49 protein-coding genes and 1 pseudogene are annotated in these 54,201 nt (G+C 56.7%); 28 read left to right on the top strand and 22 right to left on the bottom strand.

Annotated features, from left to right (window positions below):
- The 15 genes from B7G66_RS09685 to B7G66_RS09615 all read left to right on the top strand — a co-directional run.
- On the top strand, window positions 1-287 hold a 287-nt coding region (locus B7G66_RS09685), incomplete at its 5' end, for a DUF3363 domain-containing protein (protein WP_148424791.1).
- A 165-nt stretch (window positions 288-452) separates the two neighbouring features.
- Window positions 453-1,604, top strand: coding sequence for a dsDNA nuclease domain-containing protein (locus B7G66_RS09680; RefSeq protein ID WP_206778189.1), 1,152 nt, complete (start codon window positions 453-455; stop codon window positions 1,602-1,604).
- Between the two features lie 33 nt (window positions 1,605-1,637).
- Window positions 1,638-3,332 (top strand): V-type ATP synthase subunit I domain-containing protein, encoded by a 1,695-nt coding sequence (locus B7G66_RS17350; protein ID WP_141312789.1) that lies wholly within the window; start codon window positions 1,638-1,640, stop codon window positions 3,330-3,332.
- A gap of 143 nt (window positions 3,333-3,475) precedes the next feature.
- Window positions 3,476-5,479, top strand: a complete 2,004-nt coding sequence (locus B7G66_RS09670; RefSeq protein ID WP_040510554.1) for a conjugal transfer protein TraG — start codon at window positions 3,476-3,478, stop codon at window positions 5,477-5,479.
- A complete protein-coding gene (locus B7G66_RS09665) occupies window positions 5,476-5,913 on the top strand; it encodes a hypothetical protein (protein ID WP_003618629.1) in 438 nt (145 codons plus the stop codon). Before B7G66_RS09670 ends, B7G66_RS09665 begins: the two co-directional genes overlap by 4 nt.
- 315 nt (window positions 5,914-6,228) lie before the next feature.
- Entirely contained in the window at window positions 6,229-7,185 is a 957-nt protein-coding gene (gene trbB, locus B7G66_RS09660) for a P-type conjugative transfer ATPase TrbB (RefSeq protein ID WP_003618630.1), read from the top strand.
- Complete coding sequence (locus tag B7G66_RS09655; protein WP_048859145.1) at window positions 7,185-7,538, top strand: TrbC/VirB2 family protein; 354 nt, start codon at window positions 7,185-7,187, stop codon at window positions 7,536-7,538. Before trbB ends, B7G66_RS09655 begins: the two co-directional genes overlap by 1 nt.
- Window positions 7,538-7,813: a VirB3 family type IV secretion system protein gene (locus B7G66_RS09650; RefSeq protein ID WP_003618634.1), complete on the top strand. Its 276-nt coding sequence runs from the start codon at window positions 7,538-7,540 to the stop codon at window positions 7,811-7,813. Before B7G66_RS09655 ends, B7G66_RS09650 begins: the two co-directional genes overlap by 1 nt.
- 12 nt (window positions 7,814-7,825) lie before the next feature.
- Complete coding sequence (gene trbE / locus B7G66_RS09645; RefSeq protein WP_003618636.1) at window positions 7,826-10,282, top strand: conjugal transfer protein TrbE; 2,457 nt, start codon at window positions 7,826-7,828, stop codon at window positions 10,280-10,282.
- Window positions 10,279-11,082 (top strand): P-type conjugative transfer protein TrbJ, encoded by an 804-nt coding sequence (gene trbJ / locus B7G66_RS09640; protein WP_003618638.1) that lies wholly within the window; start codon window positions 10,279-10,281, stop codon window positions 11,080-11,082. The genes trbE and trbJ overlap by 4 nt, the downstream gene beginning before the upstream one ends.
- 5 nt (window positions 11,083-11,087) lie before the next feature.
- On the top strand, window positions 11,088-12,551 hold the full coding sequence (gene trbL / locus B7G66_RS09635; RefSeq protein WP_003618639.1) for a P-type conjugative transfer protein TrbL: 1,464 nt from the start codon (window positions 11,088-11,090) through the stop codon (window positions 12,549-12,551).
- A 5-nt stretch (window positions 12,552-12,556) separates the two neighbouring features.
- Window positions 12,557-13,240, top strand: coding sequence for a conjugal transfer protein TrbF (gene trbF / locus B7G66_RS09630; protein ID WP_003618640.1), 684 nt, complete (start codon window positions 12,557-12,559; stop codon window positions 13,238-13,240).
- Window positions 13,237-14,238, top strand: coding sequence for a P-type conjugative transfer protein TrbG (gene trbG / locus B7G66_RS09625; protein WP_003618642.1), 1,002 nt, complete (start codon window positions 13,237-13,239; stop codon window positions 14,236-14,238). Before trbF ends, trbG begins: the two co-directional genes overlap by 4 nt.
- Complete coding sequence (locus tag B7G66_RS09620) at window positions 14,235-15,443, top strand: TrbI/VirB10 family protein (RefSeq protein ID WP_003618645.1); 1,209 nt, start codon at window positions 14,235-14,237, stop codon at window positions 15,441-15,443. Before trbG ends, B7G66_RS09620 begins: the two co-directional genes overlap by 4 nt.
- Window positions 15,440-15,712: a DUF2274 domain-containing protein gene (locus B7G66_RS09615; RefSeq protein WP_080545408.1), complete on the top strand. Its 273-nt coding sequence runs from the start codon at window positions 15,440-15,442 to the stop codon at window positions 15,710-15,712. The genes B7G66_RS09620 and B7G66_RS09615 overlap by 4 nt, the downstream gene beginning before the upstream one ends.
- On the opposite strand, the gene B7G66_RS09610 is transcribed toward B7G66_RS09615, so the two are convergent.
- Complete coding sequence (locus B7G66_RS09610; RefSeq protein ID WP_003618648.1) at window positions 15,621-16,586, bottom strand: LysR family transcriptional regulator; 966 nt, start codon at window positions 16,584-16,586, stop codon at window positions 15,621-15,623. The two genes, B7G66_RS09615 and B7G66_RS09610, sit on opposite strands and share 92 nt — an antisense overlap.
- 557 nt (window positions 16,587-17,143) lie before the next feature.
- Here B7G66_RS09610 and B7G66_RS09605 point away from each other — a divergent pair.
- Entirely contained in the window at window positions 17,144-18,121 is a 978-nt protein-coding gene (locus B7G66_RS09605) for a hypothetical protein (RefSeq protein ID WP_003618650.1), read from the top strand.
- Window positions 18,122-18,349: 228 nt separating this feature from the next.
- Here B7G66_RS09605 and B7G66_RS09600 read toward each other — a convergent pair whose 3' ends face one another.
- Together B7G66_RS09600 and B7G66_RS09595 are read right to left on the bottom strand one after the other, a co-directional pair.
- On the bottom strand, window positions 18,350-19,153 hold the full coding sequence (locus B7G66_RS09600) for a hypothetical protein (RefSeq protein WP_148424790.1): 804 nt from the start codon (window positions 19,151-19,153) through the stop codon (window positions 18,350-18,352).
- 332 nt (window positions 19,154-19,485) lie between these two features.
- Window positions 19,486-19,764: a hypothetical protein gene (locus B7G66_RS09595; RefSeq protein WP_003618653.1), complete on the bottom strand. Its 279-nt coding sequence runs from the start codon at window positions 19,762-19,764 to the stop codon at window positions 19,486-19,488.
- Window positions 19,765-20,648: 884 nt separating this feature from the next.
- Between B7G66_RS09595 and B7G66_RS09590 the strand changes: the two genes are divergently transcribed.
- The 3 genes from B7G66_RS09590 to B7G66_RS09580 all read left to right on the top strand — a co-directional run bounded on the left by B7G66_RS09590 (window position 20,649) and on the right by B7G66_RS09580 (window position 25,555).
- Window positions 20,649-24,191: an ATP-binding protein gene (locus tag B7G66_RS09590; protein ID WP_003618654.1), complete on the top strand. Its 3,543-nt coding sequence runs from the start codon at window positions 20,649-20,651 to the stop codon at window positions 24,189-24,191.
- 437 nt (window positions 24,192-24,628) lie between these two features.
- Window positions 24,629-24,850 carry a hypothetical protein gene (locus B7G66_RS09585; protein WP_080545410.1) on the top strand — a complete coding sequence of 74 codons (222 nt, stop codon included), beginning with the start codon at window positions 24,629-24,631 and terminating at the stop codon, window positions 24,848-24,850.
- Window positions 24,851-25,063: 213 nt separating this feature from the next.
- Entirely contained in the window at window positions 25,064-25,555 is a 492-nt protein-coding gene (locus B7G66_RS09580; protein WP_003618658.1) for a protein-tyrosine phosphatase family protein, read from the top strand.
- 185 nt (window positions 25,556-25,740) lie between these two features.
- Here B7G66_RS09580 and B7G66_RS09575 read toward each other — a convergent pair whose 3' ends face one another.
- The 10 genes from B7G66_RS09575 to B7G66_RS09530 all read right to left on the bottom strand — a co-directional run bounded on the left by B7G66_RS09575 (window position 25,741) and on the right by B7G66_RS09530 (window position 37,752).
- Window positions 25,741-28,032, bottom strand: coding sequence for a DEAD/DEAH box helicase (locus B7G66_RS09575; protein ID WP_003618660.1), 2,292 nt, complete (start codon window positions 28,030-28,032; stop codon window positions 25,741-25,743).
- On the bottom strand, window positions 28,029-29,417 hold the full coding sequence (locus B7G66_RS09570; RefSeq protein ID WP_003618662.1) for an ATP-binding protein: 1,389 nt from the start codon (window positions 29,415-29,417) through the stop codon (window positions 28,029-28,031). Before B7G66_RS09570 ends, B7G66_RS09575 begins: the two co-directional genes overlap by 4 nt.
- On the bottom strand, window positions 29,414-31,696 hold the full coding sequence (locus tag B7G66_RS09565; RefSeq protein ID WP_003618664.1) for a TerB N-terminal domain-containing protein: 2,283 nt from the start codon (window positions 31,694-31,696) through the stop codon (window positions 29,414-29,416). Before B7G66_RS09565 ends, B7G66_RS09570 begins: the two co-directional genes overlap by 4 nt.
- Before the next feature lie 120 nt (window positions 31,697-31,816).
- The gene (locus B7G66_RS09560) at window positions 31,817-32,200 is read right to left on the bottom strand and encodes a type II toxin-antitoxin system VapC family toxin (RefSeq protein ID WP_003618666.1); all 384 of its coding nucleotides are present in this window, start codon (window positions 32,198-32,200) and stop codon (window positions 31,817-31,819) included.
- Complete coding sequence (locus B7G66_RS09555; RefSeq protein ID WP_040510561.1) at window positions 32,197-32,493, bottom strand: type II toxin-antitoxin system Phd/YefM family antitoxin; 297 nt, start codon at window positions 32,491-32,493, stop codon at window positions 32,197-32,199. The genes B7G66_RS09560 and B7G66_RS09555 overlap by 4 nt, the downstream gene beginning before the upstream one ends.
- A 50-nt stretch (window positions 32,494-32,543) precedes the next feature.
- Window positions 32,544-32,888 carry a tyrosine-type recombinase/integrase gene (locus B7G66_RS09550; RefSeq protein WP_080545411.1) on the bottom strand — a complete coding sequence of 115 codons (345 nt, stop codon included), beginning with the start codon at window positions 32,886-32,888 and terminating at the stop codon, window positions 32,544-32,546.
- A gap of 120 nt (window positions 32,889-33,008) precedes the next feature.
- The gene (locus tag B7G66_RS09545; RefSeq protein ID WP_003618670.1) at window positions 33,009-34,271 is read right to left on the bottom strand and encodes a cation:proton antiporter; all 1,263 of its coding nucleotides are present in this window, start codon (window positions 34,269-34,271) and stop codon (window positions 33,009-33,011) included.
- Between the two features lie 212 nt (window positions 34,272-34,483).
- The gene (locus B7G66_RS09540) at window positions 34,484-35,635 is read right to left on the bottom strand and encodes a site-specific integrase (protein ID WP_003618671.1); all 1,152 of its coding nucleotides are present in this window, start codon (window positions 35,633-35,635) and stop codon (window positions 34,484-34,486) included.
- Between the two features lie 176 nt (window positions 35,636-35,811).
- Window positions 35,812-37,545, bottom strand: a complete 1,734-nt coding sequence (locus B7G66_RS09535) for a recombinase family protein (protein WP_048859142.1) — start codon at window positions 37,543-37,545, stop codon at window positions 35,812-35,814.
- Window positions 37,546-37,557: 12 nt separating this feature from the next.
- A complete protein-coding gene (locus tag B7G66_RS09530; RefSeq protein ID WP_048846582.1) occupies window positions 37,558-37,752 on the bottom strand; it encodes a hypothetical protein in 195 nt (64 codons plus the stop codon).
- Between the two features lie 393 nt (window positions 37,753-38,145).
- On the opposite strand from B7G66_RS09530, the gene B7G66_RS09525 reads away from it, so the two are divergent.
- Window positions 38,146-40,203 (top strand): ParB/RepB/Spo0J family partition protein, encoded by a 2,058-nt coding sequence (locus tag B7G66_RS09525; protein ID WP_048846583.1) that lies wholly within the window; start codon window positions 38,146-38,148, stop codon window positions 40,201-40,203.
- Between the two features lie 93 nt (window positions 40,204-40,296).
- Here B7G66_RS09525 and B7G66_RS09520 read toward each other — a convergent pair.
- A pseudogene (locus B7G66_RS09520) lies at window positions 40,297-41,022 on the bottom strand (hypothetical protein).
- A gap of 224 nt (window positions 41,023-41,246) precedes the next feature.
- Here B7G66_RS09520 and B7G66_RS09515 point away from each other — a divergent pair.
- From B7G66_RS09515 to B7G66_RS09495, 5 genes are all read left to right on the top strand, one after another.
- Window positions 41,247-41,507, top strand: a complete 261-nt coding sequence (locus B7G66_RS09515; protein ID WP_003618686.1) for a type II toxin-antitoxin system RelB/DinJ family antitoxin — start codon at window positions 41,247-41,249, stop codon at window positions 41,505-41,507.
- A complete protein-coding gene (locus tag B7G66_RS09510; RefSeq protein ID WP_003618711.1) occupies window positions 41,504-41,797 on the top strand; it encodes a type II toxin-antitoxin system RelE family toxin in 294 nt (97 codons plus the stop codon). Before B7G66_RS09515 ends, B7G66_RS09510 begins: the two co-directional genes overlap by 4 nt.
- 130 nt (window positions 41,798-41,927) lie before the next feature.
- The gene (locus tag B7G66_RS09505) at window positions 41,928-43,190 is read left to right on the top strand and encodes a cation:proton antiporter (RefSeq protein ID WP_003618713.1); all 1,263 of its coding nucleotides are present in this window, start codon (window positions 41,928-41,930) and stop codon (window positions 43,188-43,190) included.
- A complete protein-coding gene (locus B7G66_RS09500; RefSeq protein ID WP_003618716.1) occupies window positions 43,190-43,873 on the top strand; it encodes a YoaK family protein in 684 nt (227 codons plus the stop codon). The genes B7G66_RS09505 and B7G66_RS09500 overlap by 1 nt, the downstream gene beginning before the upstream one ends.
- A 254-nt stretch (window positions 43,874-44,127) precedes the next feature.
- Window positions 44,128-45,201, top strand: a complete 1,074-nt coding sequence (locus B7G66_RS09495; protein ID WP_003618718.1) for an alkene reductase — start codon at window positions 44,128-44,130, stop codon at window positions 45,199-45,201.
- Between the two features lie 200 nt (window positions 45,202-45,401).
- On the opposite strand, the gene mazF is transcribed toward B7G66_RS09495, so the two are convergent.
- The 8 genes from mazF to B7G66_RS09455 all read right to left on the bottom strand — a co-directional run bounded on the left by mazF (window position 45,402) and on the right by B7G66_RS09455 (window position 50,824).
- Window positions 45,402-45,731: an endoribonuclease MazF gene (gene mazF, locus B7G66_RS09490; RefSeq protein ID WP_003618720.1), complete on the bottom strand. Its 330-nt coding sequence runs from the start codon at window positions 45,729-45,731 to the stop codon at window positions 45,402-45,404.
- Window positions 45,732-45,974 (bottom strand): AbrB/MazE/SpoVT family DNA-binding domain-containing protein, encoded by a 243-nt coding sequence (locus tag B7G66_RS09485; RefSeq protein WP_003618721.1) that lies wholly within the window; start codon window positions 45,972-45,974, stop codon window positions 45,732-45,734.
- A gap of 201 nt (window positions 45,975-46,175) precedes the next feature.
- Entirely contained in the window at window positions 46,176-47,255 is a 1,080-nt protein-coding gene (locus tag B7G66_RS09480; RefSeq protein WP_003618723.1) for an ArsO family NAD(P)H-dependent flavin-containing monooxygenase, read from the bottom strand.
- Window positions 47,256-47,263: 8 nt separating this feature from the next.
- On the bottom strand, window positions 47,264-47,962 hold the full coding sequence (arsH, locus tag B7G66_RS09475) for an arsenical resistance protein ArsH (RefSeq protein ID WP_003618725.1): 699 nt from the start codon (window positions 47,960-47,962) through the stop codon (window positions 47,264-47,266).
- 21 nt (window positions 47,963-47,983) lie between these two features.
- A complete protein-coding gene (locus B7G66_RS09470) occupies window positions 47,984-49,279 on the bottom strand; it encodes an arsenic transporter (RefSeq protein ID WP_048859141.1) in 1,296 nt (431 codons plus the stop codon).
- Window positions 49,279-49,701 (bottom strand): arsenate reductase (glutaredoxin), encoded by a 423-nt coding sequence (gene arsC / locus B7G66_RS09465; protein ID WP_048859140.1) that lies wholly within the window; start codon window positions 49,699-49,701, stop codon window positions 49,279-49,281. The genes B7G66_RS09470 and arsC overlap by 1 nt, the downstream gene beginning before the upstream one ends.
- A complete protein-coding gene (locus B7G66_RS09460) occupies window positions 49,698-50,051 on the bottom strand; it encodes an ArsR/SmtB family transcription factor (protein ID WP_003618728.1) in 354 nt (117 codons plus the stop codon). The genes arsC and B7G66_RS09460 overlap by 4 nt, the downstream gene beginning before the upstream one ends.
- A 77-nt stretch (window positions 50,052-50,128) precedes the next feature.
- Complete coding sequence (locus B7G66_RS09455) at window positions 50,129-50,824, bottom strand: VIT1/CCC1 transporter family protein (protein ID WP_035379753.1); 696 nt, start codon at window positions 50,822-50,824, stop codon at window positions 50,129-50,131.
- A 196-nt stretch (window positions 50,825-51,020) separates the two neighbouring features.
- Here B7G66_RS09455 and B7G66_RS09450 point away from each other — a divergent pair, with 196 nt between their 5' ends.
- The 3 genes from B7G66_RS09450 to B7G66_RS09440 all read left to right on the top strand — a co-directional run.
- Window positions 51,021-51,590, top strand: coding sequence for a cytochrome b (locus tag B7G66_RS09450; RefSeq protein ID WP_040511740.1), 570 nt, complete (start codon window positions 51,021-51,023; stop codon window positions 51,588-51,590).
- 164 nt (window positions 51,591-51,754) lie between these two features.
- A complete protein-coding gene (chrA, locus tag B7G66_RS09445; protein WP_003618732.1) occupies window positions 51,755-52,975 on the top strand; it encodes a chromate efflux transporter in 1,221 nt (406 codons plus the stop codon).
- A gap of 312 nt (window positions 52,976-53,287) precedes the next feature.
- Window positions 53,288-54,201 (top strand): hypothetical protein (locus B7G66_RS09440; protein ID WP_048859139.1); only part of this gene is annotated, 914 nt, incomplete at its 3' end.

The raw sequence follows: 54,201 nt of genomic DNA, 5'->3' as shown, positions 1-54,201 counted from the left end.
CCTCCATGCGGGCGCGGGAGATGGGGGACGTGGCCGAACGTTTGGCCCGCGAAACTGGTCAGCCCATCCAGAGTGCCGAGGCGGGCGAGTATGTCACTGGAACCTACCGGCAGCGCCTGACCCTCGCCTCGGGGCGCTTCGCCATGATTGACGGTGGCCTCGGGTTCCAGCTTGTTCCCTGGACGCCATCGCTGGAGAAACAGATCGGGCGTCATGTCTCGGGCGTCGCGCGGGAGGATGGAGGTGTGGATTGGTCATTCGGTCGTAGAAAAGGATTAGAAATATAAATAAATCATGTAAATATAAAATTATTTATACGATAATCGTATGTGTATTCTTTGTAAAGAACAATCAATTTTTTTGGTATCAAATTCAAAAGCTCGATAGCTTTTAATGCTTGACCTCATGTTGATGAGGTTCATAGTTGCAGAGTGTTGCAATGGGAGGCTTTTGTGTCTGTGGGAATTTCAGAATTTTTTACAGTTTCCCAGCGTGCTGAAATTTCCGAGACCGGTGGTGGGCACAACCAAAAAGGAATAGAATTTCAAAAAAATTGGGCATTAATAAAAATGCTTGAGATGGAAAGTAATAATTCAGAAGATTTTTTATTTCTATTTGAGGCTGTTCAAGATATTGCGATATTAGATTCTGAAATTGATCCGAAAAAAATAAAACTTTTCCAGCTAAAAAAGAAGGACCGAGGTGAGTGGTCTTGGTCGGGACTGAGTTGTTTAAGCAAACCAGAAGACCCGCAGAAAAAAAAGAAGAGCAAGAGGAAGAGTATTCCTCTCGAAAGCATAAAATCTAGCCCAATTGGTAAGCTCTATAATGCTGTAGATGCTTTTAAAACTATGTCTAGTGAAGGTCGTTTTGTTTCAAACTCTGGTTGTGACTTATTGATGAAAGATGGTTCCAACGCCGCGACGTCAACAATGGTAAGTCTTGATATGCTTCCCACTGAATTTTCAGACCTTCTAGTTAAAGCACTTCAGAGTTTTGATCCTAATGGATCATTACCTGATACCTCCAAGCTTTATATAGAAAAAGTATCGATTCCTGTAGATGATCCTGTGCCTTATTCGATAGGAAAAGCTTGTGAGTTTTTGCGTAATCGTAGCCCTTTGCACGCAGGACAAGCTCAATCTTTTGTTGAAAGCCTTCTAATAAAAATCACTCCCCTTGGAGCGAGAACGGAAACATGTAGAAATTTTGAAGAAATGCGTTATCGGCATGGATTTGGACGCAAGAATTTTCAAGCTGCATTAAATTCATTGGAAAAAATTATTGATCCTACTCCTTACTATGATTCTTGGTTAAATCAATTACAGAAAGAAGGGTTTAACTTGATTGAAATTACAGCAATACGAATAGCTTTAACTGAAATTAGTAGGAGAAAATTATCTGGAACGAACCTTAAAGAGGATATAGAGATAGAGATGGAAGTAAAAAAATTACTACCTGTAAACCCAATACCACCTATACTCCAGCCTTGGCTGGAAACACTCACAGCCTCTCTTGCAGAAATGTTTCCACATGAAAAAAAAGCAAAGCTGAGAGCGTATATCCTGTGTGGAGCGATCGAACAATGCGTGGACCTAACTTAAGGCGTTTGGTGAGAAGCCTGCGGACAAAATCATATGAAAATCTTCAGATTCAAAAGTATTTCACTGCTATCTCACGCCGAGAAAAAAGCAAGGAGGATAACTTTCAGCCCCCACAGAAATCTATTAGTCGGAGGCAATCACACAGGTAAGTCTACCATAATAAAATCTCTTTTTATCACATTGGGTGCTTACCCAGAGGGTAAGTTATCTCGGTGGGATGTTGGCGCTATTACGTTAGTCAGCTTTACGATTAACGAGAAAAATTATTCTGTTCTTTATCAGAAACCATTGAGAGCATTGTTCGATGATAAAGGATCTTTATTATTTTTAACATTTAAAGATGGAGAGTGGGGAACATATTTTTCACAACTCCTCGGATTTAATTTGGCTCTGACTGACAAAAATAATGAAACTGTAATTGCTGACGCAAGAGCTTTTTTTCTTCCATTTTATATTAATCAAGATGGAAGTTGGTTTTCAGGATGGAATACATTTAGATATATGGGGCAATATAAAAGTCCAGTACCGAGTGTCTTGGATTATTTTACAGGAGTTAAGCCCCCAGAATATTATGAATTAAATTCAATGCGAAGGACTAAGTTATTTTCGCGGGCAGATATCGTGCGTGATAAGCTTTTAGTGGAGCAGGTAAGGCTGCGTCTAAGCAACAAACTTCCGTTAAGCGGTCCTAAAGTAGTCCCTGAAGCTTTTGAGCAGGATATTAGCCGACTTACTTCAGAAATAACTGAATTAAACGCGAAACAGGAAGATAAACGCAATGAGTTAGTCAGATTGCGGGAAACTGTTTCAAGCCTGTTTCTTCAAATTCAGATGGCCGATGAAGCGCTTAGAAATTATAAAAAAGATACACGTTACCTTCAATCAGACCATGATTTAGATCTTACTTGTCCAACTTGTGGTGCTGAACATAACAAAATATTCTTTGATCTATTATCATTCACTGATGATGCGCGAGTGTTATTTGATTTATCAGTCCGCCTGAAAGAGGATTTAATAGATGCGCAGAATAAAGTTCGTTTGAAAGAAGTAGATCTAAAAATATTGAATGAAAATTATGTTCGAATAAATAAAATTCTTGAAATAAAACGTGGAGATTTGATTTTTGGAGATGTTATTCTTGGGATGGGGGGCGAAGCAGCTTCTTTGGCTTTTGAAGAGGAATTAAGTGAATTAAAATCAAAAATTAAAGAAATAAATATAGAAATTGAGTCGATTGACGCTGATATAGCTGTGTTAGTGAGTAGAAAAAGATCTTCTGAAATATTAAGTAATTTCCGCATTTCGTTTGAAAAATCGGCATCATTGCTGAATGTGTCTTTCGAAAACTCAAAAAAGATGAATCTATCTTCCAGACCGGATGTATCAGGAAGCGCGGGACCAAGATCTATACTTGCATATTATGCAGCCATTTGGAGTAATTGTTCCGGTAAGTATGGTTCATTTTCAGTACCTTTAGTGATTGACTCACCTCAGCAACAAGGGCAAGACGAGGAAAACCTGCCTAGGATGATCGCTTTTATTTCTTCACATTTACTGGGAAACAAACAAATCATTCTTGGCGCTGAAGCTACGACACAAGAGACTTTTGATCATGTAGTTCGCTTGAGTGCAGAGTATCGACTTTTGCAAGAAGATGAGTGGGATGAGGTTAAAGATATTATTGATCCTTTTCTTGAAAAAATACATAAATATACTATAGAAAATTAATATTCGTATCATTTTTTTAATGAATATATTCATTGCATCGACAATTTTACGCTCAGCTACGCATTTAAATTTCGAAGTATTGAATATACTCCATTCGTATAGTCTGATTTCTTCCGGCTGTAGCGCCGGAGGAAACTATTCTCATGTCTGGTTCTAAAATTTTATGGGGACAGGTGAGCGTTGTTCTGCTCATGATCGTGTTCTCCTGGTGGTTGGCGACACAGTGGGTCGCGTGGAAACTGGGATTTCAGGCTCAGTTGGGGGCTCCGTGGTTTGTAATCTTCCAGCACTGGGTAGTTTATTGGCCACCCATGATTTTTTGGTGGTGGTATCTATACGACGCATATGCTCCGGATATCTTCGAACAGGGCGGTTGGATTGCGGGCAGTGGTGGTGTGCTGGCATTAGCGTCTGCCATAGCACTTTCTGTCCGTCGTGCGCGTGAGGCAAGACGCGTAGCGACCTACGGAAGCGCGCGTTGGGCCAGTCGTGAGGAATTGCAGCAATCCGGGCTGCTCGATCCTGACGGTGTCATTCTTGGGCAGTATGGGCGTGACTATCTCCGCCATAATGGTCCCGAGCACGTCCTCTGTTTTGCGCCGACCCGATCCGGTAAAGGGGTAGGGCTCGTTATTCCTACCCTTCTGACATGGCCCGGATCAACTATCGTCCATGATATCAAGGGTGAAAACTGGCAGATTACGGCGGGTTTTCGTGCGCGTTTCAGTCAGGTCATTCTGTTCGACCCGACCAATCCAGCTTCTGATCCCTACAACCCGCTGCTTGAAATCCGGCAGGGGGAGTGGGAAGTGCGCGACGCCCAGAATGTCGCGGACGTGCTTGTCGATCCCGAAGGATCGCTTGAACGCCGGAACCATTGGGAGAAAACATCACACTCTCTGCTAGTGGGCGCCATCCTCCATGTTCTGTATGCGGAGCAGGACAAGACGCTCTATGGCGTTGCCAACCTGCTTTCCGATCCGAAACGCTCGATTGAAGCCACGCTAGCGGCGATGATGCAGACGAAGCATCTCGGCAAGGATGGCCAGCATCCGGTGGTTGCATCAGCCGCCCGTGAACTGCTGAACAAATCTCCCAACGAACGATCGGGTGTGCTCTCCACCGCCATGTCGTTTCTTGGCCTGTATCGCGATCCGGTCGTCGCGAAAGTTACCTCGCGTTGTGCCTGGCGGATTGCTGATATTGTCAAAGGGCATCGGCCCACCACGCTTTATCTCAGTGTGCCACCCTCGGATATCAGTCGTACAAAACCGTTGATCCGTCTGATGCTGAACCAGATCGGGCGCAGGCTGACCGAGGATCTGAACGCGCATAAACATAATCATCGCCTGCTGATGATGCTGGATGAATTTCCCGCACTCGGACGGCTCGACTTTTTTGAGAGCGCTCTGGCGTTCATGGGAGGCTATGGCATCAAGGCTTTTCTGATCGCCCAGAGCCTCAATCAGATTGAGAAAGCCTATGGTCAGAACAACTCGATCCTCGATAACTGCCATGTGCGGGTCAGTTTTGCCACCAATGATGAACGGACCGCCAAACGGGTTTCGGATGCGCTGGGGACCGCGACCGAAATCCGGTCGCAGAAAAACTATGCCGGGCATCGCCTGTCACCCTGGCTGGGGCATCTGATGGTCTCGCGGCAGGAAAGCGCACGCCCGCTCCTGACGCCCGGTGAAATCATGCAGCTTCCACCAGCCGATGAAATTGTCATGGCGGCTGGCACCCCGCCTGTACGGGCCAAGAAGGCACGCTATTACGCTGATACGCGCTTCAAGGAACGATTGCTTCCACCGCCTAAGTCGGGCGAGGCAAAGGCGTCAACACCAACGCATCCGGATGACTGGACCCTGCGCCCCTTGCCTGAAACAGCCGGACACGGCTCAGCTCCCACACAGCCAACGCAGGAAGAGGAAACGCCTCTGGGGGCTGGTCACAAGCGCACTCCGGATGCCGACCCCAGCGATATTCCACCCCGCGACGAGACGGATGAGCAGCGCGAACAGACCAGGCCACCCGAGGCCGGCCAGCGCGGCACACGGTGGGACCGGGACTTTCTCGATCTGCAGAAAGTCGCCCGGCTGGCTGCCATTGACCGCGATGATGGCATGGAGATCGGTGGACCATGAAACGCCCCCGCAAGAAGCAACAGATGACGGTCTATCTCGAGCCCGATCTGTTCAAAGCTGTCAGTGATATGGCAACCCGCCGCCGTCAGTCCGGTTCCCTCGTGGTCGAGACAGCTCTTTCTGTCTTTTTCTCGCCAGAAGAGGGGACCGGGCAGGCCGCACTGACCCGACGGTTGGACCGTGTCGATAAACGCCTGTCACGGCTGGAGCGTGATACCGGGATTACCGTCGAGACGTTGGCCCAGTTCATTCGTTTCTGGATGATCATGACGCCCGCGTTGCCGGAAAGCTCGGCTGCTGCTGCACGGGCGCAGGCGGCCGAGCGTTATGAAGGCTTCATCGAAGCACTCGGCAGGCGTCTGGCGACAGGCCGCCGCCTGCATGAAGATGTTCTTCCGTCCAATGCCGCCGGAGGGGAGCCAGATCCATCGTAACGAAAACAGTGTCTGTGCTTACGGCTGAATTTGAAGGCACGCCTGAGGTTGAATTTACTCAGGGATATGTCTTTTCGGATTGCGGCAGAACCGACTTTTCATAGCGTCGGGTCTGTCTGAGTGCTGCCTCCCGCCGATAATTTTACGCCTCATTGCGCCCCGTTACGCAGCCCGATGAAACACTGTTGAAAACTGGGGGAATGGTCCCCTCTTAATACTTCCCGCGCCTGTGATCTGTGTCTCAGGTCTCAAAAAGCGGGGGTTTTCATGACAGTTCATCAGCCTTTGTCCCCCGGGACGGTGCGAAGCTCCGCCATGCTGCGTACGGCGATGGGGCCTGCTATTGCGGCGCATCTCTCCGACCCTGCCACGATCGAGGTCATGCTGAACCCGGATGGTCGGCTGTGGACTGACCGTCTGGCAGGCGGAATGACCGACACGGGGGAAATTCTCTCCGCCGCCGATGCCGAACGCATTGTGCGGCTGGTCGCTCATCATGCGGGAGCCGAGGTGCATGCTGGTGCCCCCCGCGTATCAGCCGAACTGCCGGGTGGGGAGCGGTTCGAAGGATTACTGCCACCGGTGGTGACAGCACCGAGTTTTGCCATTCGAAAACCGGCCGTCGCGGTCTTCACGCTCGGGGATTATGTCGCGGCCAACATCATGACAGAAGCGCAGGCTGACTGGCTGCGCACTGCTGTTACGGCCTGCAGGAATATCCTTGTGGTCGGTGGCACATCGACCGGCAAGACCACGCTGACCAATGCGCTGCTGGCCGAGGTCGCAAAAACAGAGGATCGCGTGGTCCTGATCGAGGACACGCGCGAGCTGCAATGCACGGCGCCCAATCTGATCGCCATGCGTACAAAGGATGGTGTCATCACACTGTCCGAACTGGTGCGATCGGCACTCCGCCTGCGCCCTGACCGTATCCCGATTGGGGAGGTGCGTGGTCCCGAGGCTCTTGATCTGCTCAAGGCCTGGGGCACCGGCCATCCGGGCGGGATTGGTACACTCCACGCCGGATCGGTGCTGGCTGCCCTCTATCGATTGGAACAGTTGATTCAGGAAGCCGTCGTCACCGTGCCACGCGCGATGATTGCCGAAACCATTGACGTGGTCGCCGTGCTGTCAGGGCGCGGCACCGCTCGTCGTCTGAGTGAACTGGCCGAAATCGACGGTCTTGATCCCGCCACAGGCGCTTACCGCATCCGTCCGGCCAGCCTGTCATCCTCCGAAACACCATTCTCCGGGAAGGGAGAGTCATCATGATGTCCCGTTCACGCCTCCATTCCGTCGCCCGGTCTGCTTGCAGCCTGCCCGATAGTCGTGTGATCGGCACAGCGATGCTGCTGTCGCTCTGCTTCGGGTCATCGGCCTGGGCATCGGGGGCCGGTATGCCATGGGAAGAGCCGCTCAACCAGATTCTGGAATCCGTGCAAGGGCCGGTCGCGAAGATCGTCTCGGTGATCATCATCACCGTGACCGGCCTGACCCTCGCCTTTGGGGAAAGCTCGGGCGGATTTCGTCGCCTGATCCAGATCGTCTTTGGTTTGTCCATAGCTTTTGCGGCCAGCTCGTTTTTTCTGTCCTTCTTCTCCTTCTCGGGCGGGGCGCTGATCTGATGGCGGACTATAACGATGATGCGGTGCCGGGCTTTCATGTCCCGGTGCATCGCTCCCTGACCGATCCGATCCTGCTGGGTGGCGCGCCACGTGCCGTGGCCATTGCCAACGGCACACTGGCTGCCGCGATCGCGCTGGGCCTGCGGCTATGGCTGATTGGCGCGGCATTCTGGATCGTGGGGCACACACTCGCGGTCTGGGGCGCCAGGCGCGATCCGTTCTTCATTGAGGTCGGACGGCGGCATCTTCGCTACCCAGCCTGGTTGCGGGTATAGGAGGGCAGGGCGATGATGTCCCTTGACGAATATCGCAACCGTGCTGCGCTCCTCTCCGACTTCCTGCCTTGGGCCGCGTTGGTCGAAAAAGGTGTTGTCCTGAACAAGGATGGGTCTTTCCAGCGCACCGCAAGAATACGCGGCCCTGATCTCGATAGCGCAACGCCTGCTGAACTGGTGGGTGTGACGGCACGACTCAATAATGCCTTGCGGAGATTGGGTTCAGGCTGGGCAGTGTTCGTGGAAGCGCAGCGCGTTCCCGCTACTATCTACCCTGAGAGCGATTTCCCGGACGCCGCCAGTCAGATGGTCGATCTGGAACGCCGGGAGCAGTTTGAGGATGAGGGCGCGCATTTCGAGAGCCGGTATTTTCTCACGCTTGTCTGGCTACCGCCTGCTGAATCATCTGACCGGGCAGCGCGCTTTCTTTATGAGGGGCGGGAACATGACGGGCCGGACCCGCACGGTATGCTCCATGCCTTCGTGGATCGCAGCGATCGGCTGCTGGCCCTGCTGGACGGGTTCATGCCTGAAGCGGCATGGCTGAATGACGGCGAGACGCTGACCTATCTCCATTCCACCATTTCCACCCGGAACCAGCGTGTCCGGGTGCCGGAAATCCCCATGCATCTCGACGCGCTGCTGGTGGATCAACCGCTCGCGGGTGGTTTGGAGCCGAAGCTCGGTGATGCCTATCTGAAAACCCTGACCATTACGGGTTTCCCATCGCGGACATTTCCCGGAATTCTCGATGACCTCAATCGGTTGGCCATGCCCTATCGTTGGTCCACGCGGGCGATCCTGCTGGACAAAACCGATGCGACGAAGGTTCTGACGAAGATCCGGCGTCAGTGGTTCGCAAAGCGCAAGAGCATTGCGGCCATCGTCCGCGAAGTCATGACCAATGAGGCCTCGGTGTTGGTGGACAACGACGCCGCTAATAAGGCGGCTGATGCCGATCTGGCGCTCCAGTCCCTTGGTGCGGATGACGTCGGGCAGGCGTACATCACCGCGACCGTGACGGTCTGGGACGGATCAGCCTCAATCGCCGCCGAGAAGCTGCGTCTGGTCGAGAAGATCATCCAGGGGCGTGACTTTACCTGCATGACGGAAAGCCTGAACGCTGTAGAGGCGTGGCTGGGATCTCTGCCAGGTCATGTCTACGCCAATGTCCGTCAGCCCCCGGTCTCGACGTTGAACCTGGCGCATATGATCCCGCTCTCCGCCGTCTGGGCGGGACCGGACCAGGACGTGCATTTCAAGGCGGCGCCGCTGTTCTACGGCAAGACCGCTGGGGCCACACCGTTCCGGTTCTCGCTTCATGCCAGTGATGTCGGTCACACCTTGATCGCGGGACCGACGGGGGCGGGTAAGTCGGTGCTGTTGGCTTTGATGGCGTTGCAGTTCCGTCGCTATGTGGGTGCGCAGATATTCGCCTTTGACTTCGGCGGGTCCATGCGGGCGGCCGCGCTTGGTATGGGCGGAGACTGGCATGATCTTGGCGGGGGTCTGACGGATGACGACGCCCCGGGTGTGGACGGCTTTCCCGGTGTTTCACTCCAGCCACTGGCGTGGATCGATGATGCCGACGAGCGCAAATGGGCCAGCGAATGGCTGGGGCAGATCATGGTCACTGAAGGGATCGCGCTGACGCCAGACGTCAAAGCATACCTCTGGTCGGCCCTGAATTCCCTGGCATCGTCGCCTGTGCCGGAACGCACCCTGTCCGGGTTGGTAGCACTCCTCCAGTCCAACGCCCTGAAACAGGCATTGGCGCCATACTGCCTGGATGGTCCTTATGGTCGCCTGCTGGACGCGGACGCCGAGCGGCTGGGTGACGCCGATGCGGTGGTGTTCGAGACCGAGGGGCTGATCGGCTCCGGTGCGGCGTCACCCGTTCTCGCCTACCTGTTCCATCGCATTGAGGGTCGTCTGGACGGCCGCCCGACGCTGCTGGTCATCGACGAGGGATGGCTGGTGCTGGATGACGGCGATTTCGCCGGCCAGCTCCGCGAATGGCTGAAAACGCTGCGCAAAAAGAATGCCAGCGTCATCTTCGCCACGCAGTCGCTTTCCGACATTGCCAATTCACCCATCTCCCCGGCCGTGGTGGAAAGCTGCCCGACGCGGATCTTTCTGCCTAACGAGCGGGCCATCGAGCCGCAGATTATGACCATCTATCGCGACTTCGGTCTGAACGACCGTCAGATTGCCATCATCGCGCGGGCTGCCTCGAAGCGGGAGTATTACTGCCAGACCCAGCGTGGCAACCGGCTGTTCGAACTCGGCCTCGGTCCCGTCGCTCTGGCCCTGTGCGCCGCATCCGGCAAGGACGATCACAGGCTGATTGATGCGGTTCTGGCGGAACACGGCCGCGACGGTTTTCTCCCCGCGTGGTTTGAGGCGCGTGGTGTGGCATGGGCGGCGGATCTTTTGGGTGAAGACCTCCGATCGGAGGGCGTGCCATGACGGAAAAAACTTTCGGGCCTTGGACTGAATTTTTCGGTCGCGCTCACGAAAAACGTTTCCGCCGAGGTGTTCTTCTCTCTTCTGCACTGCTGGCGGTCGGCGGGACGTTCTCTCCCTTACGTCCGGCGCACGCGCAATGGGCCGTGTATGACGGGGCGAACCATGTCGAGAACGTGCTGATCGCAGCTCGTACGCTCCAGCAGATCGACAACCAGATCACCTCTCTCGCCAATCAGGCGCAGGTGCTGGTCAATCAGGGGCGGAACCTCGCAAGCCTGCCACTCTCGACATTGTCGACGCTGCAATCAACGATTTCCCAGACGACGGCTCTGCTCGCGCAGGCGCAGAACATCGCCTACAGCGTCCAGTCCGTCGAGCAGCAGTATCAGCAGGCGTACACGTCCGTCTCCTCCGGGATGTCCGACAGTGCCCTGTTCAACCAGGCGCAGACGCGCTGGCAGAATTCCATCGGTGGGTTTGAGGATGCCCTGAAGCTGCAGGCGCGGGTGGTGGGCAATATCCCCAGCGATAGTTCGGCCATGAGCCAGCTCGTGTCCTCCAGCCAGACCTCGACAGGCGCGTTGCAGGCCGCGCAGGCTGGAAACCAGCTTCTGGCTCTGCAATCCCGTCAGTTATCCGATATCCAGGCCGAACTCGCCGCCAATGGCCGGGCCACCGCCCTGCAACAGGCGCGCGAGGCCGCTACGGAAGCGGAGAGCGAAGCGCAGTATCAGCATTTCTCCCAGCATGACGCCTACGTGCCCGGCACGGTGTCGATGTTCGGCAGCAGCGGGAACTGACCGCCATGGCCACCAACGATGTCGGGGTGATCGACACCTTCCTGAATGCCTTCACCACCACCATCGATACCGGGTTCGGTCTGGTGAAAGGGGATGTGATCTCGCTGGCAGGAACACTGTCTGTGCTGGATATCGCACTGGCCGGGCTGTTCTGGGCCTGGGCGGCGGATGAGGACATCATCCAGCGCCTGGTCAAGAAGACGCTGTATATCGGTTTCTTCGCCTTCGTGATTAACAATTTCGACCATCTGTCAAAGCTGGTGTTTGACAGTTTTGCCCAGCTTGGTCTGAGGGCAGGCGGAGGCAGGCTGGCTCTTGCGGACTTTCTTCGTCCTGGCCGCCTCGCGTCCACCGGTTTTGATGCCGCCCGCCCTTTGTTGGACTCTGCCCACACTCTGCTCGGCCCAGTCGCCTTCTTTACGAATTTCATCCAGATCTTCGTGCTCTGTCTGTCCTGGCTGATCGTGCTCGCGGCGTTCTTCATTCTGGCCGTGCAGCTTTTTGTCGCTCTGATCGAATTCAAGCTGACCACGCTGGCGGGCTTCGTGCTGATCCCGTTCGCCCTGTTCAATCGCACTGCTTTTCTGGCGGAGAAGGTGCTGGGCAACGTCGTATCCTCGGGCGTGAAGATCATGGTGCTGGCGGTGATCTCCGCCATCGCCTCCGTTCTGTTCGGGCAATTTGCAACATCCTATGGCAGCGATGTGCCAACCATCGGGCAAGCGGTGTCGGTGGTGCTGGCCTCTCTAGCGATTGTCGGCCTGTCGATTTTTGGCGGCAGCATCGCCAACGGGCTGATCTCCGGAGCTCCCCAGCTTGGGGCAGGGGCCGCTGTCGGCACTGGTATGGCGGTTGGTGCCATGGGGGCTGCGGCGGTGGCTGGTGTTGGAGCCGTCGCCTCTGGTGGCGCTGCGGCTGTGGGTGCGACCGCTGCCGCCGCCCGCGGAGGAGCCGCGATCGCCGGGGCCGCCACGTCAGCCTATTCGGCCGGAGCGGCTGGCGCATCTGGTGGCGCGGGCAGTATGGCCGCCGGGATCGGAGGCATGGGCCGGGCTGTCGGCGGGAATATCGCGAATGCCGCCAAAGGGGCGGCATCGCGTGCAGGCTCATCTCTCAAGGAAAGTTACGCCGCCGGCAGCCAATGGGCCGCACAGGGCATGGGGGGCGAGCAGGGTGGTGAAACCGGTGGTTCTGACGGAGGTGGCCCCACGCCATCCGGGGACAATCCCTCTGGTGGAGGAGGTTCTCCGGCCGGTGGTGGCCCGGCAGGTACCGGTCCGTCCGGAGGTGGTGATGGTGGTGGAGAGGGCGGGGCTGGCTCCGGTCGTACCGACGGTGAGCCGCCGCGCTGGGCGCGCACCATGAAGCGTCGCAACGCCGCCACCCATGCCGCCGAGGCGGCACATGTCATCCGCGCCGCCGATGGCGGAGGCGGATCGGCGTCCATTGATCTGTCAGAAAAGGAATAAGGACGATGTTCCGTCGCTCCACCACGCGCTACGGGGCAACACCCGAGCCGGTCACATCTTATCAAAAAGCGGCGCAGATATGGGACGAGCGCATTGGGTCCGCCCGCGTCCAGGCGCGGAACTGGCGACTGATGGCGTTCGGGTCGCTGTTCCTGTCCGTCGGACTTGGCGCGGGACTGGTCTGGCAGTCCGCGCGCGGCACAGTCACGCCGTGGGTCGTGCAGGTCGATCATCTGGGCGAGGCGCAGGTCGTCGCCCCTGCAACAGCGTCCTACAGGCCCACCGATTCACAGATTGCCTGGTATCTGGCCCGCTTCATCGAGGATATCCGCAGTCTGTCCTCCGATCCCGTGGTGGTGCGGCAGAACTGGCTGCGTGGGTATGATTTCACCACAACGTCAGGTGCCGTCGCACTGAATGACTATGCGCGCCTGAATGACCCTTTTGCCCGGGTCGGGCGTGAGCAGGTTGAGTTGGATGTCTCATCGGTCATCCGTGCGTCGCCCACGAGTTTCAGGATTGCATGGGTCGAGCGGCATTATCGCGATGGGGCTTTCGTTGGCACAGAGCGATGGACCGCCATTGTTGTGATCAGGCTCAACACGCCGCGTGACGCCGACCACCTCCGAAAAAATCCTCTGGGGATTTACGTCTCCGCCATCAACTGGTCGAAGGAACTGGGCCAATGATTCGTCGTGCTCTTCGTTTTCTGCCACTAATGATCATGCCTCTGGCTGGATGCGCGCAGCAGTATCATCCACCCGTTATCCGCTATGATGATGCCGTGCAGGCTACACGTCTGCTGGATCCGCCGAAGCCGGTTCAGGTGGTTGAAGTCCCGAAACCGCTTCCCTTGCCGGGCCAACTGAAGCCGCTGCCGTCACGACGAGCGGTCCATCCGGCCTCCGAAGTCGCCGACCCAACCGCGCGTGTGACGCAGGCCAATCTGGCCGCGCGCATTCAGCCTACGCGGGCAGGGTTTATTAATGCGGTGCAGGTTTATCCCTACAGTCCGGGCGCGCTCTATCAGGTCTACACCGCGCCGGGTGAAATCACCGACATCATGCTCCAGCAGGGCGAAAAACTGGTCGGCACGGGGCCGGTGGCAGCGGGGGATACCGTGCGCTGGATCATCGGCGATACCGAGAGCGGGGCAGGGGCGAGCAAACGTATCCATATTTTGGTCAAACCAACCCGACCGGACCTTACCACCAATCTGATCGTTAACACGGATCGGCGGACCTATCTGGCGGAACTGCGTTCCACACCCGCGACCTACATGGCGTCGGTATCGTGGGATTATCCTGAGGACGATCTGATCGCCCTGCGTCGGCAAGACAACGCGGCAGAGGACGAAGCGCCCATTGAAACGGGGCTCAATCTTGATAGCCTGAATTTCCGCTATGCCGTCCAGCCGGTCAAAGGCGGAACACCGCCCTGGCTGCCCAGCCGGGCCTTCGATGATGGGCATAAGGTCTATATCGCCTTCCCATCGGGAATAGGGCAGGGAGAACTGCCGCCGTTGTTCGTGCTGGGGGCCGATGGCGGACCGGAACTGGTCAATTATCGCGTCCGGCAGAACTGGATGATCGTGGATCGGCTGTTTGCTGCCGCTGAACTGCGGCTGGGCGACAAACAGTCTGAACAGCGCGTGCGGATTGTCCGTACCGATGGACGGCGCTCATGACGGGCGAGGAGGATGCGGGCCGCGACGCAGGGCGCGAAGGGGGAATGGAAAGCGGGCGCCCGGCGGTTCCGCCATCTACGCCAGACCTCCGTCTGCGGGCGGAATGGCCAAAGGTCGTCCGGCTGTCGCGCTACGTCATCTGGGCGCTGGCCGGCACCGCGATGATCGGAATAGGTCTGGCGCTCGGTTATGCGCTCCAGAATTCCGGTCGTCAGGGGGCACCGTCAGTCGTTCAGGAGTCTGATGCGCGTCCCTCGGCCGACGGGCTGGATGCCTTGCCGAAGGATTATACCGGCGTGCCGAAGCTGGGACCGCCCTTGCCTGGTGATCTGGGCAAACCGATCCTGAAAGCGCAGCAGGAAGGACGCGCTGGTCCTGTCTCCGGCATGGGCGACCATCGCGCCGAACAGGAAGTCGCGGCTGCCATAGCCAGCAAGCTGTTCGTGCAGACACGTGATGGCGGGCGACAGGACAATGAACTCCCCATCGCTGCACCGGCAACCGGGGGTAACGTCACAGCTGCACAATCTGGCGCGAATGACCGTCAGGCTGCCAACCGTGCCTTTCTGGCGGGAGAGCCCGACCGTGTCACGGTCAGCCCCGATCGTCTGACGCCACCGGCTTCGCCCTACGTGATTCAGGCTGGGACAGTGATTGCGGGCGCGCTGAACACCAAAGTCAGTTCCGACCTGCCGGGCCAGCTCATTGGGCATGTGACGCAGAATGTCTATGACAGTCCGACCGGCCGTTATCTTCTGGTTCCCCAGGGCAGCACGCTGTTCGGGAGCTACAACAGCAGCATCTCGTTCGGTCAGCAGCGCACGCAGGTCATCTGGACCCGACTTATCCGGCCCGATGGTGAAAGCATCGTGTTCGACAGGATGCCTGGCGCGGATGCGATCGGCCAGACCGGCCTGAAGGATCTGGTGGACCAGCACTGGGGCCAACTCTTCAAGGCCGCTCTGGTCACGACCCTGCTTAGCGTCGGTTCCGAAGCCGGCACATCATGGGGCGAGAACAACCTGTTTCAGGCGATCCGCAGCGGGGCCAGCAACGGATTTTCCATGGTGGGGAACCGTCTGATCGACCGCAGCATGGACGTGCAGCCCACGCTGACTGACCGGCCCGGGCTTCCGTTCACCCTGATCGTCAATCGCGATCTTGTCCTCAAACCCTGGCATCAGCAGGAAGGAGCATCCCCATGACCAAACTCCGTATCAGTGCCATCCCCGACAGTCGGCCCGTGAAGCTGACGATCGAATTGACGGCGGAAATCCATCGGGATCTGCTGCTCTATGTCGAACTGGTCTCGGGCACTGCCGGCGAGCCTGCAGACACCGTAACTGACGCGGCCAGACTGGTGCCGCTTATGGTTGGACGTTTCATGGAGACGGATCGGGCGTTCCAGAAACAGCGCCATTCACGGGTGGCTCGGACGAAGTCGGCGGGATCAGGTCCGGGTAACGCTCTCTGAGCAGGGAGAGGAAGGAGGCGAGGGGGCGGCTTGGATTGCTTCGCAACCAGCAGGCAGCGAAGCGCAACTCGCTCGGTGCGTTTTCGAAGCGTAGCTCCCGGTAGACGATCCCCGGCAACGTCTCGCCTGTGCTGCTTTCACAATCGATCATGATCCCTCGGTCCTCACTGACAAAAGGCCGCAGAGACGCCAACGGGATATCATGCTCGATCAGGGTGGGATGATGACTGCCGCGGCCCAGACATGCGCGAATGATCCGTGTCAGTTCCTGACCTGGATCCAGACTGCTGACCAGAAACCGCTCCTTTTTCAGCATCATCCATTCGAGCACCGCTTCGCCAGCAAGAGGGTGTTTCGCGGGTAAGACGGCAATGCATCGCTCTGGCCACAGCGGAAGAGACCCTTCCGGCCAGTTCAATTCGCCAGCCGTCACGATGGCAATGTCAAGATGACCCCGTTCAACGGCCGCAAGAAGCTCACGGCGGGTACCACCGACCAGCCGCCACTGGAGGTCCGGGTAACGACTGCGGAATTCAGTCAGGGTGGCGCGCAGATTGCCGGTCGAAACTGAGGTATAAAATCCAATAGCAATGCGCTCACCTCTCTTATGGCGGTTGGAGCGCGCATGGGCAGTCAGACTCTCCATGTCCTGTAGGATACGTCGTGCGGCCTGCATGAAAGTGGTGCCATCGTCTGTGGGGTGAACGCCGTCTCGCCTCCTTGTAAACAGGGAATAGCCGACATGGTTCTCAAGCGCCTCAATATGCCTGACAACCGTCATCTGCCGCACGCCAAGTTTCAGGGCGGCTTTTCTGATGCTCCCTTGCTCAAGGGCCGCGATTGCATAGCGCAGGTGCCGGGTTTCTATCGTCATTATCAGAGGTTAGCAGGGTCCGGTTCCAGAAATACAGCGTTACAAATCTATATCGCTTTTGCACGAATTTGAGAGCGAAAGTCAGTTAACTGCTCTCACACTGCGCGTGTTCTGCCTGCGCGTGACATGAGGCATCTATAACTAAAGCGTGTCGTTGCAAGCGCTACAACAGCAAGCCTTGGAAGGCCGCGGGACGGCAGCAATGGGGGGGGAGCGGAATGTCGGTTATCCGAAAGGGATGACCGAAAGCCGCCATTCGCAGTGTTCACGTTCATGACAGCTACCGACCAAAGCCAGTTGTTCGGTGGTCAGTGTTTGAACGGCACCCTCTGACACAACTTGCCGTTCGCCCAATGCGAAGCTGCCTGCAGCAACTTGCCCTATTATCTGCTGTCCGCTCTTTCTCGGTAGCATCGGAAAGCTGCCGCCCTTTCGTTCCGTTCGACGCGCCGGACAATCCCCTTTCGATTTCACACTTTCGCTCTAGAGTAACGGTGTGACTACGCCCGAGGCCCGGGCCATGATCAGCGACATATCGTTGCGCCAGACGAGCTGATATGACTCGTCCCGCCGGTTCGCCGGCTAAGCCGTCGATTTTGGGGGTGCAGTTGCCGACAGTGAATCAATTCTTCCAGCCGCCGCTCTACTGGCAACAGTTCGAGGATCTCGCGAACGGATTGCTGGGCGAAGTCTACGGCATTCCCGACGCGCAGCCGTTCGGCAGGCCGGGCCAGGCGCAGGACGGTGTGGACGTGTTCGGTCGCTCGAAGCGCTATGGATTGATCGGCGTCCAATGCAAGCGGCTCGCCGACTTGGACGAGCACGGCAGCCCATACCCGGGCGGACCTGTCAGCCGGAAGCTGCTACGGGACGAAGCCGCCAAGTCGCTCAACTTCAAGTCCAAGCTATCGATCTGGATCCTCGCCACGACGGCGCGCCGCGACACCGTGGTGCAAAATTGGGTGAATGAACTCAACGAAGAATGGGTGAATGGCAGACGGAACTGCCGCGTGATGGTGTGGTCCTGGGACGACATCATTGGCTACCTCAACGCCTTTCCCGAACTCCAGCGCTGGTATTATGAGGAAGTCATCAAGGTCCGTGGGGCAAAGGACCTCGACGAGGTGATCCTCACGACGATCGCCATGGCCTTCGGGCGGCCTGCCTTCGAGGTGCCGCTCCACTGCGAGAGCCCTGAGGAATTCCTCCAAGCGCTCTCTGACACGCAGCGAGCGGTTCGGACGGGCGAGCTGCTCGACCGCGAAAGCCGGCATCCGATCCGCAAGTCGATCGGCGGCTGGCGCGACATAGACGACACCCATGTTCGCGGCGGCATCCAGCTTGTCGACAAGGCTCTCCGACACCTGCGAACGCAGATCGAACAGGGACTCAAGGATCAGCGAATACGGCGGGTGCAGGGCTTCCTGGACTTCACCGACACGCGTTTCGCAGGCGAGTTGGAACGGGCGCGCGATGAATGCATCGACATGTTGAACAGCGTGCTGACACACGTCGGTCTGCCGCCGGTGAGGTAAACCGAGCAAATGCGGCGCGACGCTCGACAACATATCGCCAGTGCTGACCAGCGTCGGGGGAAGTGCCGACGTCGCGGACATATACCACGTCAGCCGCGCCGATGTCGTGAAGCACGGCATGGGCCCCGAGACCCTGCGGAGCGACCCTCGAGGAGGCGCCGCGCGACATATTCCTCCTCGACCTGCTGCTGGGCTCGGGGATCGTGCCCGGCGAGCTCGTCGAAGGGATCAAGGTGAGGGCATGGGGCTTCCGCTGGCCGGATACTTGGCCTCGACCATTACCAGTCGGTCGGGCACACCGGCGGCGCTCAACGTCTTGACTGACGTGACCTCGAACTTGAATCCAGGCGGCGTGACGACCTCGGCCTGCCACCTATAGGTTGTGTCCTCGTCTTTGCCAGGAACCGCTCCCGTCCAGACGAGAGGCGCCGGAGCGTCGAGATGAATGTTGAGTAAAAAGCTGGTCACATCCTTGGCCGCCATCGTGGCCAAAAGGTTGTTGCGTTGCTTCCATGCGAAATGGATTGCGGCGGCTTCAGGATTTAGCGTGCATGCCGTCAAATGCTGCCAGCGCACTGTTGCACCAACCTTGAAGTTGGCATCGAACAGACTCGTAGCCATGGCCGCCCCGCGGTGAATCTTGGAAATCTCGTCGAAGCATTGTCCAGCTGATGCCATCTCGTCCAAAGCCAACAGCTGTGCATCCACCGAACTCTCCACGTGGGTGACCACATCGGCTCTGATCGTTCCGTAGGCCTTTATTCGGTCGAGCCGCTTCTCAATAGCCTCCTGGCGAATCGCGGCGTCGGTCGTGGTCAGTCTGCCCTCGGCCATCTCCATCATCGCGGTGTTGTTGACGCTCCAGCACTTGAGCGTCTCGATCATCGCGTTGTCGCTGTAAGCGTCGTCAAGGAATTGGTAGCATGCGGTTGTCCTGCTCATGTCGGCCACCGCCTCCGGCTTGGCGCCGCAAGGGCCGAGGTTTGGAAACATTAAGACAAGTTCGTCGAATGAACGTGAGGCGGCAGCCAACTATATCTCCCAATCAATCAACGCGGTCGTGATACCCACCCGCGGTCAATAATCCCACACAACCTTGCAACCTAGATACTCACTGAGCACCATCCGGCGCCTCAACGTTTGGAAGCAGATCACTACCTACAGACCCTAACGTAAAACTGAGGGCACGTTCGGGGCAGGGTCAACGCGATGACGCTGGCGTCGAAGGGCGCGCGGGGAAGGTTTCAGCGATGGACCGACTTTTCTCTTCCCGGGACCGGCGTTCCTGCCTCTCACCCAGCGCGTTGCTGGGCTGCCAGCCCCGCAGAAGGGGTGCGGCTGGCCGTCAGGGGAAGGCCTTTCTTTTACTTATCCGGCATATCGCTCAGCTTGTACTTTACGCCATTGTGCTTGATCCGAATCTCGACCTCGACGGCATCGCCTTCGTCCATCTTGTCACCAATGAACTTACCCGTGACGACATCATTTCCTTTCCGAATCAGGTCAGCGATATTGTCGGTCGACCGCCACGCCTGGAGCCACTGCCACTTCTCGTCCTTCAGAGCCCATCTGTACGTCTTGAATTCGTTCTTGAGCGCAGTCTTGCCGCCAGGCTTGGCGGCCACAATGTAATATTTAGTCATTATGCTCCTCATCGGGCGGGGCCGTCACAATGGTGCCTCCTTAATGCGGCAAGATAAGCCCCCTTTTTCGCCACTTCAAGAATGGACAGTTTCAGCGCCGCCGGTCTTTCTCAGCAGCAATGGCAATCGGCAGTTTTGTCCCAAACGCGGTCTATCACGGTTAGCCTAACAATGTCGTCTCTCGGGCAACCACCATCACCACTTCGATGTCTGCCTTGAGGGCGACTACTGCCTGTCTGCTCCTGTATCACTGAGCAGACAGGCAATTCAGGGCAGAAATTCGGCTGACGGTGAGAAAATATAGAAAGCGGCCTGTTACATAAATCCTGATAGTCAATTGCGTCACAAGACCAGAAAACGATAAGGTTTATCTACTACACAGCTTTATCTGGAGGCATAGTACAAACATCGCCAGTAGCTTTCTTCATTAACGATCTTTATTTAGTAAGCAGATTATACGAAAAATAGATATCCGGACCAATTTTGCGACGTAGGGAGTGCATTTGTTGGATTTAGTCCATGTTTCGTCGGACGTGACGCCCACACGGGCACTTCACTTGCTTACGACTGACATACTCCTTGCAGAACTAGTCTCCGGACGCCCCATAGCGACAGATACAGGTTATAGGCTGGTGCTCCATACCGTTGCCGCTAGAGGTGTGCTGTCATGGTATTGCCGGGCGCGCGCCAAGTGGGCGGGCAATGTCATGGTGCCCGATTGCGAAGCGATCATAGCCAGTATCAGCGCCACTCCAGATCACGTACCGTCTCCAGTTGTCTCCGGTAATCGAGAGCGTAGAGTCCTCCGGCTTACCAAGATCGTCGCACACAGATTTGCCGGGCTTCACGCATACGGGGGAATAGGAGAGCCGAGTAAGGATTTTGTGTTCGAACCGACCAGTCCCATCACGGTCTTCGAAGGTTGGAACGGTTCGGGCAAGACGAGCCTTATGAATTCGGTGATCTGGTGCCTCACCGGAAAGCTGCTCCGACCCCAGAGAATACCTGAGAGCGGTGAAGCCGAATTCCATTGCGAGATCGATCGAGGGGCGATGCAAGAAACATCGCAGCACAAGATCAGCGCGGTGACGCCTCTGCCAAGTTCTCAGCATTGGCTCCCCGCGGCGGCAGCCAAAACTGTGCCTGCCGACACCTGGGTTGAACTGACATTCGAATTGGAGGACGGGACGCACCTTCCACCGATCCGCAGGACACAGTCGCGAAAAACAAATGGCAAGTTGGAAGAAGTCGGGCCTAATCCGGCTGATCTAGGCCTTGATCCGATTGCCTTTAATCTTGGCACCACCATGCCCGGTCTTCTGCCATACCTGCAGGTGGGCAACCCATCGGAATTAGGTTTGGCCGTGGCGAGTCTCACAGGCCTTTCCGACTTGGTGGCTTTGGCGAAGCACGCCAAGCGTGCCAGAGCAAAGATAGCTGGCGACATTACCAAGGAGCGCAAAACTGGGCTCGAACAAATCGAGACGGAATATCGTCAGCATCGCACTGACCTTGAACAGCGCATTTCCGAATTCCCAGGAATGGCACCTGTAGCCGATCTTCCTGCGATTACTGACCACCCAGCAGCGTTCGCCACCCTGAGCCAGCATTTCGAAGACTTAAAGGCTAGCGGCCTCGGGCATGCTCGGGACGTGCTAGGCGATATGTTTGACGCTTCGGACGCCTCACAACGTCAAAACTTGGAGCAATGCATCGCTCCTGCATTAGAGCAGGTTCGCAGGCTCTCTCAGTTGCCATCGATGGAAAAATTAGGTGCTCTCAAGCTGGAGATAGATGCCCGCCAAGCAGTGGATTCCCTCGTTGATCGCCTGTTCGACGAAGCGACGATGCTCGATGAGCTATCTGCGAACCCGATCCTCGAACGCCGGACCCAACTCTACGCGCGAGTCACCGACTGGATGCATGAGCATGGGGAGGCTCATCATGATCGCTGCCCCGTTTGCCACCAGTCTCTCGCTGGAGTGGTTGACGCTGAGGCTGGTGGCTTGGTTGCTGATCATCTTCGTCAGGTTGCTGGAGATAGCGAAATCCTGGCAAAGACTATCGCACAATGGGCCGAGGGTTGGACCGGAAAGTTAGCTCGCGATCTGCCCGAAGCGCTTAGGCGTTGCTTGCAAAAGGATCTACCGGAGTCTCCCAGTGCAATCTTCCGAACCGCCTTGCTGGATGACCTTTTCAGAACGGAAGGCTTCGCAGGTGTCCTTTTCTCACTTCGCTCCAATGTGGAAAAGCTAACTAACCAGGCAATGGCGAGGCTGCCTGCGTTTACAGAACCGGAGCAGCGGGTTCTGCCAAGTCGAGTTGGCGCCCATGTGGCTATACTGAACAAGAGCTTGAACCGCCTCATCCGAGGATTAGCGTTTGTCGACTGGATGAAAGCTCACCGCGACGAACTTGTTGTCGTGCTCGATGAAGTCCGCGGCAAAGCTGATAGTAACGATCGCCAAGCGAGCGGTCTGCGAGCGCAGTTGATTCGCCTCGATGCAATCGTCAAAGGCGTCGCCCCTATCAACGCGGCGATCAATCTTTCAAAACGAATGGGCACAGCTCAGGGCGCACACAAGCGCACGCTTAAGGCAATTGAAGATTGTACCACGGCGGTAGCGGCACTTGATGAGATAATACCTATCGGTGATCTTGCCACCGCACAGGTCGAAGGCCTGCAAGCCCGCCTTCATAACCGGGCAGAGTATTGGCGAAACGCTATTTACCAGAATGCGACGACACTATCCCCCAAGCCGCATCGAACTGGTCTGACCCCTCAGGGTGCTATCGCGATTCAAGTTGGCCGCGATGGTGTCAACGCGCCTGCCCAGCATGTATCGAACGCCTCAGCTCTGAGAGCATCACTTTTGGGTTTTTATTTCGCATTCCGCGAGCATGTTCTTGAAACGAACGGCGGCCTGTCACTTATGATCTTGGACGATCCTCAAGATCTTCTCGACTACGATAATCGGGCCCGGCTAGCGCGTGCCTTGGATCAGCTTGCTGAGGGTGGCGCTCAGATTCTGGCTACTACTTATGATCGGAGCTTCGGTCGCACCCTTGTCGCCGAGGCTCGGGGAGCAAATCGGGTGGAGCATCGTGCTGTCCATCCGGTAAACGCATCACGTGCTACCCTCGAGACGTCCTTGGCGATAGAGGACCTAGATCGGAAGAGGAACGAGTTCGTCTCAAACGCTGATTCGGCATTTCACGCACAGGACTATGCTAATCAGGCTCGGATCTTTCTAGAAACACGCCTCGGAGATCTGTTCGACGACCCCGCCTATCCTGCATTTTCGGCGCCAACGGACGCACCAACCCTAATGCCGTTACTAGGACGGCTGCGGTCGCTGATCACTGCTCGCAGCAACGAGCTTTTCCGAAGCCCCGTGCTCTCGCGTTTCTGTGATGATCCTGCATTGGCTGACGGCGCTGAGCCGCGAAGGGTGCTTAATGAGGCGCACCACCGTAATGCCAATGCGCTGAGCTACATCGACGTGCAGAGCGTCGATATGGACCTGAAGCGTTTACGCTCGGCAGTTGAGCGCGTCCATGAAGAGTTCCGGCGCTATCGCTGGCGGGAACCACTTCAGGAGACTGCTCCAGACAATGTCGTACCTCTGACTGCCGTTGCCATACCCGCGTTCAGTGTTCCGATCGTTCAGGACATTGCCGCTTTCAGCAGCCAAGTCCCGAGCGGTGGTAGCCAGGAACTAAGCTTGGAGACACTCTCCAGCCAATGGTTCGACGATAAGTCGTTGTTCTACATTCGCCGGGACACAATGGGTTTCACGATACCCGCCGGGTCCATAGCGATCGTAGAGTCTACTCCATCTTCGCCAGCCGATCACGAGCTAGTCATTGGTCGTCGCGGAACGCAGGCTTTCGCGCGCAGACTACTCCGTCCACGCAATGGCGAAGGATATTCCTTAGCTGCTGAAGCAACTGACCCACGTAGCGGCCGACCGACGCTAGCATTCGAGAATCATGAACTCGACCTGCATCGCGTCGTCGGAGCTCTATTCGTTCAGACACCCCCACCAGTCGGACGGGAAGAGGCGGTTTTCCTCGACGAGCATCCCGCGCTTGGGAGGATTGAGGTCGCATATCGTGTCCGAGAAGACAGCGCCGTTCCACGAGTGATGCCAGGTCAGATAATTCTCGGCGGAGCAGTCCTGACCCCAGATCAACTTGACGCGATGAGAAATGAGATAGTAGCCGTCACGCTGGAAAGCGGTGACAGCATTCTGAAGCGTATTGGCGCGCCGCTTTCGGGGAGTTTGCCGTATCTTCGGCAGTTTGAGACGATCGGCGGGCTTGGAGCTTCCGTAGTAATCGCGACCGAACAAGTAGAAGGGGCACCAGACCTGCCTGTGATGCTCAATGCACGTCTCGTATTGGGTGTTGTCTATGATACATAGCTAGGCGCTCGCCAGAGCGAAGGTCAGTTTCTGCCGAATTCGACTTGAGTAGTGCTGGTCACTCAACAATCCATCTCATTCAGGGAATGGTAGAATCCATACACAATTCGAGCGTCTGTTCTTGCCGAAAGGCGTCGTTGAATAGTCACCTCGGCAGCCGGCTTCGTCCCAAAAGCGGTTTACTTGGGTTCGCTTAGAATGTCGGCTTTCGGGAAACCATCATAACAGCTTCGGTGTCTGAAATAAGGCGATTACCGTCCGTCTGTTCAGTTCCGGTAACTTATTAATACTGAAATACTTATTCTAGTATATTTATTTATATCAAGCCATTTCTATAAAATAAAAATAAATCATATTTGTGAATTTGGTATTATATTCTCAGAATTACTCCCCATTTCTTGGGAGGTACAATTTGTGCCTGTAGGAGAATAATTCGTATGAGTAAAGCTGTTTATGTAGAGGCTCGTCCTAAAGGACGGCCAGAAGGAACTGCTATTTCTGAGTATGTGGTGGAAGAATCTGGAGATCGTGTTCTTCACACAGCGGCGACACAAGTCGCAGCAATTACGTGGTCAAAAGCACAAGGCTATACGCCTCATGTCGCACGCGTTCGTCACCTGAATGATAAGCGTAATCCGGCCCATTGGCGCGCTGTTTAATTATAAAACATGCCGTTATCCCATGAGGTTGCAAACACCTCATGGGATTAACCTAGACGCAACCCGACATTCCCTTCCAAATGCATCATGGTGCCGAAATTTATGAAAATGCACGCACGGTCATTGGTCGAGAAGAAACAGATCGCATTTTATGTCAAATATGGCAGAGAAAGCGGCGTTATATTTTTAATTGAAAAATAAAAGAGTGTTGAAATGCTTGAGGTCTATCCAAATTTATTTGTTGGCAATGAGATTGACGAGCAGCGCCTTCGAGGCGATCCGAACTGGTTCTTTATTCATGCTTGTAAAGAGCCATATCATCGTCAGGCACTCGGTTATACAGGCAAAGCTGCACCCAAAAATCACCCAGAATACTTAATAGCACGACGCAATAGCTGCCTCATTCTCAATTTAATCGATGGAACAGATGTCAATTATGTCTCTGTCGAGATCATCGATGTGGCACTTGAAACTATTCACGCCAACATCGGCAAGACCAATATTCTACTCCATTGCAATCAAGGTCTATCACGCTCGCCCTCAATCGCTCTCCTCTATTTGGCGCGGTATACAGATCTATTTGTGGGGTTGGATGTGGATAAGGGTGTCGCAGAGTTCCAGAAGATCTATCCGTCATATGCTCCAGCGCGAGGGATGGCTGATTATATCCGATTAAATTGGTCACAATATCAATTTTCTGGCTAAAACTACCTTCCTTTGTTGACCTAACCCGCACGGTAGAGAACGTACGGTCTGTGTTCACATTTTGACCACCATACAATTCAGTGGCTCTGTCTCACAATACGGGGAATCAACCGCCTGCTTAAGCATTAAAATTACTCGTCACTCTAGTACCCTCCGCCAGTGCCAAGCATATTATATAGAAGCACTTAGGTTTCAAAAATTGTTTTTACTCCAGTCGGTAACCTAGAGAGCAGGTCAGCAGCAATAATCGGTACACGTGCCGCGTCGATATGCTCACTGGCGTAACAACGCGCCAGTAATTCGTCTCCTAAATAAGCATCATACTTCGCCCGCTTCATATCCGGCACTAGTCGAGCTAGCACTTCCGCGTCAGGCGCAGGCCTTTCAGCGAGACTTTTCAAGGCGGCAAGCAGTTTGCTTTCGTCTTGAGCCGGAACCGTGAGCGCGATACCCTCCGAATTGGCCGCTACGCCATGAGAGGCGAGTGCTAGCACCAAGGCCAGTTGCGCCCGATTGCCGACCCAAGGGAAAAGCAGGAGTTCGTCCTCATGCCGATGCAAACCTGCATGCCGCAACCCAAGGTGGTCGAATGTTTCTCTGGCTTCAGTAAGAAAATCAAGTGCAGTCTTGTCAAGAAAGCGAGGAATAGCGATGTTCTCGTAAACCCGACGCATTTCCGCCACTACTTCATCGGCCGGAGGCAAGCCTTCGCCACCAAATTTGGGCGGTATGCCACCATACGCTCGTGTGACCAGAATTTCCCGGCGTTGATTGTCGATCTCGATAACCCGCCACCGATATCCGGCAAAGATGATGAGTTGTTCTGGCACCACCGAGTTATCGACCGGCAACGTGCCAAGGTTCCGCCCGCGATCCGTTATAACCTTGAATTCGTCAGGTGTCATGAATACGGCGTAGAACCCACGGTCATTGATGACCCGTTCGCCTTCTTCTCCTGGCAAAAGCGTTCCGTCTGGTGCCTGTTCAATAAGCTGGACCTCTGGATGTTTCATCTGTCGCAGCACATCAATGTAGAGAGCCTGATCAACTTCAGGGAATACCCCACTCTCGATCAAGCGGTTCCAGCCCTGTTTGACTGTCAGACCACCGTGCTGGGCGATCAGCGCCAGAATCTGCTGTATCAGCGTAGAAAGATGCAAACGCCCAATTTGAGGCGGCTCATTCCAGCGCCTCAGCATCAGATTGAGCATGGCGATGGTCTGCACCGTGCGAGGCCGCATGGCATCAATGGGATGGATGCGCTCGTCAATCACCATCTCGGTAGTGTAAACTCGCATTACCGAGGATTGTCCCGCACGTCGGCCAGAACGCCCCAGTCTCTGGCGCATGCCTGCAACGGTGTGTCCAGGTCCAATTTGGCTCACAGCATCAATGTGGCCAATATCGATGCCCAGTTCGAGGGTTGTGGTTGCAACAATAGAACCTGGTCGATCATCTTCTTTCAGCCTTCGTTCGGCTTCCTCGCGGTGCTCACGCGATAAGCTGCCGTGGTGAGCGAAAAATTCCTCCGGCACGCCCGATGTTTCACAAAGACCACGCAGTCTTGCGGTGTACAGTTCAACATTCCGGCGCGAGCCAGCAAAAATCAGACTCCGATGTCCTCGAAGCGTGTCGAAGAGGTGTTTCGCGATCTCTATGTCTGCTGTGCTCTCAGTAGCATCGCCCTTCTCTGAATTCTCGTCACGTTGCTTCAGACGTGGCTGTATATAGCCGCGAACCTGAAGTTTCAGGGGTTGGCTACCCGTTTTGGATTCCAGTATCTCCACGCCATCCGGATTTAGTGGCTGCAGAAAAGCAGCTGAGGTCCTCATGTCGGCCAAGGTGGCCGAAAGGCCCACTCGAACGACTGGATGCCCTGCGGCGATCTCGATACGATTGAGCAGAGATTGAAGCTGGCGTCCGCGCTCTGCATCCATAAAAGCATGCATCTCGTCGATCACCATGTAACTTAGCGCAGCAAACAGACGCTTTGCTTCATTCCCTCGTCGAACGAGGATGGCCTCCAGACTTTCTGGCGTGGTCAGCAGTATCCCCTGGGGCCGCTTGTGCGCTCGTTCCTTGACGCTGCTGGCCACATCCCCATGCCACTTCCAGACAGGAATCTCTACTTCTTCGCAAAGTGTCTCCATGCGACCGAACTGGTCATTGATGAGTGCGCGTAAGGGGCTGATATAAATGGCCTCAAACCCGGCACCGGGCTTGCGTTCATCTGTAGCCAATCGCGAAACAATCGGCAGGAAGGCCGCCTCGGTCTTCCCGCTTGCTGTCCCGGCCGCGATAATGAGATTCCGTTGTCCTTCCAGCAGAACCGGAATGGATCGTTCCTGAATATCCCGAAGCTCTGTCCAGCCCTGACGCCAGATCCAACGCCGGACTTTCTCGTGCAGTAAATCGAAAGACGTTGATTCACCGTCACCGGAAGTTTGCTCTAATGGGTCAGGCGGCGCGTCGCTCAAAGCCTGTAGTCCGTCAGATCATCGTCGGACGAGGTCTGAGTGGAGCCGGTCGCAGCAGGCGCATCTACATTGTCATCATCGACAATGTCTCCGCCTGCTGTGGGTAAGTCAGGTTCGATCTCAGTGTGGTCGACCAACTCCTGCCATTGAGCTTGTGGATTTTGTTCCATAATGGCGAGTAGGTCGAGGAAAGCCTTGCTGATATTTCGGGGTGTCCTAAAATAAGCCTCACCCACCTTCTGGTTACAGTGAGTCATGAAAGCTTTGAAAGTCTCATCTGGCACCAGATAGTGTTTTTGGTCACCAGCAGCAAAAACATGCCGCAACTTATTAAGGAGAACATATAAATCTTCAGGTGTTAGACTCTGTAGTCGAATAACTGGGCCGGAAAGATCGACCAGACCATTTCTGGCAAAGCTGTTTTCAGCTAGACGGGACCGCAACGCTTCGTATGAATAGAGGCCTCGACGGCTGTCCATCAGGAATTCTGGGGTCCCACCGAAATAGACGCCAAGAGACTCAGCCGAGCCCTGGAGCACATCATTCACGATACGGAGAATCTGCTCGTAGTTGGCATTGCGTGATTGAGCACTGACCAGCTTGAACAGATTCACGCATTCATCAAGCATGACAAGAAAACCGGAATATCCTGCCAAGGTAACAAAGCGACTCATGACCTTCAGGTAATCGTAAACCGAGGCATCGTCGATGATAGAACGTACGCCAAGCGCCTCCCGAGCCTCAGTTTTGAGCGTGTATTCGCCACGGAGCCAGCGCAGTGCCGCCGCCTTTCCGCTCTCGCTCCCTTCTTCAAAAGCTCGCCAGTAGTATTCTATCACGGTCGCAAAGTCGTAGCCGGAAACGAGTTCCTGAATGGGGAGCAGCCTTTCCTGAATAACGTCTCCGATCTTGCGACCTGATGCTTTGGCTGAAGCCTGTGTCTCCATGATGAAACGTTCGACTACACTTGCCAGAGCCCCTCCGTCCTGCTTGGTGCGGGTAGCTATGTTACGCATGAGTTCTGCATAAAGACTGCGGGCCTGGCCCCCGCTGGCATGCAGGCGACGATCAGGGGATAAATCTGCGTGAGCCACTACCAGCTTGCTTTGCATGGCAATAGAACGGGCCAGGTTAAGGAAGAAAGTCTTGCCCGCTCCATAGTCGCCGATGATGAAACGAACCGCAGAACCTCCGTCCGCGATGCGTTTGACGTCCTGCACCACTTGGTTGACTTCGCCTGCGCGACCGACCTGAACTAACTGGATGCCTGAACGTGGCACGACACCTGCACGAAGCGCCTGAATGACACCATCGCGGTCCTTGGGCTTGATTTTCTGCGCGGCGATGCGCGTGCCGTCTGAAGCTGCGATACTGAGGGTGGTCATGATGCTGCTCCCGGCGCGTCAGCAAGGAGCGCCATATTGATAATCAAAGGGTCGCCGTCCTCGATAAGTTCTTCATCGAACTTATCATAGGACCACTCGTTGATGGCTTCGAGCGCGCCATCCGGCATCAACCCGAGTTCGTGTGCTTTGGCCTCAAACCCGGAGCGTGGCCATTCCGGTTGGGTGACCAGAGCCTCAAGTAGACGGGCCTGGTCATGACCAAGTCCGACGAACCTCATTTCCCGTTCCAAAGTGGGCGTAGCGGCTGCAGGAACCGGAATTTCAGCAGCCTCGTCCTCATAGATGGGTGCCAGGATTTCCTCGACTTCCTTAGTCTCACGCAGGATGACGCCAACCTTGCTCATGTCAATGACGATACCTTCCTGGGATTTTGCTTTCGAGGGAGGTGCTGGGATCCGATGACCACGTCTCCGCGATTTACCATCCTCGATCACAATTGGTTCCGAAGCGCAGGATGCCGCAGCGGCATTACTCTGGTGCAGGACAGTATAGAGTTCTCGTCGGCCGTGACCAACAGCCTCGTAAAGCCGCTCCAAAGCCACCATCATGTTTTGATCGGTTTCGCCTATCGTTAGGGCGGCTGAAGCAGCCAGCGAGGCAATAGTGGTTTGTTGCTCGGGTTCTATACTCTCTACGATGGTTTTAAGGCGGCCAAGTGTTGGCAAGCGTTCCGGAAGCAGGCGCAGACGGGCCGTCAATCGTTTCGTTTCGTGCGGGGTGAGTTGCAGCCGTGTGGTGAGAGCATCGACCAGCTTTTGACCTAAAGTCAGAGCTTTGGCTGCCGGGCCAATGGCAGTCATGATCAGGGCTGCTGTGCGGAAGTCGGCACCGACGGGTGTTAGCTGGCCTTGAGCATTGCTAATGCGGAATAGAATTATATTCTCACCTGGCTTGGTCCCACCGTAGGTTGGATCCGGTTCCATGCCGTAACCTACTCGTGCCAGCATGGCGGACATGTCACGAGCTTGCCGAAGACCCGAGGCTGCCTTGCCAGAACCAAAGCACCGCGGGCCCAGTTCTTCAAGCGGCACATCGGCAAGAGGTTGAGGCAAGTCATCCAGCCAGGCTCGGAAAGAACGAACAGTTTCTCTTTCCCCAAGTTCCGCAGGCAGCATCAAGGCGGCGGCCATACTGTCGGCATGTTCACGTTCCTTGCCAACGACCTTGGCAAATGCAGACAGATCCTCACGCGCCCCTTCACATAGCTTGATCATTTTTGTCCACGTCAATTGCGCTGGATCAGGAAGGCGATCGATACCTTCAAATTTTATTGAGCTATGGAGATACTGACTCGCCGACCGATAGTTCAAATCAAGGCGGCTCTCTTTTTTATCTCTGAGTCGAAAGCCGTGCGGAAATTTCTGAGTAAAACGATGTCGCATGAGTTCAATGAACTCCGGACGCGCTCGTGTCGTCGTAATGCGTGGCCATAAGCCGGTTAAGTGAGGGGGTAAAGATAGAATACCTGCCATGGCGAGGTCGACATCCAGCGGCATACCTCTCAATGCGTGCAGACCTAATTTAACCTGAAGCAATGGAGACATATGATCTCCCAAAGCTGCGAGCTCTGGCTTCCATGCTTCCACTCTCGGTATATCCGTCACAGCATGCTTCATTTCGATGAAATTGAGTAGCTCAGTGCTATAATTTACAAAAGAACCGTTTTTTCCGAAGAGGTTTCGCAGGCGTTCTACTTCGGCTACCAATAACGCCTCTTCGTCAATCGGAGGACTATCGGCCACCAAGCGACGTTCAAGCCCATAGAAGTAAAGGAAGGGATAGCCCATAGGGTAGCTCGTGTCGGATTTCCCGCTCGCCAGCCAATGCAGGTAAGTCAATCGTTGATTGGGCGTGATATCAGTATAAGAGGGCCAATACCCCAGATCTAGGTTCGTTTGTGGCGCTCCAGACGCGACCTTGAGTGATGGTCTGATAAGACAAGGCGCTGGAGTATCGATATTCCAGTCTCCGTCCGGTGCTGCCGTCAAAAAGTTGCCGACATAGACCATGCCATCGGTAATCTCGAAGCCATGGATCGTGACTTTTTCGCTAGGGCACACCCAGCGAGCATCGTCTTTCTTGTGAATCCTTGATTGTCTATACCTTTCTAAACTCTCCTCATCATTGGGGAATACATGTTGGGCATTAAAGGAGAGTCCGTATGTAGGTGGCGATGCGATAGTCTCTTTCCTGGTTTCCTTATTGGTTGTGTCCGAAATTTCGGGGGCACTGAAAATACGTTTTATCCAGGAAAACATGTTACACTCACTAAATAATCGCCAATTCTTTCAAATAGTAAACACTGTTCTTATCGTGCAGCAATTATCCCCTCTGGCAAATGGAAATCGGGATAGATAGCAGCCATTATCTTCACAATCTCAGGAACAACCTATTCGTTTTATCGGATAATGATCAATTTGCCCGTCTTCCGAAAGGAATGTGGCGTGCTCAGCTTGCGCCTGCGCTATCAGGAGATGGTCAAACGGATCACGATGATGCAGAGGCAAAGACATCAGGAACTGCAGGTGTTCAGGCTGTATTGGTAGCAGAGAGAAACCTTCCTCAGGAATGGCTGCCAGAATGTCGTTCATATCCGCATCCAGTTTTCCGATACGGATTTTGATCGCAATCTCCCACAGTGATACGATACTCACCAGAATATCGCGGACCGGATCTGCAATGATTTCCCGTGCAGTCTCTCCCAGCCGGTCGGAGTCCGAAAGCCACCAGAGCAGCGCATGCGTATCGAGCAGAACCTTCACAGGTCGCGATCCATGCTTTCAAGAATGTCCGACGCTGTCAGATCAAAATCTTCGCTCATTCTGATCCGCCCTCGTAATGCGCCGGGTTGACGACGGGGGCGATAGGAAGGCGCTGGCGGACGCAGTTCAGCAACGACCTGATCGTGAGACGTCACGAGGATCGTACGGCCCTGTCTGACCTGACGCAGATACGCTGTCAGGTTTCCCCGGAACTCTCGAACCCCAATTTTTTGTGGGGTTGGTGCATTATCTGAGAGATGCTCGCTCATGATCTCCTCCTTGTGTGTCATCATATCATGTACACAGAAGGAGGAGGTAGAGAATTCCTGATACCTATTCGATTTCAGAGATCCGTGGCTTCCGACAGGGCCACAGCGTCTTCGACGTCCACTCCAAGGTATCTAACCGTACTATCCAGTTTTGAATGACCCAGCAGAATCTGCATGGCCCGGATATTACCGGTTCGTTTGTATATCATGGCAACCTTAGTCCGGCGGAGCGAATGAGTTCCATATTCCCCCGGGATCAGTCCCACCGCCTGAACCCATTGATCCGGAAGCCGGGCGTATTGCCTTGTACTCAGGTGAGCTTTGGCACTTAAGCAGCTGGGAAAAACATACTCATTCAGGCCACCACGGCGATGTCCCAGCCACGTTCGTACACTTGTTTCCGTAATTTCGAATTGCACAGGGCGTCGGTTTTTTGCTGGGTGAGGGGGAGCGGAAGGTCAGATATTTGTTGAAAAACATGACAAAGCTACCATTACTTTCCTCCTTACGGAGCTGCCCTTCAAATAATCAGAGCCGTATTATTGAGATCCAAGCGTAGAGGACGGATAAAGTCTGCGGGCAACCCGCTCCATGGTTAGCCCCTGCACAATGATCGTAAAGACCACGACGCCGTAACAGACAGGCAGCAGCAGGTCGCGCAAGTCTCCGGGTGGCAATCCAAGCGCCAGCGAAACCGAGATGCCGCCACGTAGACCGCCCCAGGTCAGGATCCCAAGAACACGGCCCCGCTCCCATTGCCTGAAATGAACTGGAAGTGTTGAAAACAGCACGCTCAATGCCCGCACGGCAACGGACAGCGGGATCACGGCAAGGGTCGCCAGCACCGTAAACAGATGCGGCGTGATCTCCAGAATTTCAAATCCGATCAGCATGAACAGCAGGACATTCAGCACCTCGTCAATAAGTGTCCATGCGATGTCGAGTTCCTTCCGGGATGCCTCATCGAAAACGGAATGGCTATAGCTTGTTCCAAAGCACAGTCCCGCCACGACGACGGCAATCGCACCCGACATGCCAAACTGGTTGGCGATGCTGAAGGTTCCGGTCGCCAGAGCCAGCGATGTCAGCAGATCGATATGCGGATCCCGTTGACCCTTAAGCACACGGAGCGCGATCCATCCAGTCAGTGCGCCCAGCAGACCGCCACCAATCGCCTCGCGGCAAAAGCTCAGAGCAATCTCGGAGGCGGTCACCCCCAGACTGTCCCCGGTTGCCAGTCCGATCGTGACGCCGAAAATCACCACGCCCACGCCGTCATTAAACAGGCTCTCCCCTGCAAAAACGGCCTGAATCGGTCCTGGCAATCCGAGACGCTTCAGCATGCCGACAACCGAAACGGGGTCAGTCGGCGCGAGGATGGCGCCAAGGACGATGCACCACGTAAAAGGAATGGTATGACCCAACAGAGGGAAGACGTACCATGCCGCGATCGCCAGAAAGGCAACGGCTAGAACGGTTCCCAGAACAGAGAGAGCAGCCACAGAGGCAAGCTTTGCGCGTAGATGTTCGACGTTTACCTGCGTGGCCCCGGCAAACAGAAGCAGGGACAACGCGCCATTCAGAAGGGCCGTGGGGAGATTGATCGCTCCGAGCACAGACCGTGGGAGAGCCTGAAGGTCATAGGCCGGTATCAACGGATTCAGGATCATGACCAGCAGGGAAGCCAGCAATGAGATGACCAGCACGCCAATCGTCACAGGAAGGCGAAATATGTGGTGATTGAGAATGCTGAACCCTGCCGAGAGGGTCAGAAGCAGAGCGATGAGGCTGATGGTATCCATACCTTCACCGCTGGCCGCTCCTGTCCTCCACGTCAAGAAAAACCGGCAATTCAGGGGTCCGCTATCAGAGATAGCCTGACTGGGCTTCCATGTCCGAGATGTAGGCGTAAGTTGACCTCGGCCGCGAAGGAGCAGAGTGTTTATTTCCTTTATAAATTCTGCAACAAACCATTCATTACGCCTAAGCTGCACTGAGCCGATATCTGTCATTTTCAACGTCCCAAAAGCGCTGCCGAGATTTTCTCGGACACAAGGTTGGTTGAGAGCCTCACGTTCTCCCGCTTCAGGTGAGCGTAACGAGCTGTCGTCTTGATATCGCTGTGTCCAAGCATGTGACCAATCATCGTCAGGTCAGCCCCCATTTCCAGCGCGTCAGAAGCAAAGGAATGGCGCAGATCGTGTATCCTGACGTCGTCCAGACCGGCGGCTTTCCGAATGCGGCGCCAAGGCTTTTGCAGGTCAGTCAAATAGCCACCTTTTTTCCGCCCGGTGATGACGTAGGGGTTGTCCTCCAACCGGGTGATGGCTTTGATTACGTTGATGGCCGCTTGTCCGATCTGGACGATTTTAGCCCCGGTTTTACTGTCAGGCAGCCTCAATTCAGATTGGTCGAAGAAAACGTGGCTCCATTGCAGAGTCTGGATTTCGCGTAGTCTGCAACCTGTCAGGATAAGCAGACGGATCGCCCAGACGGCCTCTGGCATATCCTCTGCTTCATTGAGTGTGGCGCCGAGGCGCGCATATTCTTCTTGGGTTAGATAACGCTCGCGCTTCTCTTCCTTATAGCGCTGAACGCCACGGCACGGGTTGAGACCATCAGTCCGAATACCCCAGAGGTCTGCCAGGCTGAACATTTTGGACAGGACGCCGAGCGTGCGATTGGCCTGATAAGGGATCTGTCGTAGATCCCCGTGGAATCCGGAGACGTCCGCGCGAGATATATCGGCCATCCGCCATGTCCCGAATTTCGGAACGATGAACAGATCAACAGCTCTCTTATACTCGCTTTGGGTCGTTGGTTTGAGGTGGACATCCACATATTCGTCGAGGAAACGATTGCTGAATTCCCTGACGGTCATCGCTTTGCGGTCTTCTAAGCGAGCATCCGCGGGATTCTCACCGCTATGCACCCGTGCAAGAACCTTGATGGCTTCTTCACGTGCGAGATCGGCCGTCCATGGGCTCCCATGTTGCCCGATGGTGTAGCGGCGCATGCGTCCGCCGGAGCGGTAATGGATGACGTACACCTTTCGGCCGGACGGCCACACCCGGACTGCGAAGGCCGGAATGCTGTCATCCCAGAGGAAATAATCCTTCTCTGCCGGTTCGGCAGTGGTGACAATTTTTTTGCTGAGTTTGGCCATGCTTACCTCCATCGCAGGAAACACATAGGAAACAGATGAATGCGAAACCGGGCGTAGCCGGTAAGACAATTGCGTAGCCTGATGGGACGTTTTTTCAAGGAAAATAAGGGGTTCTGCGTGGTTGGGCGTAGTTCTGTCGACTGGGGCGGGGAGGGGCGTAGGCCTAAATCCCTAACTCATAACCTGAAGGCCGCAGGTTCAAATCCTGCCCCCGCAACCAACGACGCTTGCGAATGACCATTCGCCACATTTCGCCGTGATCGTAGTGTGCGGTTCCCCGCAACCAACGATACTTGCGATACGAACGCATCGAGAACGCCACTGTCCGGATGGACCGTGGCGTTTTTCTTGTGCGCCGCGAACTGCAGGATCGCCGCTAGGTCGCCGCGCAGGATGATCGTCAGTTCGCCGTCGGTCGGCTGGAGCGTGATCTGCGAGACCAGTGTGCGCAGGCGCTCGGCAGCCTCGGTCTTCGTCTCTTCGGCCTGAAGGCTCTCATAAAGAGACGTGATCCGCTGCTGGTAGATCTCCGCCATGTTCGGATGGAGAAGGGGAGGCGGCTCCTCGGTATTGGCGACTTTCTGTTCCAGTTCCTCCTTGCGGGCTTCGAGCGTCGTCATTTTTTTCATGACCCGCTTGGATGCCTCAATGTCATCTGAGGCAAGGATAAGATTCAGAAGCTTATCCAGTTCTCTGTCGATGCGGGGAATTTCATTCCGCATTGCTGCGAGATCGGCACCCAGTTCCATGCGCAGTCGGTTCACCTCGCGGGTGAACTCGTTGCAGAACTCCTTGAACAGGTCCGGTTCCATCAGATGCGTGCGCAGCCCGCTCAGCACTGATGCTTCGAGGGCGTCGCGACGGATGTTGAGCCGATTGTCGCAGGTGCCCTTGTTGCGTGCTGTCGAGCAGCCGAGCAGATCTTTTGAGATCATGCTGTAACCACCACCACACCAGCCGCAGCGGATCAGCCCGGCAAAGAGATGGCGGGGACGCCGTTGCGCGCTGAGGGCCTCGTTTCCCCGTGCCGGCTGGCTGAACGTCGTTTCGGCCTGGCGGGCCTTTACGGCATCCCACAGATCCTGTTCGACGATCCGTAATTCCGGCACCTCCTGGATCACCCATTCGGATTCAGGATTGAGGCGTGAGACGCGCTTGCCGCTATCCGGATCCTTCAGATAACGCAGCCGGTTCCAGACCAGGCGCCCGACATACATCTCGTTGTTGAGGATACCGGTGCCGCGTTCCCGATTGCCGTGAATGGTGGACGGTCCCCAATCACGTCCCTGCGGACCCGGAACGCCGTCCCGGTTCAATTCCATGGCGATCGTGCGGGACGACTTTCCCCGTGTGTAATCGGTGAAGATCCGTCTGACTGTGCGGGCCTCCTCCTCGTTGATGGTCCGGTCGCCCCGGATGCGCTCGCCTTTCGCATCGAACTGGCGCACGACATCATAGCCATAGGAATTGCCGCCGCCGGACTTGCCGTCCTCAATACGCCCGCGCAGCCCCCGCCGAACCTTCTCGGCCAGATCCTTGAGGAACAGGGCATTCATGGTGCCCTTGAGGCCGATATGCAGGTGGGTAACGTCGCCCTCGGAGAGGGTGATGATCCGCACGCCAGCGAACGTCATCCGTTTGAACAGGCCGGCGATATCTTCCTGGTCGCGCGACAGCCGGTCCATGGCTTCGGCCACGATGATCGTGAAGCGGCCGCGCGTAGCGTCCTGGATCAGTTCCTGAATACCTGGGCGGAGCAGGGAAGCACCGGAGATGGCACGGTCGGTGTAGCTGTCGATGATCGTCCAGCCCTGTTTCTCCGCATGAAGCCGGCAGAGGCGCAACTGATCCTCGATCGACGCATCGCGCTGGTTGTCGGATGAGTAGCGGGCGTAGAGCGCGACTTTCACAATCCCATCTCCTTAATCCTGGAGATCGCGTCGCCTCGCGGCCTCCACTTCAGCGTTGACGAAATCCCGTGCGGCCTGACGGGCCAGAAGCCGGACCAGACTGACCAGCCGAGGATCGGCTCCATTGCGTAATGGTGTCACGTTGGCCTCCGGGGCGTCGAGAACGAGCCGCACCTTGCCCGCTATCGTATCGCGTTGGCGTGCCATCTTCCCGTCCTTTCTGCATGGACCTGTGAGTGGTTCTGACAGCACTGTGGAGGTCGGACGGGATAGGCGTGAACAGAAAAATACGTGGAAACAGGGAGATGCGCCGTGCAGAGAGGGCTTGGGGATACGCGCGAACATTCGCGGCTATCATGGTCGGCACTATCACAAATCAGTGATTGAACGACTATAATGGTCGTATTTTATCGTGACGCGTGTCGACTCGCAGATCGACTGGAGCAGATGTAGCTTCCGTAAAGTCGTGTCCGTGCCATTCCGTGGATGCGGTTTGACCTCTCGTGGGGCCGGGAGAGAGGAAGAGGGACGTGGGGTTTTTCGTGACGGATTCAGGGGTGGGAGAGAGGCTTCCGCCCGTCCGTTACGGAGTGTCCTGCCATGGCGAGCGCCATCCAGAAAATCGCCCTCAATGCGTCCCGTGATATTCCTTTCAACAAGCTGGTGCTGTCGCAGTCCAATGTGCGGCGTGTGAAGTCCGGTCTGTCGATCGAGGAACTGGCCCGCGACATCGAACGCCGCGGCCTGCTGCAGAGCCTGAACGTCCGTCCCGTCCTGAATGGTGAGGGGGCGGAAACCGGTGCCTACGAGGTGCCTGCTGGAGGGCGCCGGTTCCGCGCCCTCGAACTGTTGGTGAAGCAGAAGAAACTGGCGAAAACCGCCCCGGTGCCTTGTGTCGTGCGTGAGGCAGGATCGGCCATTCTCGCCGAGGATGATTCCCTGGCCGAAAACGTCCAGCGCGTGGCCCTGCATCCGCTGGACCAGTTTCGGGCTTTCCGTGACATGCTGGAGAAGGGCATGTCCGAGGAAGAAATCGCGGCCGCGTTCTTCGTCGTGCCCACCGTGGTCAAACAGCGTCTGCGCCTGATGACCGTGTCCGACAAACTGCGCGAGATCTACGAGCAGGATGGCATGAAGCTCGACCAGCTCATGGCCTTTTCGATCAGCGATGACCACACCCGTCAGGAACAGGTCTGGGAGATTATTGCCCAGAGCCACAATCGCGAACCCTATCTGATCCGCCGCATGCTGACGGAGAAAACCGTGCGGGCGTCAGATCGCCGGGTGCGCTTTGTCGGGCTGGACGTCTATCTTGCCGCCGGCGGTCCCGTCATGCGTGACCTGTTCGAGGCAGACGACGGCGGCTGGCTGCAGGATCCGACCCTGCTCGATCAGTTGGTGATGGAAAAGCTGCAGGAGGCGGCCGAACAGGTCCGTGCCGAAGGCTGGAAATGGGTCGAGACGGCGCTATCCTTCCCCTGGGGGCACACACGGCACTTAGCGGAGATCGACGGTGTGCCAGTGGTGCTCTTGGAAGAAGAAGCCGCCCGCCTGACCGCGCTGCACAGCGAGCAGGAAACGATCGAGGCGGAATACGCGCAGGCCGATGAATTCCCCGAAGACGTTGATATCCGCCTGGGCGAGATCGAGCAGGCCATTGAGGCGCTGGAAGAACGCCCTGTGTCCTTCGATCCGGTGGACATGCAGCGAGCCGGCGTCTTTGTCAGTCTCGATACCGACGGCACGTTGCTGGTCGAACGGGGCTTCGTTCTGCCCGAGGATATGCCGGTGGAGCCCGAGGATGGTCACGATGAGTCCGAGGGATATGATGACACGGTCGTTCATCACGGCACGGGTGACGATGTCGAAGGAATTGGGATGGAAGATACCTTCGATACCGAGCCCGAAGAAGAAGACGGACTCAAGCCGCTTTCCGACCGCCTGCTGACCGAACTGACGGCCTGGCGCACGCTGGCCCTGCGCGATGCGTTTGCCGGCAATCCGCATATCGCGCTGACGGAACTGCTCCACACGCTGATGCGCGACCTGTACTGGCAGGTCTCGGGCGCGGACTGCCTGGAAGCCTATGTTCGGGAAATCTCCCTGCCGGTGCATTCCCCCGACATGCCGGGCAGCCTGCCGGCTCATGCGCTGCGCCAGCGCAACGAAGGTTGGAAGCACGATCTGCCGGAGGATGAGGACGCGTTGTGGCGCTGGATCGACGGACTGGATGACACCAGCCGTCTGGCCCTGCTGGCGCATTGCCTGTCTTTCGGGATCAACGCGTTGCATGAATCGTCCCATGGCCCGTCTCTGGCACGCAGCGTCAGGGAACGGCTGGCGCGAGCCGACCGCCTCGCCACTGCGCTTACGCTTGATCTGGTCGAAGCGGGCTGGCAGCCGACGGTGGAGAACTATCTGGGCCGCGTCACCAAGGCCCGTATTCTCGAAGCCGTGCGCGAGGCGCGGGGAAGTGAGGCAGCCGAGCGTATTGCACATCTGAAAAAGAACGACATGGCGCAGGCGGCCGAAAGGCTGCTTGAGGGCGCCGGCTGGCTGCCCGAGGCTCTGCGGACGGCGAACGTGCCGGAGCGAACTGAAAGGGAAGAAGGGGCGGCGCGTATGACCGATAGTCATGATGCGGTCGCAGCCGAGTGAGATCTGTCGATGAATATCATGGGCGGCTTCCGGTCTCCGGGAGCCGCCTTTTGTATTGGAGCGATATCGCGCCGGAGTGGAAGCCGGCAGTCGTTAGTGATGGGTCACCGGTTGCAGGTGACGGTCCGTTTCAAGGCTGAGGGCTACTGGCCATAAAGGCGTTTTGGTATAGAAATCCGGTCTGCTGAAGCCGGAGCCTGTTCGGTGCTCGTTGAGCAGTCCTGCCCAGCACAGCGGTCGCAGGACATGGACGTAAAGACTGGCGGTCAGCTTGAAATCCCGGCGACGGATATCATCTTCCTCGCCCCCGTAGAGAACCGAACACAGCCGCTCTTCGGTGACGGCAACCTGAGCTTCGATATTAATGACGTTGAGAAAGATGTCCCAGTTGCCGAGCAGTGGCTCTTCGCTTCGGGTGTATGGACTGTGGTCGATGACAAAGAGAAGATGAGTCGTCAACAGCATCCAGAGCCGGGCTGGCTCCGATTTGAGCTTTCTCGCCAGGTCGGTCAGCCGCAGGGTTCCCTTGAAATGCCTTGCGAGCTTCGCACTGAGCAGAACCTCATGCAGGATCACCAGCGGCGGGAAATCATGTTCATTGAGGACTTTATTGACGGCATAGAGCTCTTCAACCGTATAGCCGGGCCAGTCAAATGCCTCGGCGGCTCATGCGACAAAATAGCGTTTCAGCGCCTTGCTGGGCGTGAGGCCGATCGGGCCGTGTTCCTCGATATAGCCGATCGTCAGCAGCGCGGCCTTCAGTATGAGGGCATGCGACAGGGGGAGGTCGCCGTCGTTGGGTGAATGGAATGGCCGCATCGGGTAAACAATGAACCAGACTGGTGCGAGTTGCCAATCTGGATTTGTGACGTGGAGCTCATCTCAGCTCAGTCTCCGTCGTCGTAATGTCGGCTTACGCCTCTTTTCTGCCGTTTCCGCAACCGATCAGGTTTCTCGAATGCAGACATCAGCATCGACCATCTTTCGCTTCATTTGTACCAACAACTGTGATACATATGTGCATACACGCAAGGAGGCTTTGTATGTCTGCTGTTACATTCCGGGTAGATGAAACGCTGAAGGCAGCCGCAGTTAAGAAGTTGTCGGCTCAAGGCATTTCACTTTCTGACGCACTGCGCGATACGCTCGCGTATATTGCTGAAACGGGTCGCTCTCCCGTCAAGCGGAGGCTTGTCACAGACGAGGATGCGGAGCTTATCGAGATTGTGCGCGAACGCCTAAAAAACCCTGCCCAAAAGCATCGTATGACTTTTGCAGAGCTTAAGAACCGTCATCGCGAATGAAAGAGTATTGTCTTGAATTCGACGACAGAGCGCTCAGAGAGTGGGATGCTCTTGACGGCAGCGTGCGTAAGAAATTTGAAAAGAAGCTGGAAAAGCTGATCTGGAACCCTCACTCTCCAGGAAACGAACTGCATCGCGACCTATCAGGGTTTTATAAGATCAAGCTTCTGAAAGATGGTTACCGCCTTGTTTATCAGGTCATCGACGAACGGATCGTCATCTATGTAATTGCCGTTGGCCGGAGAGCCGATAATGAGATTTATGAACTGGCTTCGAAGCGAACAGAGTGAATTTACTTTCTTGGTAGAAAGTCAGCTCCCGCCTCATTTTTGTCATTCAATGCCCGGTTAAGCTTCTCGAATAGCGGACTATTTTCGGTTTTTCTTGACGTAAGGAGCCTGAGCAGTCAGCGGTGAGGTCATGGATACCATCAGCCTTCTTGCTCTACTCCTGACGCTCTCGGCAGGCTTCAGCATTCTCAACCACCATACGTTGCGTGTTCCTGTCACGATCGGCGTTCTGGTCTTCTCATTGCTGACCTCGCTTCTGGTCATGATCCTGAACCCTCTGATCCCGGCCTATGACCTTCAGGCTCTCCCACGGTCTGTACTCGGCGCGATCAATCTGCCTGCGGCACTTCTGAACGGTGCCCTGTCGCTGCTGCTTTTTGCGGGAGCCATGCAGGTGGATGTCGGGCATCTGCGAGCAAAGCTGATGTCTGTGACCGCTCTCTCCATTCTGGGAACCGTTCTGGCCGTGGCGTTTCTGGCGGTCGCGGCGTGGTGTGTTTTCCCGCTGCTGGGCCATGCCGTTCCCTTTACATGGTGCATCGTGCTCGGCGCTATCCTCGCTCCGACAGACCCGGTTTCGGTCGTGGGAATGCTGAAACGTCTGGGACTGCCAGGACCGCTACAGGCCGTCTTTGCGGGCGAGAGCCTGTTCAATGACGGCGTGGGCGTCGTCATTTTCGGTGTGACGATCGGGCTGGCGACTGGAGACAGTCAAGGGGTGGGCGCTTCTGAGATTGCCATGAGCTTCTGCCGCGAAGCGCTCGGTGGTGGTCTTCTTGGAGCGATAACCGGGTGGATTGCTCTTCGTGTGCTCAAGGGACAGCGTGACCCGCATATTGATCTGCTGACCTCGCTGGCTCTGGCGACCGGAACCTTCAGCATCGCCAATCAGTTGGGGATGTCCGGTGCGATTGCCGTCGTCGTGGCCGGTCTCTGCTTCGGAACCAGCTACAGCCATTCCATTTTCGATGAAGTATCGCGCAAGGAACTCGACATTGCATGGACGCTGATTGACGAAGTGCTGAACGTCCTGCTGTTCATGCTCATCGGCTTTGAAATACTGGAGATCACGCCGCATCTGTTCACGGTTCTGGCGACGCTTGCCGTGATCCCGCTGTCCATTGCCGTGCGGGCATTGAGTGTGCTGTTCTCCACCCTGCCGGTTCATCTCCGGCAGTGGGAGCGGGGCCGTGTCCTCGGCATCCTGACATGGGGCGGCCTGCGTGGCGGCATCTCGGTTTCTCTGGCGCTTGGCCTGCCGCACGGAGACCTGCGTGATCTGCTGCTGCCTGTCTGTTACGGTGTCGTGGTGTTCACCATCATCGTGCAGGGGCTGACCATGGAGCGGGTCGCCCGCAGGCTCTATCCGTCAATCGTCTCCCGGCCGCAGTAATGCCGTCTTCCCTTCTTCCCGTCTCGATTTCCGCCCGGCGGGTTCTCATTCTCGGGCTTGTCGCAGGCTATGTGGATGCCCTGAGTTTCGTCGATCTGAGCGGTGTCTTTGCCGGCGCGATGACCGGCAATACCACGCATATGGGCGCCTCGTTTATCAGTGGGAACTGGCAGCACGGCCTGCTTCTGATGGGTGTGCTGGGCGTATTTTTTCTTGCCGCTATTCTGGCCAGCCTGATGCGGCTGTTATGGTCGCCAGCTTGCGGGGTCATGGTCATGACGATCTTCATGGTTCTGGCGCAGGCGGTTCAGGGATCGTCCCTGCGTTACTGGGGAGAATTTCTCGTGCTTCCGGCACTTCTGGCCGTGCAGGGCGAAACGATCGCGAAATTCTCCGGCACGCCCATGCCCACGATCGTCGTGACGACAAACCTGTTAAAAGCCGCATCGGGAATTGCGGAATGGATGGCGTCATGGATTGCGCCGGACAGGAACATTCGCCCTATCGCAGGAAGCATTTTTCTGCCGCTACTTTCGTGGGGGGCTTTTCTGGCAGGCGTGATGGCCGCCGCTACGGGGCTGGCCCTGCACGGTAGTTTTCCGTTCCTCTGGCCCGTCCCTTTCCTTGTCTTTCTATACCGGGATATCTGGAAAACGGAGCGTTCCGGGCAGGACGATAATTGAACACCCTGTCTGACAGGTCAGGATCAGACGCAGGACGTAACGCGTTTATGATGCGAATCTGCCTCTCGGTCAGGTCAGATTTTCATGCCTGACAGCCGACATTCAGCTTCCCCCCCAAATCTGCCTGTCGGCTTCACCAATTCAGCAGACAGGCAGTGCTCACCTCAAGTCAGACGAGGTTGTAAGCCTTCTGTTGTATTCCTCGTGAGGCTTCCCAAATTCATAGGAACTGCATCTTTTAAGAAGGATCTGTCATGACCAGCCTGTTTGAGCCGATTGAACTGGGAAGCATTTACGCCAAAAACAGAATTCTCATGGCGCCGCTGACACGCGGTCGGAGCACCCGTGATCATGTGCCCACCCCCATCATGGCCGAATATTACGCGCAACGGGCCGGAGCCGGTCTGATCATCTCAGAAGCGACCGGGATCAGCCGCGAAGGTCTTGGCTGGCCGTATGCGCCGGGCCTGTGGTCGCAGGAACAGGTGGAAGCCTGGAAGCCCATCACCGCCGCAGTTCACGCCAAGGGCGGAAAGATTGTGGCCCAGCTCTGGCATATGGGTCGGATGGTTCATTCCAGCGTGACGGGCCAGCAACCTGTGTCCTGCTCGGCGACAAAAGCGCCTGAAGCCCTCCATACGTACGATGGCAAGCAGGCTCCCGAAGTCGCCCGCCCTCTCACCAAGGAGGACATTGCCCGCATCCTGAACGACTACGAAAATGCTGCTCGCAATGCCCTTCAGGCAGGCTTTGACGGTGTGCAGATTCATGCCGCCAACGGTTATCTGATCGACGAATTTCTGCGGGACGGCACCAATCATCGTTCCGACGAATATGGCGGTTCGCCGGAAAACCGCATCCGCTTCCTGCGTGAAGTCACCGAACGCGTGATCGCAACGATTGGCGCGCACAAAACGTCAGTAAGGCTGTCCCCCAATGGCGATACGCAGGGCTGCATCGACAGTCATCCAGGGCAGGTTTTTGTGCCGGCCGCAAAGCTGCTGAATGACCTCGATATCGCTTTCCTTGAACTGCGCGAGCCCGGACCGAACGGCACGTTCGGCAAGACCGACCAGCCCAAGCTGCATGGTCCGATCCGCGAAGTCTTCAGGAAGCCGCTGGTTCTGAATCAGGACTACACACGGGAAGAAGCGATCGAGACAGTCGCTACCGGTGTTGCGGACGCCATTTCGTTTGGTCGGCCTTTCCTCGCCAATCCGGACCTCGTGCGTCGTCTGGAAGACAATCTGCCCCAGAACAAGGACGATATCCGCACCTGGTACTCGCAGGGTGCAGAAGGCTATACGGATTATCCGCTTGCTCGCTGATACCCTATTTTTCCCGCAAGTTCCTTCCAATGGAAGGAACTTGCATTTGAACTATAGAAAATATTTAGCCGCCGACGTGATACTTGTCGTGAAGTAGGCGAAATCACCTGAATAGTTCTACTCCCTGCCATGAATGTGAACACTGCGAAAGGCTGTTTTCGGTAACTCTATCCCGATAGCCGACTGTCTGTTTCCCCCAGTCACCCGACGAGTAGTCTTGTTCGTTCGCGCACCGCTTCCAGTTCTCTTTCGGAGACCCGACCTTTATGCTTTGCTCGTCTGGCGCGCCAATCAAGACTGCGAACCTGATCAGAGAGAACCACGCTTGTCGGCTCTCCTGTCAAAGGCACTTCAAAGGGATACCCTTTGATTTTTGTCGTTGTCGGGCAACAAACAATCATACCAGATTTTTTGTTGTAACTAACTGGCGAAAGCACCACAGCCGGGCGATGCCCAGATTGTTCACGCCCTGCCTGAGGATCAAACTCCAGCCAGACGATGTCTCCGCAATCTGGCACCCATGCTGACATTTACCAGATCTCTCCGCCAATTTCAGGCCCAAAACTCACTTCACCGTGACGGTTATCATCCGTGATGGCGGCAGTCAGGGTGTCCAGCGAAAGGACAGCAGGGTGAACCGGTTGAATGATGATACGCCCATCTTCTTCCCGGACATCAACAGCCTGATTGATCTGTAGGTGAACCGCTTCAAGGATATTGGCTGGTAGACGGATGGCAGCGCTGTTCCCCCATTTGCGAACGGTCCCATGCATTGGATCTCTCCTTTGTGTGTCTACATTGTAGATACACCTTCGGCCACTTCTGTTTCAAGCTAAAAGTAGCCAATGTCCGCTTCCAATGAGCCAGGTATGCAAACCGGACCTTCTGCATTCCCCCCTAGTCCGCCTGTCTGCTCAGTGATGTAGGAGCAGACAGGCGGCAGTCGCCTACATGTCGGTCGTAAAGAGAGTCGCTCAAGGTTTTGGTAAGCGGACATCCTGTGTCGGCGACGCAAGCCAGCCCGCCAGTTGCCGGACCATGGATCTCGCGACACGGCCCGCCCCCAGGAGGGTTGCGGATGCGGGGCCGCACCAGGAACCATACCCCAGCAGCCACAGGCGTGGCTCCCTGATGGCCTGCTGCCCGTTCACGTGAATCAGCCCGTCCGGCTCGATCACGTCGAGTGGTGCAAATGCAGAGAGCGCGGGACGGAAGCCTGTACACCAGATGATCGCGTCAATGGCTTCTTCCCGCCCGTCGGGCCAGACGACGCCCGTTGCCGTCATGCGCACGAACGGCCGTACCGCGTGGAGTACGCCGCGCGCCTTGGCGGCCCGCACGGGTGGCACCATGACGATATCGCCAAAGCCTCCTGTCGGCATGGCGCCGGCGTTGCCCAAAACACGTGCGGTCGCCCGTTCGAACAGAACCCGTCCGTCCACATCGTCGGGCAGGAATACCGGATCCTCCAGCGTCACCCACGTTGCGTTCGCGAGCAGTGACACTTCCGGCAGGATCTGCGCCCCGGAATTGCCGCCACCGACCACGAGCACGCGCCGACCGGCAAAAGGTGCGGCGCTCTGATAGTGCGCGGAATGGATCTGCGTCCCGCCAAAGAATTCATGCCCCGCGACATCAGGAACGAACGGGACCGACCATGTGCCGGTCGCACCGATGACGGCACGGCTCAGAAAATCGCCCGCGTTTGTGCGGATATTCAGGAATTTCCCACCGGCCCGTTCCACGCGCCCGACCGTTACAGGACGGCGGATCGGCGGCGCATAGCGCGCCTCGTAGCGGTGCAGATAGTCCAACACCTCGTCACGGGTCGGATAGCCGCCATCCGGCGTGTCTGGCATCGGCCAGCCGAGCAGCGAACTGTAGGACGCGGGTGAAAACAGATGCAGGGAGTCCCAGCCATGCACCCATGCACCACCCGCCTGCGTCCCGTTATCAAGAATGACGTAACGCAGTCCGGTCCGTCGTAGAAAATACGACGCGGCGAGGGCCGCCTGACCGCCTCCCACGATCACAACATCGAACTGTTCCGCCATTGCCCGGCTCACAGACTTTCCGGGAGACGGAATTCCGCCTTGCGTTCGCTGTAGCGATCAACGAGGTAGTCGGCCCGGTCGCGCAGCAGCCATGTGAACTTCATCAGCTCCTCCATGACATCTACCATCCGGTCATAGAGGGGAGACGGTTTCATCCGGTCGTCGTCACCGAACTGGGTATAGGCCATCGGCACACTGGACTGGTTGGGGATGGTGAACATCCGCATCCACCGGCCCAGCACCCGAAGGGCATTGACGGAATTGAAGCTCTGCGATCCACCCGAAACCTGCATGACGGCCAGCGTGCGGCCCTGCGTCGGGCGGATCGAGCCTTCGAACAACGGCAGCCAGTCGATCTGGTTCTTGAACACGGCAGTGATGTTGCCGTGCCGTTCGGGGCTGCACCAGACCTGACCTTCCGACCAGATCGAGAGTTTCCGCAGTTCCTGCACTTTCGGATGGGTCGCGGGCACGGAATCCGCTACCGGCAGGTCGGTCGGGTCGAACACCCGTGTCTCGGCGCCGAGGACTTTCAGAATGCGCTCTGCCTCCAGCACCAGCAGGCGGCTGAACGAGCGGGGACGCAAAGAGCCATAGAGCAGAAGGATACGCGGCGGATGGTCCACACGCGGTTGCGGTTCCAGCCGCGCGAGATCGACCGGTTCAAGATACTCCGGATGCAAGGCTGGCAGCTCAGGTTCGGTCATATATATCGGTCCTGTCGTGTATTACGGGTGACTGATCCGGGGCAGCCATAGGGCCAGCGCCGCGAGTGTTGCCAGCAGGACGGGCGGGGTGATCACCAGTCCGACCTTCATATACTGCCTCCATGTGACCCGATGATTTTTGGATGCCAGCACATGCAGCCAGAGCAGTGTCGCGAGACTGCCGATCGGCGTGAATTTCGGCCCGAGGTCGCAGCCGATGATGTTGGCATAGACCATCAGGTCGCGTGTCAGCGGCGTGATGTCGTGAGCCTGCTGGATCGCTAGTGCCCCGACCAGCACACTCGGCATATTGTTCATGATGGACGACAGAACAGCCGCCAGAAAGCCGGCGCCGATGGTGGCGATGAACGGCCCCTGATGGCCAAGCCAGACCAGTGCGGCCGCAAGGTAGTCGGTCAGCCCGGCATTGCGCAGGCCATACACCACCAGATACATGCCCAGCGAGAAGATCACGATCTGCCATGGTGCGCCTATCAGCACCTTGCGAACAGGGATCACCCGGCCATATCCGGCGACGAGCAACAGGGTTCCGGCGGCCAGACAGGCTACAACACAGACCGGGATATGAAACGGCGCTGTCAGGAAATAGGCCGCCAGAACGAGGACCAGCAGCGGAAATGCCGCCCGAAATACATGGTGGTCACGAATTGCCGCAGCGGGTGCTGGCAGTTCGGCGACGGGATAGGTCGCAGGCACCTGCCGCCGGTACCACAGCCAAAGCACAGCCAGCGTCGCGCCCAGCGCCACCAGATCGACAGGGACCATGATCGCGGCATAGCGATCAAACGCAATGCCAAAGAAATTGGCGCTGACGATGTTCACCAGGTTGGAAATGACAAGCGGCAGGCTGGTGGTATCCGCGACGAACCCAGTGGCGATAATAAAGGCCAGCGCCGCGCCATGGCTCAGGCGCAGTTGCGTCAGGATAGCGATGACAATGGGCGTCAGCAGCAGCGCCGCGCCGTCATTGGCGAAAACCGCTGCAATGGCCGCTCCCAGCACCACGATCAGCGGGAATAGCGTCCGGCCTCGCCCTTTGCCCCAGCGTACGACGTGCAGGGCGGCCCAATGGAAGAACCCTGCCTCATCCAGCAACAGCGAGATGACGATCAGCGCGATAAAGGTGAAGGTCGCGTCCCAGACGATGTGCCAGACGACAGGAATATCGTGCCAGTGGATGACATCGGTCGCCAGTGCCACGGCGGCACCGGCCATCGCACTCCAGCCGATGCCGAGACCCCGTGGCTGCCAGATGACGAAGACCAGCGTTGCAATGAAAATGGCGAGGGCCAGCATCAGACGATCCGCTTTCCGGCCTCATCCACGATCTTCTCGCCGTCCTCCCTGGCGAATGCGCCGCGCTGTGGGGAGGGAAGAATATCCAGCACCGTTTCGGACGGACGGCAGAGCGCAACACCGAGTGGCGTTGCGACGATGGGCCGGTTGATCAGGATCGGGTGTGCGATCATGGCGTCGATCAGCGTATCATCGCTCAGGGCCGGATTATCGAGGCCGAGCTCGTGAAAGGGCGTGCCCTTTTCCCGCAGGACCGCGCGCACCGGAACCCCCATACGGGCGATCAGATCGAACAGTTCCGCGCGGCTCGGTGGGGTTTTCAGATATTCGATGATCCTGGGCTCCTCGCCGCTATTGCGGATCAGTGCCAGCACGTTGCGCGACGTGCCGCAGGCCGGATTGTGGTAGATGGTGACGGTCATGGGCAGGAGGCCGGGCTCGGGCTGCAGGAAGACAGGTTCGCGATCAGGGGCGCGCAGAGTTCGGGGCTGCCCGCACAGCAGTCCCTGACGAGGAAAAGCATCAGGTCGCGCAGGCGCGGAAGACACGCACGATAGACGATCAGCCGGCTGTGGCGCTGCGAGGTCAGCAGGCCGGCACGGGTCAGGGTGGCAAGATGGGCCGAGATCGTGTTCTGCGGGACATCGAGATGCCGCGCGACGTCTCCGGCGGGTAGTCCGTCCGGTTCGTGGCGCACCAGCAGGCGGAAGATCTCCAGCCGCGTGGACTGGGACAGCGCGTTGAGGGCCGAGAGTGCGGATTCTGTATCCATAAATCGACGATCACAGATATATGGGATGAAGTCAAGACTACCCAGGACATGCCTCGTTCAGAGCTTGGAACGCGGCTTCACACGCCGAACAGGCGGCCGATCCCGCCCGTGACGATCATTGCCACAATACCCCAGAACGTCACACGCAGTGCTGGGCGCAGAGGCGCTGCGCCGCCGGCAATCGCGCCAACGACCCCCAGAACAGCGAGAACCACGACGGACGTCAGGGACACGCCCCAGGACACCCACGCCACGGGCGTCAGAACCGCCGCCAGCACAGGCAGTAGTGCTCCGGATGAAAAGGCGGTTGCTGAGGCGAATGCCGCCTGTATGGGTCGTGCCGCCGTGGCTTCGGACAGACCCAGTTCATCCCTTGCATGGGCACCGAGCGCATCATGCTTCATGAGGGCAACGGCGACCTTGCGCGAGAGGTCTTTATCCAGCCCTCTCTTCTGATAAATCCCGGCCAGTTCGGTGACTTCGCCCTCCCAGTCCGTGACCAGTTCCTGTTTCTCGCGGGCGATGTCGGCGTGTTCGGAATCGGCCTGGGAACTGACCGAGACATACTCGCCCGCCGCCATGGACAGGGCGCCCGCGACAAGCGCGGACAGTCCCGCGACGAGAATGCTGCCGCGTGTCGCATGAGAACTGGCAACGCCGACGATGAGGCTGCCGGTCGACAGCGTTCCGTCATTGGCGCCGAGAACAGCCGCACGCAGCCATCCCAGTTTCTCGACGGCATGACGTTCGGCCAAAGGATGGAGACGCGACATAAGATGACCTGCTGCTTCTGGTGAATACAAATAAAGGTTAAGATGCATCATTTGCCGCGACAACAGATATTTCATTCTGATATTGCGAGTTATTTTCAATATTGTTTATGTTTTAGGAAAATCTGTTCTGTTCAGAATCCTGTCAGGTAAGCATGATACGGAAGTGGATTCAGGGTTCTTTTTTGCCGAGACGTATATGCCTTATTCAACGCCGGACATCACAGATAGCCTGCTGCGTTACGACAGGCCGACGATCATCCTTCACTGGATGACGGCCTTTCTGGTGCTGCTTCAGTTTGCTCTTGGCGAAACCTGGAACTGGCCAACAAAACCCGTCCATCATCTGATGGTGGTCGCGCATCTGACAGCCGGCATCCTGCTGACCGCAATTATGGTGTTCCGCATTGTCTGGCGTCTGACGAAAGGCCGGCATCTGTCGGACCTTCTCGTGCCTGTGGACCGGGTATTCGCCCTTGGAGCAGAGTACACGCTCTATGTGCTGCTTCTGGCGGAAATCTTGCTGGGCTATCTCTGGCGATGGGGTGCCGGGCAGACGATGAGTTTTTTCGGCCTCCTGATTCCATCCCCGTTCGCGCGGTTCCCGGCGGAAACCGTGACGTGGTTTCAGACGCTACATTACTGGAACGCCTGGTTGATTATGGGTCTTGCGACAGGCCATGGCGCGGCGGCGCTTTTTCATCAGTTCGTCCTGAAGGACAAAGTTCTCGGGCGCATGTTGCCGCAGTGTTTCTTGCTCCGTCAGTGAGGCGGTCAGTATCCTGTCTGATTGTATGACTGGGCACACCGTGATGCTGGGTCGCCAACAAGCCAGAAGTGATGATTTTTTTGTTGTCATCAGCAGCTCCACATGAATGCCGGTTCATGGGAATTGTCTCCTGTCGAACGGGAAAATAAGAAAGTATCGACCCAATGACGATCGTGCCGCGTGGCGTGGGACCAGAAAGACCGGGGTCGGCTCTTGAGGTGCTCCTCATCTTTCTCAGGCTGGGCGTCACCTGCTTCGGCGGGCCGATCGCGCATATCGGGTATTTCCGGGACGAATTCGTCGTCCGACGCCGGTGGCTCAATGAGCGCGCCTATGCCGATCTCGTCGGGCTGTGTCAGTTCCTGCCCGGTCCCGCGAGCAGCCAGGTGGGATTTTCCATTGGCCTGATGCGGGCCGGTTATGCAGGCGGTTTTGCGGCGTGGGCGGGGTTCACCCTGCCTTCGGCACTTATACTGGTCCTCTTCGCCTATGGCGCGAACGCGCTTGCCGGCCCGACTGGTGCAGGCCTTCTGCATGGACTGAAACTCGTCGCCGTCGCCATCGTCGCACAGGCCGTATGGGGCATGGCGCGCACGCTGTGTCCGGACCGGACGCGAGCTTCGATCGCGGTCACGGCCGCGCTCATCGTTCTGTTCGCCATCTCACCGCTTGCCCAGATCGCGGCCATCGTTCTCGGGGGCCTCGCCGGCTTGTGGCTTTGCCGCTCTGTGCAGACGTCAGATGGCGAGCATATTACAGTGCCCGTATCGCATCGTGCAGGGATCGTCGCACTGGCTCTCTTTCTGGCGTTGCTCTTCGGTCTGCCCGTTCTCGCCCGCCATGGCGCACCAGAGGGCGTTTCCCTGTTCGACGCCTTCTACCGGTCAGGCGCGCTCGTGTTCGGTGGCGGTCATGTCGTGCTGCCCTTGCTGCACGAGGCTTTCGTGACATCGGGCTGGGTCAGCGACGACACCTTTCTCGCCGGTTATGGCGCGGCACAGGCGGTTCCGGGGCCGCTTTTCACGTTCGCGGCCTATCTCGGCGCGGTCGTCGGGCAATCTCCCCACGGTGTTGCCGGTGCCGCTTTCGGTCTTTTCGGCATCTTTCTGCCGGGCATCCTGGTCCTGATCGGAGCTTTGCCCTTCTGGGACACCTTCCGCAGCCAGCGGGCCGTTCAGGCGACGATGCGCGGCGTCAACGCAGCGGTCGTGGGCCTGCTGGGGGCGGCGCTCTATACACCGGTCTGGACGAGCGCGGTCAGGTCGGCGGCGGATTTCGGGATCGTGCTGGTCGGTTTCGTCCTGCTGACCGTCTGGCGGGCGCCACCCCTGGTGGTAGTCGGTATCAGCGCGCTGGGAGGGGTCGTCATTGGGCAGGCAGCATAATGAAATGTTCAGTCAGCGACGTGCATCGACGCGTGATCGCCATACCGTTTTTCAACGCACACTTCAATAATGGCGCGTCGTTATAAGGGCCATGTTTCGGCCGTTTCCTGTGTAAGTCAGCCAGAAAACGGACAGGCAGTTTACCCCCCGTTGCCGTCGTGATTTCGGCGAGGCTGCGGCCTCGCCGTGTTGCGGAACGAGGGGCAGGGTGTCTCCGTGGTCGGATGGGGTCCCGCGCGGGAAGTAGTCATAGGAGGAAGAGGGTGGTTTCGCCTCTGGTGCCGAATAACCGGTATCAGAGGAGAGTTTTCCATGACTACGACCACCATCCTGCCTCCTGCGTCCCGTGGCGCTGCTTCCGGCGGCTTTAAGATCGATCCTTCTCGTGGGGAGCGCAATGCCCGCGTGTCTTCGGAGTGGTTCTCCCGCCCCGATGACGAGCGCTACCTGTCGCTGTCCGACCTCCATGCCGCCACGCTGGCGCGTGCGGATCGGGCTACGGCCCGCACCGTCGAAAGCCGCGCCATTCGTGTCGAAGCTTCCCGCGACAATGCCGAACGCCTGACCCTGACTGTGCCGGGACAGAATGAGCCTATCGCCCCCACACACTGGTCGTTCGGCCAGATGTGCAGCCTGGTCGGGGCACCGTCGTCCTACCTGCGCAATCTTCCAGCGCCACTTGCGGCGATCAATCTGCAGCACGGACTGCTGTCGCATCGGGCCGAACTGGTCAAAACGCTGGAGACGGAAGACGGGCGCGTTGAACTGCGGGCCGTAACGGGCCCTGATTATGGCCGCATATGGGACCATGAACTGGTTGGTGCCGTACGGAAGATTGCCGGTGACGGCACAGGCGATACCACCTGGAAGGTGCCGGGCGTCATCGACTGGGCGACCATGACTCACAATCCCTATGTGGACATCACCAAGGAGACCACGACACTCTACGCATCGGATCGTGACGTGTTCCTGTTTCTGGTCGACGACACGCATCCCATTGAAGCCGGACGCCTGCCCAATGGTGACCCCGATCTCTATTTCCGGGGTTTCTACGCGTGGAATTCGGAAGTCGGCAGTAAAAGTCTCGGCATTGCGTCATTCTACCTGCGCGGAGTGTGCCAGAACAGGATGCTCTGGGGCGTAGAGAATTTCGAACAGATCACGATCCGGCATAGCAAGTTCGCGGCCTCGCGTTTCGTGCATCAGGCGACACCGGCCCTGCGGAA

The sequence above is a fragment of the Novacetimonas hansenii JCM 7643 genome (assembly GCF_000964405.1).
Lineage (GTDB): Bacteria > Pseudomonadota > Alphaproteobacteria > Acetobacterales > Acetobacteraceae > Novacetimonas > Novacetimonas hansenii.
This window is presented reverse-complemented; position numbering and strand designations above follow the sequence as displayed.

What these genes read in the sequence shown, in the direction of transcription:
- B7G66_RS17350 (WP_141312789.1), top strand. Translation starts at nt 1,638, where the DNA reads ATGAAAATCTTCAGATTCAAAAGTATTTCACTGCTATCTCACGCCGAG.
- B7G66_RS09670 (WP_040510554.1), top strand. Translation starts at nt 3,476, where the DNA reads ATGTCTGGTTCTAAAATTTTATGGGGACAGGTGAGCGTTGTTCTGCTC.
- B7G66_RS09665 (WP_003618629.1), top strand. Translation starts at nt 5,476, where the DNA reads ATGAAACGCCCCCGCAAGAAGCAACAGATGACGGTCTATCTCGAGCCC.
- trbB (WP_003618630.1), top strand. Translation starts at nt 6,229, where the DNA reads ATGCTGCGTACGGCGATGGGGCCTGCTATTGCGGCGCATCTCTCCGAC.
- B7G66_RS09655 (WP_048859145.1), top strand. Translation starts at nt 7,185, where the DNA reads ATGTCCCGTTCACGCCTCCATTCCGTCGCCCGGTCTGCTTGCAGCCTG.
- B7G66_RS09650 (WP_003618634.1), top strand. Translation starts at nt 7,538, where the DNA reads ATGGCGGACTATAACGATGATGCGGTGCCGGGCTTTCATGTCCCGGTG.
- trbE (WP_003618636.1), top strand. Translation starts at nt 7,826, where the DNA reads ATGATGTCCCTTGACGAATATCGCAACCGTGCTGCGCTCCTCTCCGAC.
- trbJ (WP_003618638.1), top strand. Translation starts at nt 10,279, where the DNA reads ATGACGGAAAAAACTTTCGGGCCTTGGACTGAATTTTTCGGTCGCGCT.
- trbL (WP_003618639.1), top strand. Translation starts at nt 11,088, where the DNA reads ATGGCCACCAACGATGTCGGGGTGATCGACACCTTCCTGAATGCCTTC.
- trbF (WP_003618640.1), top strand. Translation starts at nt 12,557, where the DNA reads ATGTTCCGTCGCTCCACCACGCGCTACGGGGCAACACCCGAGCCGGTC.
- trbG (WP_003618642.1), top strand. Translation starts at nt 13,237, where the DNA reads ATGATTCGTCGTGCTCTTCGTTTTCTGCCACTAATGATCATGCCTCTG.
- B7G66_RS09620 (WP_003618645.1), top strand. Translation starts at nt 14,235, where the DNA reads ATGACGGGCGAGGAGGATGCGGGCCGCGACGCAGGGCGCGAAGGGGGA.
- B7G66_RS09615 (WP_080545408.1), top strand. Translation starts at nt 15,440, where the DNA reads ATGACCAAACTCCGTATCAGTGCCATCCCCGACAGTCGGCCCGTGAAG.
- B7G66_RS09610 (WP_003618648.1), bottom strand. Translation starts at nt 16,586, where the DNA reads ATGACGATAGAAACCCGGCACCTGCGCTATGCAATCGCGGCCCTTGAG.
- B7G66_RS09605 (WP_003618650.1), top strand. Translation starts at nt 17,144, where the DNA reads ATGACTCGTCCCGCCGGTTCGCCGGCTAAGCCGTCGATTTTGGGGGTG.
- B7G66_RS09595 (WP_003618653.1), bottom strand. Translation starts at nt 19,764, where the DNA reads ATGACTAAATATTACATTGTGGCCGCCAAGCCTGGCGGCAAGACTGCG.
- B7G66_RS09585 (WP_080545410.1), top strand. Translation starts at nt 24,629, where the DNA reads ATGAGTAAAGCTGTTTATGTAGAGGCTCGTCCTAAAGGACGGCCAGAA.
- B7G66_RS09580 (WP_003618658.1), top strand. Translation starts at nt 25,064, where the DNA reads ATGCTTGAGGTCTATCCAAATTTATTTGTTGGCAATGAGATTGACGAG.
- B7G66_RS09570 (WP_003618662.1), bottom strand. Translation starts at nt 29,417, where the DNA reads ATGACCACCCTCAGTATCGCAGCTTCAGACGGCACGCGCATCGCCGCG.
- B7G66_RS09565 (WP_003618664.1), bottom strand. Translation starts at nt 31,696, where the DNA reads ATGTTTTCCTGGATAAAACGTATTTTCAGTGCCCCCGAAATTTCGGAC.
- B7G66_RS09555 (WP_040510561.1), bottom strand. Translation starts at nt 32,493, where the DNA reads ATGATGACACACAAGGAGGAGATCATGAGCGAGCATCTCTCAGATAAT.
- B7G66_RS09545 (WP_003618670.1), bottom strand. Translation starts at nt 34,271, where the DNA reads ATGGATACCATCAGCCTCATCGCTCTGCTTCTGACCCTCTCGGCAGGG.
- B7G66_RS09540 (WP_003618671.1), bottom strand. Translation starts at nt 35,635, where the DNA reads ATGGCCAAACTCAGCAAAAAAATTGTCACCACTGCCGAACCGGCAGAG.
- B7G66_RS09530 (WP_048846582.1), bottom strand. Translation starts at nt 37,752, where the DNA reads ATGGCACGCCAACGCGATACGATAGCGGGCAAGGTGCGGCTCGTTCTC.
- B7G66_RS09525 (WP_048846583.1), top strand. Translation starts at nt 38,146, where the DNA reads ATGGCGAGCGCCATCCAGAAAATCGCCCTCAATGCGTCCCGTGATATT.
- B7G66_RS09515 (WP_003618686.1), top strand. Translation starts at nt 41,247, where the DNA reads ATGTCTGCTGTTACATTCCGGGTAGATGAAACGCTGAAGGCAGCCGCA.
- B7G66_RS09510 (WP_003618711.1), top strand. Translation starts at nt 41,504, where the DNA reads ATGAAAGAGTATTGTCTTGAATTCGACGACAGAGCGCTCAGAGAGTGG.
- B7G66_RS09505 (WP_003618713.1), top strand. Translation starts at nt 41,928, where the DNA reads ATGGATACCATCAGCCTTCTTGCTCTACTCCTGACGCTCTCGGCAGGC.
- B7G66_RS09500 (WP_003618716.1), top strand. Translation starts at nt 43,190, where the DNA reads ATGCCGTCTTCCCTTCTTCCCGTCTCGATTTCCGCCCGGCGGGTTCTC.
- B7G66_RS09495 (WP_003618718.1), top strand. Translation starts at nt 44,128, where the DNA reads ATGACCAGCCTGTTTGAGCCGATTGAACTGGGAAGCATTTACGCCAAA.
- mazF (WP_003618720.1), bottom strand. Translation starts at nt 45,731, where the DNA reads ATGTCAGCATGGGTGCCAGATTGCGGAGACATCGTCTGGCTGGAGTTT.
- B7G66_RS09485 (WP_003618721.1), bottom strand. Translation starts at nt 45,974, where the DNA reads ATGCATGGGACCGTTCGCAAATGGGGGAACAGCGCTGCCATCCGTCTA.
- B7G66_RS09480 (WP_003618723.1), bottom strand. Translation starts at nt 47,255, where the DNA reads ATGGCGGAACAGTTCGATGTTGTGATCGTGGGAGGCGGTCAGGCGGCC.
- arsH (WP_003618725.1), bottom strand. Translation starts at nt 47,962, where the DNA reads ATGACCGAACCTGAGCTGCCAGCCTTGCATCCGGAGTATCTTGAACCG.
- B7G66_RS09470 (WP_048859141.1), bottom strand. Translation starts at nt 49,279, where the DNA reads ATGCTGGCCCTCGCCATTTTCATTGCAACGCTGGTCTTCGTCATCTGG.
- arsC (WP_048859140.1), bottom strand. Translation starts at nt 49,701, where the DNA reads ATGACCGTCACCATCTACCACAATCCGGCCTGCGGCACGTCGCGCAAC.
- B7G66_RS09460 (WP_003618728.1), bottom strand. Translation starts at nt 50,051, where the DNA reads ATGGATACAGAATCCGCACTCTCGGCCCTCAACGCGCTGTCCCAGTCC.
- B7G66_RS09455 (WP_035379753.1), bottom strand. Translation starts at nt 50,824, where the DNA reads ATGTCGCGTCTCCATCCTTTGGCCGAACGTCATGCCGTCGAGAAACTG.
- B7G66_RS09450 (WP_040511740.1), top strand. Translation starts at nt 51,021, where the DNA reads ATGCCTTATTCAACGCCGGACATCACAGATAGCCTGCTGCGTTACGAC.
- chrA (WP_003618732.1), top strand. Translation starts at nt 51,755, where the DNA reads ATGACGATCGTGCCGCGTGGCGTGGGACCAGAAAGACCGGGGTCGGCT.